The 55,640-nt window shown below is 64.3% G+C and carries 57 protein-coding genes, 3 tRNA genes and 3 pseudogenes (1 of these 63 running past the window's edge); 30 read left to right on the top strand and 33 right to left on the bottom strand.

What is annotated here, in order from left to right:
- The 3 genes from F817_RS0100300 to F817_RS0100290 all read left to right on the top strand — a co-directional run.
- Positions 1–86, top strand: partial view of a hypothetical protein gene (locus tag F817_RS0100300; RefSeq protein WP_024325766.1) — the 3' portion only. Its footprint begins 715 nt before the window's first position; only the last 86 of its 801 coding nucleotides appear in the window; its start codon lies off the left edge, out of view; it ends in the stop codon at positions 84–86.
- The gene (locus tag F817_RS0100295; protein WP_024325765.1) at positions 64–618 is read left to right on the top strand and encodes a C40 family peptidase; all 555 of its coding nucleotides are present in this window, start codon (positions 64–66) and stop codon (positions 616–618) included. Before F817_RS0100300 ends, F817_RS0100295 begins: the two co-directional genes overlap by 23 nt.
- 96 nt (positions 619–714) lie before the next feature.
- Positions 715–1,233, top strand: coding sequence for a DUF302 domain-containing protein (locus F817_RS0100290; protein WP_024325764.1), 519 nt, complete (start codon positions 715–717; stop codon positions 1,231–1,233).
- A gap of 119 nt (positions 1,234–1,352) precedes the next feature.
- On the opposite strand, the gene secF is transcribed toward F817_RS0100290, so the two are convergent.
- From secF to queA, 5 genes are all read right to left on the bottom strand, one after another.
- Entirely contained in the window at positions 1,353–2,300 is a 948-nt protein-coding gene (gene secF / locus F817_RS0100280; RefSeq protein WP_024325763.1) for a protein translocase subunit SecF, read from the bottom strand.
- Positions 2,301–2,315: 15 nt separating this feature from the next.
- Positions 2,316–4,184, bottom strand: a complete 1,869-nt coding sequence (gene secD / locus F817_RS0100275) for a protein translocase subunit SecD (RefSeq protein ID WP_024325762.1) — start codon at positions 4,182–4,184, stop codon at positions 2,316–2,318.
- Between the two features lie 21 nt (positions 4,185–4,205).
- Positions 4,206–4,535 carry a preprotein translocase subunit YajC gene (yajC, locus tag F817_RS0100270; RefSeq protein WP_024325761.1) on the bottom strand — a complete coding sequence of 110 codons (330 nt, stop codon included), beginning with the start codon at positions 4,533–4,535 and terminating at the stop codon, positions 4,206–4,208.
- Between the two features lie 84 nt (positions 4,536–4,619).
- Complete coding sequence (gene tgt, locus F817_RS0100265; RefSeq protein ID WP_024325760.1) at positions 4,620–5,735, bottom strand: tRNA guanosine(34) transglycosylase Tgt; 1,116 nt, start codon at positions 5,733–5,735, stop codon at positions 4,620–4,622.
- Complete coding sequence (queA, locus tag F817_RS0100260; protein WP_024325759.1) at positions 5,725–6,801, bottom strand: tRNA preQ1(34) S-adenosylmethionine ribosyltransferase-isomerase QueA; 1,077 nt, start codon at positions 6,799–6,801, stop codon at positions 5,725–5,727. Before queA ends, tgt begins: the two co-directional genes overlap by 11 nt.
- Before the next feature lie 103 nt (positions 6,802–6,904).
- On the opposite strand from queA, the gene F817_RS0100255 reads away from it, so the two are divergent.
- From F817_RS0100255 to F817_RS0100245, 3 genes are all read left to right on the top strand, one after another.
- Positions 6,905–6,991, top strand: a tRNA-Leu gene (locus F817_RS0100255).
- A gap of 60 nt (positions 6,992–7,051) precedes the next feature.
- A tRNA-Thr gene (locus F817_RS0100250) sits at positions 7,052–7,127 on the top strand.
- Positions 7,128–7,282: 155 nt separating this feature from the next.
- A complete protein-coding gene (locus F817_RS0100245) occupies positions 7,283–7,459 on the top strand; it encodes a carbon storage regulator (RefSeq protein WP_024325758.1) in 177 nt (58 codons plus the stop codon).
- Between the two features lie 283 nt (positions 7,460–7,742).
- On the opposite strand, the gene F817_RS0100240 is transcribed toward F817_RS0100245, so the two are convergent.
- From F817_RS0100240 to F817_RS0100195, 12 genes are all read right to left on the bottom strand, one after another.
- Complete coding sequence (locus tag F817_RS0100240) at positions 7,743–8,165, bottom strand: hypothetical protein (RefSeq protein WP_024325757.1); 423 nt, start codon at positions 8,163–8,165, stop codon at positions 7,743–7,745.
- A gap of 12 nt (positions 8,166–8,177) precedes the next feature.
- The gene (locus F817_RS0100235; protein ID WP_081644427.1) at positions 8,178–9,578 is read right to left on the bottom strand and encodes a phage major capsid protein; all 1,401 of its coding nucleotides are present in this window, start codon (positions 9,576–9,578) and stop codon (positions 8,178–8,180) included.
- A gap of 197 nt (positions 9,579–9,775) precedes the next feature.
- Complete coding sequence (locus F817_RS14480; protein WP_155988422.1) at positions 9,776–10,012, bottom strand: hypothetical protein; 237 nt, start codon at positions 10,010–10,012, stop codon at positions 9,776–9,778.
- Between the two features lie 4 nt (positions 10,013–10,016).
- On the bottom strand, positions 10,017–10,394 hold the full coding sequence (locus F817_RS14475) for a hypothetical protein (RefSeq protein ID WP_155988421.1): 378 nt from the start codon (positions 10,392–10,394) through the stop codon (positions 10,017–10,019).
- A gap of 4 nt (positions 10,395–10,398) precedes the next feature.
- Positions 10,399–10,734, bottom strand: coding sequence for a P27 family phage terminase small subunit (locus F817_RS13890; protein ID WP_081644426.1), 336 nt, complete (start codon positions 10,732–10,734; stop codon positions 10,399–10,401).
- A 227-nt stretch (positions 10,735–10,961) separates the two neighbouring features.
- Positions 10,962–11,522 (bottom strand): hypothetical protein, encoded by a 561-nt coding sequence (locus F817_RS14645; protein WP_231369376.1) that lies wholly within the window; start codon positions 11,520–11,522, stop codon positions 10,962–10,964.
- On the bottom strand, positions 11,519–12,922 hold the full coding sequence (locus F817_RS0100215; protein ID WP_231369375.1) for a YfjI family protein: 1,404 nt from the start codon (positions 12,920–12,922) through the stop codon (positions 11,519–11,521). Before F817_RS0100215 ends, F817_RS14645 begins: the two co-directional genes overlap by 4 nt.
- A 136-nt stretch (positions 12,923–13,058) precedes the next feature.
- Positions 13,059–13,583 (bottom strand): hypothetical protein, encoded by a 525-nt coding sequence (locus F817_RS14640; RefSeq protein ID WP_231369374.1) that lies wholly within the window; start codon positions 13,581–13,583, stop codon positions 13,059–13,061.
- Positions 13,580–13,873, bottom strand: coding sequence for a hypothetical protein (locus F817_RS0100205; protein ID WP_024325750.1), 294 nt, complete (start codon positions 13,871–13,873; stop codon positions 13,580–13,582). The genes F817_RS14640 and F817_RS0100205 overlap by 4 nt, the downstream gene beginning before the upstream one ends.
- Positions 13,866–14,084: an AlpA family transcriptional regulator gene (locus tag F817_RS13885; RefSeq protein ID WP_042799023.1), complete on the bottom strand. Its 219-nt coding sequence runs from the start codon at positions 14,082–14,084 to the stop codon at positions 13,866–13,868. Before F817_RS13885 ends, F817_RS0100205 begins: the two co-directional genes overlap by 8 nt.
- A gap of 62 nt (positions 14,085–14,146) precedes the next feature.
- On the bottom strand, positions 14,147–14,536 hold the full coding sequence (locus tag F817_RS0100200; RefSeq protein WP_024325749.1) for a hypothetical protein: 390 nt from the start codon (positions 14,534–14,536) through the stop codon (positions 14,147–14,149).
- Entirely contained in the window at positions 14,533–15,987 is a 1,455-nt protein-coding gene (locus F817_RS0100195; protein ID WP_024325748.1) for a site-specific integrase, read from the bottom strand. The genes F817_RS0100200 and F817_RS0100195 overlap by 4 nt, the downstream gene beginning before the upstream one ends.
- 440 nt (positions 15,988–16,427) lie before the next feature.
- Here F817_RS0100195 and F817_RS0100190 point away from each other — a divergent pair, with 440 nt between their 5' ends.
- The 4 genes from F817_RS0100190 to F817_RS0100175 all read left to right on the top strand — a co-directional run bounded on the left by F817_RS0100190 (position 16,428) and on the right by F817_RS0100175 (position 18,367).
- The gene (locus F817_RS0100190; protein ID WP_024325747.1) at positions 16,428–16,631 is read left to right on the top strand and encodes a DUF2892 domain-containing protein; all 204 of its coding nucleotides are present in this window, start codon (positions 16,428–16,430) and stop codon (positions 16,629–16,631) included.
- A gap of 113 nt (positions 16,632–16,744) precedes the next feature.
- Complete coding sequence (locus tag F817_RS0100185) at positions 16,745–16,948, top strand: DUF2892 domain-containing protein (RefSeq protein WP_024325746.1); 204 nt, start codon at positions 16,745–16,747, stop codon at positions 16,946–16,948.
- A 122-nt stretch (positions 16,949–17,070) separates the two neighbouring features.
- Positions 17,071–17,724: a phosphoribosyltransferase gene (locus tag F817_RS0100180; protein ID WP_024325745.1), complete on the top strand. Its 654-nt coding sequence runs from the start codon at positions 17,071–17,073 to the stop codon at positions 17,722–17,724.
- Positions 17,711–18,367 carry a dienelactone hydrolase family protein gene (locus F817_RS0100175; protein ID WP_024325744.1) on the top strand — a complete coding sequence of 219 codons (657 nt, stop codon included), beginning with the start codon at positions 17,711–17,713 and terminating at the stop codon, positions 18,365–18,367. Before F817_RS0100180 ends, F817_RS0100175 begins: the two co-directional genes overlap by 14 nt.
- Here F817_RS0100175 and F817_RS0100170 read toward each other — a convergent pair.
- The gene (locus F817_RS0100170) at positions 18,357–19,412 is read right to left on the bottom strand and encodes an NAD(P)-dependent alcohol dehydrogenase (RefSeq protein ID WP_024325743.1); all 1,056 of its coding nucleotides are present in this window, start codon (positions 19,410–19,412) and stop codon (positions 18,357–18,359) included. The two genes, F817_RS0100175 and F817_RS0100170, sit on opposite strands and share 11 nt — an antisense overlap.
- A 169-nt stretch (positions 19,413–19,581) precedes the next feature.
- On the opposite strand from F817_RS0100170, the gene F817_RS0100165 reads away from it, so the two are divergent.
- Positions 19,582–20,352, top strand: a complete 771-nt coding sequence (locus tag F817_RS0100165) for a hypothetical protein (protein WP_024325742.1) — start codon at positions 19,582–19,584, stop codon at positions 20,350–20,352.
- A 198-nt stretch (positions 20,353–20,550) separates the two neighbouring features.
- Entirely contained in the window at positions 20,551–21,051 is a 501-nt protein-coding gene (locus F817_RS0100160) for a heme-binding protein (RefSeq protein ID WP_024325741.1), read from the top strand.
- 69 nt (positions 21,052–21,120) lie between these two features.
- Here the strand turns inward: F817_RS0100160 and F817_RS0100155 are convergent, their stop codons facing one another.
- The gene (locus F817_RS0100155) at positions 21,121–21,753 is read right to left on the bottom strand and encodes a MarC family protein (RefSeq protein ID WP_024325740.1); all 633 of its coding nucleotides are present in this window, start codon (positions 21,751–21,753) and stop codon (positions 21,121–21,123) included.
- Positions 21,754–21,897: 144 nt separating this feature from the next.
- Here F817_RS0100155 and F817_RS0100150 point away from each other — a divergent pair, with 144 nt between their 5' ends.
- Positions 21,898–24,036: a TonB-dependent siderophore receptor gene (locus tag F817_RS0100150; RefSeq protein ID WP_024325739.1), complete on the top strand. Its 2,139-nt coding sequence runs from the start codon at positions 21,898–21,900 to the stop codon at positions 24,034–24,036.
- 44 nt (positions 24,037–24,080) lie between these two features.
- The gene (locus F817_RS0100145; RefSeq protein WP_024325738.1) at positions 24,081–25,160 is read left to right on the top strand and encodes a lipoate--protein ligase; all 1,080 of its coding nucleotides are present in this window, start codon (positions 24,081–24,083) and stop codon (positions 25,158–25,160) included.
- A 94-nt stretch (positions 25,161–25,254) separates the two neighbouring features.
- Here the strand turns inward: F817_RS0100145 and F817_RS0100140 are convergent, their stop codons facing one another.
- Complete coding sequence (locus F817_RS0100140) at positions 25,255–25,617, bottom strand: metalloregulator ArsR/SmtB family transcription factor (RefSeq protein WP_024325737.1); 363 nt, start codon at positions 25,615–25,617, stop codon at positions 25,255–25,257.
- Between the two features lie 352 nt (positions 25,618–25,969).
- Between F817_RS0100140 and F817_RS0100135 the strand changes: the two genes are divergently transcribed.
- Positions 25,970–27,922, top strand: coding sequence for a DEAD/DEAH box helicase (locus tag F817_RS0100135; protein WP_024325736.1), 1,953 nt, complete (start codon positions 25,970–25,972; stop codon positions 27,920–27,922).
- A gap of 76 nt (positions 27,923–27,998) precedes the next feature.
- Here the strand turns inward: F817_RS0100135 and F817_RS0100130 are convergent, their stop codons facing one another.
- Together F817_RS0100130 and F817_RS0100125 are read right to left on the bottom strand one after the other, a co-directional pair.
- Entirely contained in the window at positions 27,999–28,517 is a 519-nt protein-coding gene (locus tag F817_RS0100130) for a DUF302 domain-containing protein (RefSeq protein WP_024325735.1), read from the bottom strand.
- Between the two features lie 171 nt (positions 28,518–28,688).
- A complete protein-coding gene (locus F817_RS0100125) occupies positions 28,689–29,309 on the bottom strand; it encodes a methyltransferase domain-containing protein (protein ID WP_024325734.1) in 621 nt (206 codons plus the stop codon).
- A gap of 74 nt (positions 29,310–29,383) precedes the next feature.
- Between F817_RS0100125 and F817_RS0100120 the strand changes: the two genes are divergently transcribed.
- The gene (locus F817_RS0100120; protein ID WP_024325733.1) at positions 29,384–30,091 is read left to right on the top strand and encodes an MBL fold metallo-hydrolase; all 708 of its coding nucleotides are present in this window, start codon (positions 29,384–29,386) and stop codon (positions 30,089–30,091) included.
- Between the two features lie 273 nt (positions 30,092–30,364).
- On the top strand, positions 30,365–30,826 hold the full coding sequence (locus F817_RS0100115; RefSeq protein WP_024325732.1) for a PRC-barrel domain-containing protein: 462 nt from the start codon (positions 30,365–30,367) through the stop codon (positions 30,824–30,826).
- Between the two features lie 210 nt (positions 30,827–31,036).
- Here F817_RS0100115 and F817_RS0100110 read toward each other — a convergent pair whose 3' ends face one another.
- Entirely contained in the window at positions 31,037–31,249 is a 213-nt protein-coding gene (locus tag F817_RS0100110) for a CsbD family protein (protein ID WP_024325731.1), read from the bottom strand.
- A 749-nt stretch (positions 31,250–31,998) separates the two neighbouring features.
- Between F817_RS0100110 and F817_RS0100105 the strand changes: the two genes are divergently transcribed.
- The 5 genes and pseudogenes from F817_RS0100105 (at position 31,999) to F817_RS14635 (ending at position 36,224) form a co-directional block, all read left to right on the top strand.
- Positions 31,999–32,550: an outer membrane beta-barrel protein gene (locus tag F817_RS0100105; protein ID WP_024325730.1), complete on the top strand. Its 552-nt coding sequence runs from the start codon at positions 31,999–32,001 to the stop codon at positions 32,548–32,550.
- Positions 32,551–33,071: 521 nt separating this feature from the next.
- On the top strand, positions 33,072–33,623 hold the full coding sequence (locus F817_RS0100100; protein WP_024325729.1) for a hypothetical protein: 552 nt from the start codon (positions 33,072–33,074) through the stop codon (positions 33,621–33,623).
- A gap of 275 nt (positions 33,624–33,898) precedes the next feature.
- Positions 33,899–33,975, top strand: a tRNA-Arg gene (locus tag F817_RS0100095).
- A 445-nt stretch (positions 33,976–34,420) separates the two neighbouring features.
- Positions 34,421–35,382, top strand: a pseudogene (locus tag F817_RS13635) (IS5 family transposase).
- A gap of 317 nt (positions 35,383–35,699) precedes the next feature.
- Positions 35,700–36,224 carry a hypothetical protein gene (locus F817_RS14635; protein ID WP_024325728.1) on the top strand — a complete coding sequence of 175 codons (525 nt, stop codon included), beginning with the start codon at positions 35,700–35,702 and terminating at the stop codon, positions 36,222–36,224.
- Between the two features lie 84 nt (positions 36,225–36,308).
- Here F817_RS14635 and F817_RS14780 read toward each other — a convergent pair.
- Positions 36,309–36,527: pseudogene (locus F817_RS14780) on the bottom strand (phytanoyl-CoA dioxygenase family protein); the annotation flags it as partial.
- Between the two features lie 1,490 nt (positions 36,528–38,017).
- Here F817_RS14780 and F817_RS0100075 point away from each other — a divergent pair.
- The 4 genes from F817_RS0100075 to lnt all read left to right on the top strand — a co-directional run bounded on the left by F817_RS0100075 (position 38,018) and on the right by lnt (position 42,219).
- Positions 38,018–39,589 carry a TolC family protein gene (locus tag F817_RS0100075; protein WP_024325727.1) on the top strand — a complete coding sequence of 524 codons (1,572 nt, stop codon included), beginning with the start codon at positions 38,018–38,020 and terminating at the stop codon, positions 39,587–39,589.
- 162 nt (positions 39,590–39,751) lie between these two features.
- Positions 39,752–40,153, top strand: coding sequence for a hypothetical protein (locus F817_RS0100070; RefSeq protein WP_024325726.1), 402 nt, complete (start codon positions 39,752–39,754; stop codon positions 40,151–40,153).
- Between the two features lie 49 nt (positions 40,154–40,202).
- Positions 40,203–40,601 (top strand): hypothetical protein, encoded by a 399-nt coding sequence (locus F817_RS0100065; protein ID WP_024325725.1) that lies wholly within the window; start codon positions 40,203–40,205, stop codon positions 40,599–40,601.
- Positions 40,602–40,683: 82 nt separating this feature from the next.
- Positions 40,684–42,219 carry an apolipoprotein N-acyltransferase gene (gene lnt / locus F817_RS0100060; RefSeq protein ID WP_024325724.1) on the top strand — a complete coding sequence of 512 codons (1,536 nt, stop codon included), beginning with the start codon at positions 40,684–40,686 and terminating at the stop codon, positions 42,217–42,219.
- Here lnt and F817_RS0100055 read toward each other — a convergent pair.
- The 7 genes and pseudogenes from F817_RS0100055 to F817_RS14630 all read right to left on the bottom strand — a co-directional run.
- Entirely contained in the window at positions 42,197–43,381 is a 1,185-nt protein-coding gene (locus F817_RS0100055) for an ABC transporter permease (RefSeq protein WP_024325723.1), read from the bottom strand. The genes lnt and F817_RS0100055 overlap by 23 nt on opposite strands.
- A gap of 8 nt (positions 43,382–43,389) precedes the next feature.
- Positions 43,390–44,088, bottom strand: a complete 699-nt coding sequence (locus tag F817_RS0100050; RefSeq protein WP_018951889.1) for an ABC transporter ATP-binding protein — start codon at positions 44,086–44,088, stop codon at positions 43,390–43,392.
- Positions 44,088–45,854: a PAS domain S-box protein gene (locus F817_RS0100045; protein ID WP_024325722.1), complete on the bottom strand. Its 1,767-nt coding sequence runs from the start codon at positions 45,852–45,854 to the stop codon at positions 44,088–44,090. Before F817_RS0100045 ends, F817_RS0100050 begins: the two co-directional genes overlap by 1 nt.
- Positions 45,851–47,344: a TolC family protein gene (locus F817_RS0100040; protein ID WP_231369373.1), complete on the bottom strand. Its 1,494-nt coding sequence runs from the start codon at positions 47,342–47,344 to the stop codon at positions 45,851–45,853. The genes F817_RS0100045 and F817_RS0100040 overlap by 4 nt, the downstream gene beginning before the upstream one ends.
- A gap of 93 nt (positions 47,345–47,437) precedes the next feature.
- A complete protein-coding gene (locus F817_RS14470; RefSeq protein WP_155988417.1) occupies positions 47,438–47,719 on the bottom strand; it encodes a hypothetical protein in 282 nt (93 codons plus the stop codon).
- 153 nt (positions 47,720–47,872) lie between these two features.
- Entirely contained in the window at positions 47,873–48,199 is a 327-nt protein-coding gene (locus F817_RS0100035; protein ID WP_024325720.1) for a hypothetical protein, read from the bottom strand.
- A 279-nt stretch (positions 48,200–48,478) separates the two neighbouring features.
- Positions 48,479–48,598: pseudogene (locus F817_RS14630) on the bottom strand (IS5/IS1182 family transposase); the annotation flags it as partial.
- 377 nt (positions 48,599–48,975) lie between these two features.
- Here F817_RS14630 and F817_RS0100030 point away from each other — a divergent pair.
- Positions 48,976–49,383, top strand: a complete 408-nt coding sequence (locus tag F817_RS0100030; protein ID WP_019568756.1) for an ATP-binding protein — start codon at positions 48,976–48,978, stop codon at positions 49,381–49,383.
- Between the two features lie 32 nt (positions 49,384–49,415).
- Positions 49,416–49,757 (top strand): STAS domain-containing protein, encoded by a 342-nt coding sequence (locus F817_RS0100025; RefSeq protein ID WP_018140487.1) that lies wholly within the window; start codon positions 49,416–49,418, stop codon positions 49,755–49,757.
- Between the two features lie 29 nt (positions 49,758–49,786).
- Here F817_RS0100025 and F817_RS0100020 read toward each other — a convergent pair whose 3' ends face one another.
- Both F817_RS0100020 and F817_RS0100015 read right to left on the bottom strand, forming a co-directional pair.
- Entirely contained in the window at positions 49,787–51,748 is a 1,962-nt protein-coding gene (locus F817_RS0100020) for a SpoIIE family protein phosphatase (RefSeq protein WP_024325719.1), read from the bottom strand.
- Positions 51,732–52,685, bottom strand: a complete 954-nt coding sequence (locus F817_RS0100015) for an ABC transporter substrate-binding protein (RefSeq protein WP_024325718.1) — start codon at positions 52,683–52,685, stop codon at positions 51,732–51,734. The genes F817_RS0100020 and F817_RS0100015 overlap by 17 nt, the downstream gene beginning before the upstream one ends.
- Positions 52,686–52,863: 178 nt before the next feature.
- Between F817_RS0100015 and F817_RS0100010 the strand changes: the two genes are divergently transcribed.
- Positions 52,864–55,065, top strand: a complete 2,202-nt coding sequence (locus tag F817_RS0100010; RefSeq protein ID WP_029680974.1) for a TRIC cation channel family protein — start codon at positions 52,864–52,866, stop codon at positions 55,063–55,065.
- A 132-nt stretch (positions 55,066–55,197) separates the two neighbouring features.
- Positions 55,198–55,640: helix-turn-helix domain-containing protein (locus F817_RS14775; protein ID WP_024325716.1), on the top strand; the 443-nt coding region annotated here is incomplete at its 3' end.

The following is a 55,640-nucleotide window of genomic DNA, read 5'->3' as shown; positions in this document are numbered from 1 at the left end:
CCCGTCTTGCCGGAATCTCCACCGACGACCTGAGCCCCGAACTCTTCACCGTCCCCGACAGCTATGCCGAACGCGACCTGTTCTGACGCCGCGCGACCACGCCTGGCGCTGGCCCTGGCTGGCTCCGGTCTGCTGTTCCTCGCCGCCTGCAGTACGGGTCCCGAGCCCCGCAGCGGCGAAACCGTTCCAGCGGTGGCGGAATCCCAATCGCATCCCGAAGGCCCGATGAGCGCCGCCCCCGAGGCCGGGCTGGAGCGCTCCGAGGTCGTGCTCACCGCCCTCGGGCATCTCGACAGCCCCTACCGCTACGGTGGCACCGACGCCTCCGGCCTGGACTGTTCGGCCCTGGTTCAGCGGGCCTACCGCGAAGCAGGCCACGACGTTCCCCGCACCACCCGCGATCAGGCACGGGCGGCCACGCGGCGCAACGGCTCGCCCACCCCGGGCGACGTGGTCTTCTTCGCCATCAACGGGAATCAAATCGATCACGTGGGGGTCTACGTGGGAGACGGCCGATTCGTGCATGCGCCCAGTTCACGGGGACAGGTTCGCATCGAGCAACTGGACAACCCGTACTGGGCACCCCGAACCCGCTTTGCCGGCCATTTCTTCGACTGACCGCAACGGCTTCCCGCGCGCTGAGCCCCCGTATCGGGCACCGGCGCGCTGCTCCACTCAACTGCCAGCACTGCAACCCTTACAGAGGAAGGAACCATGAAGACACTCACCGGTATTTCGCGCACCCTCCGCCACTCGGCCCTGGCGATCGGGCTTGGCCTCGGTCTCGCCGCCGCGGGCACGGCCAGTGCCTACGAGACGTTCATGGAGACGGACGAACGCGTCATCTTCAAGACCGAGGGCGAATACGACTTCTACTTCGAAATGGTCGAGGAAGCCATCGCCGCCGAAGGGCTGGTAATCAACAATGTCGGCTACATCGCCAACATGCTGGACCGTACCGCTGGGCAGGAAAGTGGGGAGGGTATCTACCTTAACGGGCAGTCGGTCGATTTCTGCAGCGCGACCTACTCGCGCGCCACCATGGAGGCCGACCCGCACAACATGCTGTTCTGCCCCTACATCATCACGGTCTACGAACTTACCGACGAGCCCGGCACCGTCTACATGGGGTACACGCCGGTTCCCGAGGTTGGCGACAAGGCATCTAAGGAAAGCCTGCGGGACGTGAATGCCCTGGTCGAGCGAATCATCAAGGAGGCCCTCGCCTTCTGACGCCGCAGCGTCCCATCATGCACACGAAAACGCCCGGCGGCCTCGCGGCCCCGGGCGTTTTTCATGCCCCCATCGAGGGGATGGATCGGATCACCCTCGAGCGTGATCCTTGACCGAGGTCAGGGCGTCTGGTCTTCCTCGGCCCCTTCCTTCTTCACCGGCAGGAGGACCTGACGGTCGACGCCCAGCATCAGGGCGGCCGTCGCCGCGATGAAGATCGACGAGTACGTCCCGACGATGACGCCAATAATCAGGGCGATCGAGAAGTTCTGCAGCGCGGCGCCCCCGAGGAACGCGAGCGAGAACAGCACCAGGAGGGTCGTCGCACTGGTGACGATGGTCCGCGCCAGCGTCTTGTTTACCGCGTTGTTCATCACCTGTTCCGTACCCTGTTTGCGCAGGATTCGGAAGTTTTCGCGTATTCGGTCATACACCACGATGGTGTCGTTCAGCGAATAGCCGATCACGGCCAGCACCGCCGCGAGCACACCCAGGTCGAACTCAAGCTGCAACAGCGAGAAGATCCCCAGGGTAATCAGCACATCATGCACCAGGGCCAGCACGGACCCGATGGAGAAGCGCCACTCGAAGCGCACCGCCACGTAGATCAGGATCCCCGCGAGCGCATAGATCATCGCCAGGCCACCCTGTTCGCGCAGTTCCTCGCCCACCGCGGGGCCGACGAATTCCACCCGGCGCAGGTCCGGGTCGTCCGGGCCCCCATCCTGCAGGGCGTTCAGCACCCGGTTCGAGAGCATGGCCGGGTCATCGTCGTCCTCGCTGGGCGGCAGCCGGATCAGCACATCGCGCGAGGTCCCGAAGGTCTGCACCTGCGCTCCCGTGAAGCCACCGGCCGACAGCGTCTCGCGGATCGGGTCCAGCTCGACCGCTTCGGGGTAGCCAACTTCCACGAGGGTACCCCCGGTGAAGTCGATCCCGAAATTCAGCCCGCGGGTCGCGAGCAGCGCCACCGAAACGAGGATCAGGACCAGCGAGATCGCGATCGTGATCTTGCGCTTGCCCAAAAAATCGATGTTCGATTCTGCGAAATTCAGATGCGGAAGCATGTTTTATCTCCGCGCTCAGATGGCCAGGCGCGTCAGCCGACGCTGGCGCCCGTAGGTCAGATTGACGATTGCGCGGGTCACGATGATCGCGGTGAACATCGACGCGATGATGCCGATCGACAGCGTGATGGCGAAGCCCTTGATCGGACCGGTGCCGAACAGGAACAGCACCAGTGCCGCAATCAGGGTGGTCACGTTGGCGTCCGCGATGGTGGTGAATGCCCGGTCATAGCCCGACGAGATGGCCGCCTGGGGTGACAGTCCGTTGCGTATCTCCTCGCGTATGCGCTCGAAGATCAGCACGTTCGCATCCACCGCCATGCCAACCGTGAGCACAATCCCGGCAATGCCCGGCAAGGTCAGTGTTGCCTGCAGCATCGACAACACCGATACGATGAAGATCAGGTTAAGCGCCAGCGCCACGTTCGCGATCAGGCCGAAGACGCGGTAGTACAGGATCATGAAGATCATCACCGCGATGAACCCGATGACCACCGACTGCATGCCGCGATCGATGTTCTCCTGCCCCAGGCTCGGCCCCACCGTGCGCTCTTCCACGATGGACATCGGCGCCGCCAGCGCACCGGCGCGCAGCAGCAGTGCCAGGTTGCGCGCCTCGCGGGTACTGTCCAGCCCGGAGATCTGGAAACGCCGGCCCAGTGGCTCATTGATGCGCGCGACGTTGATGACCTCCTCGCTGCGCGAGGTGCGCAGGACCTGTTCGCCGTCTTCTTCCACCGTCTCGGTGGTCGTCTCGATGAACACCGAGGCCATCAGACGCCCCACGTTATCCGAGGTCACGCGCGAGAAGATCCGGGCACCCTGCCCGTCGAGGTTGATGAACACCGCCGGCCCCCCGGTGTCCTGGGCAATCCCCGAGGATGCATCGGTGATGTAGTCGCCGGTCAGCATGACCTGGCGCTGCAGCAGGACCGGCGTTCCGTCCCGCTCGTGGTACAGGCGGGTGCCGGAAGGCGCACGACCGGTCTGGTCGGCCTCCATCGGGTCGCCGGCCTCGGACACCAGCCGGAACTCCAGCGTCGCGGTCGCACCCAGCACTTCCTTCGCCCGGGCGGTGTCCTGCACGCCCGGAAGCTGCACCACGATGCGGTTCTCGCCCTGCTGCGCAATGATTGGCTCGGCCACGCCCAGCTCGTCCACGCGCGAACGCAGGGTGGAGATGTTCTGCTGCAGGGCCTGACGCCGCAGTTCGGTCAGGTGGTCGGCATCCAGGGTGGCGACCATCCGGCTGGTGTCGCCCGAGCCGCGCATTTCCCATTCCAGCTCGCCGCGGTACTCCCGGGTCAGCCAGCTCTCCGCGGCTTCGCGGTTCTCTTCATTCGCGAACATCACGGTCAGGTCGCTGGAACTGCGCTCGATGGTGTCGAACGTCAAACGCTCGTCACGCATGCGCCCGCGCAGCTCGTTGGCGTAGCGTTCCATGGCGGTACCGATCACCGCCTCCAAATCCACTTCCATCAGGAAGTGCACCCCGCCACGAAGATCCAGGCCCAGAGCCATCGGCTGGCCGTTGATGGCACGCAGCCAGTTCGGCGTGGCCGGCGCCAGGTTCAGCGCGACCGTGTGGTTGTCATCCAGCGCGTTGCGCAGGATTTCCGCGGCCCGCGCCTGCTCGTCCGTGGTCTCGAAACGCAGCAGGAGCTGGCCGTCGTCCTGCTCCTCGACCTGATTCGGCGTCACGCCCTGGGCGCCCAGGATCGTGCCCATCAGGTCACGGATGTTCTCGTCGATCTCGCCGGTCACGGGATTGCCGATCTGGACCGACGGATCCTCCGGGAACAGGTTGGGCGCGGCGTACAGCCCCGCGCCCAGGACGACCACGACGATCAGGGCGTACAGCCACGCCGGATAGGAATTGCGCATATCGAGAACCCTGGAGACCTTTTAAAGGTCTTTGAGCGTGCCTTTGGGCATGACGGAGGCAACCGACTGCTTCTGTACGGCCACGTTCACACCGTCGGCAATGTCGACCTTGATGAAGTCGTCGCTGACCTCGGTGATCTTGCCGGCCACGCCGCCATTAGTGACGATCTCGTCGCCCTTGGACAGGGCCTCGACCATGTTGCGATGTTCCTTCGCGCGCTTGCTCTGCGGACGAATAATCAGGAAGTACATGATCGCGAAGAAGATGATGATCATGATCAGGAACTCGATCATGCCGCCGCCGGCGGCTCCACCTTCCTGGGCATGCGCTGCAGAAATCAGAAAGTCCATCGAAACACTCCGTCTCTCGGTTCAGGTGCGTGCGCCGGCCGGACACGTGCTGGCCGCCCGCCGGCGCAAAAAATAACGCGCGGATTATGGCACAGGCGGGACCGCCATGCCGCGTCGTCTGTAGAAATCGGCGACGAACTCGCTCAGCGCCCCCGCGGCGATCGCCTCGCGCAATCCGCGCATCAAATCCTGGTAGTAATGCAGGTTGTGGGTGGTCGCCAGGCGCGAGCCGAGGATCTCGTTGCACTTGTCCAGATGCTTGAGATAGGCGCGCGAGTAGTGACGACAGGTGTAGCACCCGCATTCCGGGTCGACCGGGCCGGTGTCGTCGCGGAAGCGCGCATTGCGGATGCGTAGCACGCCCTCGCGCGTGTAAAGGAAGCCATTGCGCGCGTTGCGGGTCGGCATCACGCAGTCGAACATGTCCACGCCGCGGCGGACCGCCTCCACAATATCCTCCGGTCGACCCACCCCCATCAGGTAGCGCGGACGGTCCGTCGGCAACAGCGGCAGGGTCACATCCAGGGTTTGCAGGCGTTCCTCCTCCGGCTCGCCCACCGACAAACCGCCAATCGCGTAGCCGTCAAAACCGATCGCCTGAAGGCCTTCCGCGGATTCGCGCCGCAGCGCCGGATACATGCCGCCCTGCACGATCCCGAACAGCGCCGCCGGATTGTCGTCATGCGCGGCGCGCGAACGCGCGGCCCAGCGCAGGGACAGCTCCATCGACCGGCGGGCCTCGTCCTCCGTGGCGGGATACGGCGTGCACTCGTCAAAGATCATCACGATGTCCGATCCCAGCTCGCGCTGGACCTGCATCGAGGACTCCGGGGTCATCAGCACCTTCGAACCATCCACCGGCGACTGGAAGCGCACGCCCTCCTCGCTGATCTTGCGCATCTCCGCAAGGGAAAAGACCTGGAAGCCGCCCGAATCGGTCAGGATCGGCCCCTCCCAGTGCATGAAGTCGTGCAGGTCGCCGTGCGCGCGGATCACCTCGGTGCCCGGCCGCAGCATCAGATGGAAGGTGTTCCCCAGGATGATCTCCGCACCCAGGTCACGCAGTTCCTCCGGCGTCATCGCCTTGACCGTGCCGTAGGTCCCCACCGGCATGAAGGCCGGCGTCTCCACCGTCCCGCGCGGGAAGTGGAGGCGGCCCCGGCGCGCCGGCCCGTCGGCGGCCAGATTCTCAAACTCCATCGGAGACCCCCATATCCCTGGCGACACTCGGAGGCAGGTCATCATCCTGGCCCGGCGCCAGCCACATCGCATCGCCATAGCTGAAGAAACGGTAGCGCTGCGCGACCGCGTGCGCGTAGGCATCGAGGATGCGTTGATAGCCGGCAAAGGCCGCAACCAGCATCAGCAGCGTACTTTGCGGCAGGTGGAAATTGGTCACCATCCGGTCCACCACGCGGAAGCGGTAACCCGGCTGGATAAACAGCCGCGTCTCGCCCTGGAAGGGCGCGAGCTCACCGCCCGCGGCGGCGGTCTCCAGCGAACGCACACAGGTCGTGCCCACCGCGACCACGCGCCCACCACGGGCCTTGCAGGCCGCCACGGCGGCGCAGGCCTCGGCCGACACCTCCAGCCACTCCGCGTGCATCTCGTGCGCGGTGGTATCCTCCACCTTGACCGGCTGAAAGGTCCCGGCCCCCACGTGCAGGGTCACCGTCGCCGTCTCCACTCCGGCATCCCGCAGACGGCCCAACAGGGCGTCATCGAAATGCAGGCCGGCTGTGGGTGCGGCAACCGCCCCCTCGCGCCGGGCGAACACGGTCTGGTAGCGATCGGCATCGTGCGCCTCGTCGGCCCGCTCGATATACGGCGGCAGCGGGATGTGTCCGTGTTCGCGCAGCAAGCCCAGCACATCGTCGGCGTCGATCAGCGCCAGGCGGAAGAACGGTCCCTCGCGCCCGGTCACTTCCACGGTGAACGCATCCGCCAGCCGCAGCCGCGTCCCGACCTTCGGGGCGCGGCTGGACCGCACCATGGCCAGGACCTGAGCGGGGGACTCGATGCGTTCGACCAGCACCTCGACCTGCCCCCCGCTTTCCTTGCGACCGAATACCCGCGCGGGGATCACGCGGGTATCGTTCAGGACCAGCAGATCCCCCGGGCGCAACAGGCCCTCGGTCTCCGCAAACCCGGCGTCGCGCGGACGCTCCTCCTCCAGCACCAGCAGGCGGGAACCCGCGCGATCCGGCAGCGGATACTGGGCAATCAGCTCCGGCGGGAGCTCGTAATCGAAATCGGCAACACGCATGGCGCGCGATCCTACCACGCGCCAGGCGAACCCGGTTCTCCGCATCCGCGATACCCGCCCCGTTTGTGTAGGGGGGAACCTGCGCTACACTAGCGCCCCACAAGCCGGGATGGCGGAACTGGTAGACGCGCCGGACTCAAAATCCGGTTCTGGCAACAGAGTGCGAGTTCGATTCTCGCTCCCGGCACCATCCTTTATTATCGGGCCCTCCGCCAGGCCCAGCCCGGGGAAACGATTTTCCCGACACCGAGCCGGTGTAGCTCAGCTGGTAGAGCATCTGATTTGTAATCAGAGGGTCGCAGGTTCGACTCCTGTCGCCGGCTCCATTAAATCAAGCGGTTACAGCCCATCGGCTACCGCCAATCTCCCCGCCCGCCCTTCGTGGCGCACATCGTGGCGCACATAGTCGGCGGGTAGATTTTTTTTGCCTCACTTCCGCGCTACGATCCCCACCAGATCAACAGCACACGGAGGTGCGACCATGCTTGTACTCACTCGCGAGGCCAACGAATCCGTATGGATTGGCCAGGACGTGCGCGTCGTGGTCCTCGGCGTGGAGTCAGCCGGCCAGGTGAAGCTCGGCATTGAAGCGCCGAGCGACGTGCAGATCCTGCGCGACGAACTCGCAGACGATCTGCCGGACGCTCCCGACGAATAGTCGGCGCGGACACGCCGTGCTTGCCGGCGAGGGCTTCAGCGGTGCTTTTGGGCGGATCAGTTTGCCCCCCCGAAAGCTCGCGCCCTTCGCGCCCGCCAGCAGGCTTCTTGCTTCGGTTATCAATCCGCCCGCGCCGTTCGATAGATAACGCCTATGGCCACACACAAAAAAGCCCCCCGGCACCGCTAGCTGCCAGGGGGCGTGTCGGGGTTTTTTGAACGGTGGCACTAGCCCGACTACACCACCCGCCCCGAAGGGCGCCAAGAACCGCTAGAGCGCGGCCTTAACTAGTTGGTGCGAGCGCCAGGGTGACGCCTGCAACCGATGCATCGTGCTCCACCGGTAGCGCCGCCGCGCGAGCCTGCAATGCGAGCACGCCGTCGACCTGTGCATTCTCGGCATTACGGACCACCACGGCCCGGACGTACCGCTTGACCGGCTTGCTCACCTCGAGCACCAACACCTTGTCGGAATCGGCATCGGTGTAACCCACATCAGCCCCCACATCGACAAAGCCGGAGGCCGGTTCGTCGCTGTGCTGCGCCTTGAGGGCGCCGGAGCCGCCCGCCGTGATGGTGCCCAGCAGGGCATGGAACGCCACGGTGTCGTAGTCGCGCGCATCCACTGCGGAGGATTCCACATCGGTTTGCCCAGCGACGATGGAGTCCACCACGCGGGCCGTCTTTACGTCTTTGGAAAGCAACATGTCTTCAGCTCCTTAGTTGGTGACGCCGCGAAGGACGGTGAACCAGTCGGGGCGCATCAGCACCGAATCGAACCGGATACGCGCCCGGAGGAAACGAACAAACTGCGAAGCCGCGTTGATCGTTTCTCCATCGGCGGTGATGGAGCCGGAGTCCACGACGTCGAATACCACGCCGCCGGTCCGAAGCCCGATCAAAACTTGATCGAATGCACCCACGATCATGTCCGTTTCGCCGCCGTCCACATCCAGGGAGGTAGTCGGGAACTGGCGCAGCGCGCCGGCCCACGGCGTCGGGCGAAGCGGCTGGTTGTCGCTTGCCTGCAAACGGTCGTACGTCCCGCCGTCACGGGGGTTCATGATCCACGCCAGGTTGGCCGGGTCGCCGTCGTAGTTGGCACCCATGATGTCGCCCACGGCCTGCGAGACGTCCGCGAAGTTAGCCGGAGTCCCCACGGTGGCGCGCTCGTTGGTGCCGCCGGCATTGGTGATACCCAGGACTTCAGCACCGCCCGCACCCGTCAGTACCGCCCGGTCCATCGCCTGGCCCAGCGCGGCGCGCAGCGTCTGCTCGATCACTGCCGGCGCGTTGGCGGCATCTTCGAGCTGCTCGATCGTGATGGGCACAATGGCCGAATACATCCGGGCCTGGAGGGTGAAGCTGCCGAACGTAGGCTTCGTCGCTTCCACCGCCTGCATCTCCCGGCGCGCGCTCACGGTCGGGTCAGACAACACGCGCAGCAGGCTCATCTCGCTGGTGTTCATCGGGATACTCTGCGCACCGGCTCGGGCCACCACGGAGGCGGAGCGGGCCAGGTCGATCACGCGGCCCGAAACCTCGGGTTGCAGCATGTAGCTACCGCCACCTTCGCCACCACCGGTCACGGCGGCCTTCAGGGCTGGGGAGAGGTTGGAAAAGTCACCCAGGGCCACAGCCGCGCCGATCTGGCCGACCGTGTTTTCTCCCGCGTCTCCATCGAACATCGCCTCGGTTCCGGCGAAGGCCGGGATTCGCTTCCCAGTCTCGGGACTCATCAGGCTAGCAGCCCCGCTGCCCCTGTTCTGCCGCCCGGTCGAAAGTGCTCCAGCGGGGCTACCGAGGGGCTCTTTCCAAAGCGCGCGCGGTTCCTTCGAGCCGCTTTTGCCGCGCTTGTCCAGCTCGTTTTCGTTGTTGCCCTTGATCTTCACCAAGTAGGAGTATGCGTTGGCCTCCTGCTCGTTCAGATCCCGACCATCTTTGATTGCGCTATCAAGCACCGCCTCCAGGCCGCGATTGCACGCCTTCACATCATTGTGGAGGTCGCCCCACTGCATGGCGGACGGCACGCCGTTTGAGTCAGGCACTTCGATACCGAGCTGCTCGCCCATCTTCAGGGCCGCCAGACGCTCTTCAACGTTGATTTCCTGCATTTGCATTATTGTTGCCTCCTGGGGGCTTGAAGTGCAGGCGCAAAAAAGGCGCGACTGCAAAACTCCAAACCCCAAGTTAAAGGGTTGTAGGACTCAGCACGTCGCGCCTTTTCCTCGAATCGGCGGTTCGTTTTGTCGTCCGTCTCCCCTCGGGATTCGGATCTGCTTTTATGATACCAAAGTAAAAGAAAAACTCAACATGTCTAGTGCCCTTTTTGTATATTCGCCGCGCTCCATTCGATTTCATCCGCGAGCGTACGCATATACCTAGCCACATCTTCTGGTGTCATGTAATTGCGGGCCAACCACACCGCCGCAAAGAATGTCGCCTCTACCGTCTCTGTCACATCAGCGCCGCTTTCGATGAATTGACCGGCCTGCGCATTCAGCGCATCGGCTACATCAGCATTCACGCTTCGGGTCTTATGTTCGTTGTTCATCGTTTTACGCTCCGGCTTCGTTCAGATAGTTGTGATGTTCGAGAAAGGCCTGCTCGGCGTCTCTGGCCGCCTTCAGGTCGGCGCTGGGGTCTTGGGTCAGCTCCGCGTACAACGCGCCCCCAGCAGGCCCACGGGCGGCCAGGTCGGGATGCTCACACCACCACCAGGCCCAGGGGCGTGTTCCGGGGCGCTCTGCAATCCACGCCGCCGTGATCGCCGCCCCATGCCGCGACCAGTCATCAACCATCGCCCCCGGCGGTTCGCCATAATCACATTCGGGCCAATACCCCAGCCCGGACAGTAGGCACGGGCCATGGCGCAGCTCTTGTTCCTTCCAGGGGTCCAGGCGACGTGCCTTGTCTGTTCGTTTTTTAACGGGCATCTCGTTACCTCCTATTCGACTGGAGGCCCGGCGGGCGGGCATCCGGTGCGGCTACATGATCCAGGTCCAGTTCCCGCACCAGGCGAGCAAACTGCACGCGTGCGTCCCGCTCAATGGCCACCTCGGGACGCTGGCGAGGCTGGCCGAAACGGTCGTCGTAGACCATGCCATGGACCACCAGCGCATCGCGCGCGGACTGGCCTCGGTCCCAGGCTTCGGCGGCCAACGTAAGGAGCCGGACGTGGTGCTCTTCGAGTTCATAATCATCGACCACGGACTGCCACCATTCGCGCGTTGCGACCTCCAGGTGATCGGGCGGGCTCATCTTGGTTTCACTCATTTCGATACCTCAAAATTTTAATTGAACCGGGGCGAGGGGCGTTAAGATTGTGGAACTAGACACGGATCTTTGGGCTCGACCCTGAGCTTTTCTGCGGTCCCATCTCAAATTTCTATTTGCCGTTTGCAAAAGACTGGTCCCACCACCGATCCCACAGCATCAGGCTCGGCATTTATCTCGCGCCCTCACGGATCAGTGGATGCACCATGTGCATCATCAGCATCGGCTCACCCCCTCCTGGTCGTGTCGCGCAGCCAGGCATTCGCTGTTCGCCGGGCGACGTTCTCGCGCTTGATCTCGTTGGGCTCGGTGCTGGATGCAGCCAACCAGCGGGCGCGGTACTCAACCAGAAGGTCGTGACGGTCGCCTCGACCCACCACGCACCGCTCAATGAATGCACGGTCCTCGAACATCAGGGGTAGCCCGTCCAGCGGGTTGCGCCGTACCCGCTCGGTAGTCACCAGCTCGACTTCATCCGGCAGCACGTACCCGCGTGCCCATCGGGCGGCCACGGATCGGGCGAACGCGACCAGTTCGGCACGGGACAGCGCACCGGCGTCCAGGTCCGCGCGATCCTCGTCACTCAGCAGGGCCGCCAGGGTGTCGGGGTGCAGATCCGCAGCACGGGCGGCTTCGACAAGGCAGGCATGTGCGGGCTGATTTTTCTGGAAACGCCCCGGTTGGGCACTGTCAGAACTGCCAGAAGCCCCTTTTGACCCTTCTGTCAGTACCGTACCTGCGCGTTTCTGGATTTTTCGCAGACTGGCGAGGCGGTCGTGGTAGCTCATTGCCCGCCCTCCATCACTGCTGGATGGACGTGCCAGGCGGTCTTTCTCCGGCCTCCTGTCTCCACCGGCTCGGAGCGCACACGACCCAGATCCTCGAGGTACTCGAGCGCGCGGGTTACGCTCTCACGATCCAGGGCGCGCCAGCCCTTGCGATAGACGTCATGGGCCGTGAACCCCGTTTGCAGATCACCCCGCCGTAGTCGGCGTTCCAGCTCATAGGCCGCCCGCAGTTCAGGTGTGCGTGCGGCGCCGTAGACGCGACGGGCGTGTTCCTCGAGGTAGTCGCACCAGGCGATCGCGGCGGTTACGGCTTCTGCGCCTACCGGGCCCGTGCCGTTGCTTGCCAGGTGGTACAGGAGCGCCAGGCTCGGCACCAGACTGCGGAACTTCGCCAGGTGGGATATGAATGCATCGGGCTCGCTGGAATCGGGATCACGCAGACGTCGCTCCAGGGCCCCGCGCCAATCGTCGAAAATCTCCTGAGCATCGGCGTCGAACCGAAGGGCCGGGATATCCGATTCGGTGTCGGCACCCAGAGCCTCTACGTCGATATCGTCCAGGCGGGCGAACAGGTCGAATGCGGCTTCCTTGGCCTCACGGTCGGGGTAGCGGTCCACGTTCTTCCAGTCGCGGCCCATGTCCGGCCACACGCATAGCTGGATGCGCTGCATCAGGCCGTCATCGCCAACGCCACCGCGCAAGGTTGCCCGCAGGTAGTCTTCGAGCGGCCCCGGTTGAATGCCTCCGATCAGTGAGACCGTCGCGGCTTCGATCTCAATGGTGCCGCGCCCGATGCGGTCGTAGGTGTAGCGGCCCGTGCCGCTCCAGGACTCTAGGTAGAACGCGCGAGCGCCTTCATGCCCCTCTTTATCGAGGCCGCGTAGCCAGCCGACCAGCTCGTCCCGTGCCACCAGGACGCCGCGCGGGTTGTCCCGCAGTAGCTCACCCAGCTTTTCGACGGTCGCGTCTTGTGTCGTGTAGCGCCTGCGGGCCGGTGCCTCGGGTTCCTCAATGGCGGCCAGCGCATGCATACGGGCAGCGTCGGTGTCGCCTTTCTTGGTGGCGGCCTCAATGTGCTTCTTCGCGGCTTTGCTCGCAGCCTCGGCTAGCAGTTGATCCGCCTGGTGTTCTTGCGACGCACGCTCGTAGGATTCGCGGGCCTCGGTCTCCAGTCGATGCAGCGGGCGTAGGGCCTCGGTCATGGCGGGGGACTTCATCACGCCAGGCCGCCCGATGATCGCGCCCCAGACGTTCGCAACCACTAGCCAGTCATCATGGCGCTTCGGGTGGATGCCGACTTGCCGGCCGATCACCGAGCCAAGCGCGGTCATGGCGACTACAGCGGGATAGTCCATCGGGCACTGGACCCGCTCGGCAATATCCTTAATCCAGGGCCGCATCGCTCCCGGTAGAAGATCGGGTGAGAACTCCGGCGCCGGTGGCATCGGCGGGGGTAACGGTTCGGCGTCGGGCCACGTGTGTGTGGGTGCGGGCTGCATCTCAGCCGCCCGCGCGTCCAGGTATGCGAGTCCACGATCAGACATTGGCGCCCACCTCCCGCGCCGCAGCGCGAATCCGTCCAGCGGCCTGCGCGAGACGCTGCATATCAGCATCGGTCGGCTTGCGCCCCTGGTGTACATCGTCCGCGACGACCACGACCAGCAGGGCTTCATGCGCCACGGCTTCGAGGGCATCACGCGGAACCCAACGCTGCCCCGGCCGCAGTGGACTGCGTGCGTCGGGTTGCTGCGGCGGGAACAGGTCGCGCATCTCGAGACCCACGGCGGCCAGCACGTCAGTTACGGCGCAACCCGCGAAGCAATGGACCAAGACCGTTCCGTCGTCCGTCTCCCGAACGCTCAGACTTCGGTTGCGATCGCCATGTGCAGAGCACAGAGCTTGCCACTTGCCCTGGCCGGTGGACTTCACTTTATCGAGGCGACCCAGCAGGCGATCAACGGGTGCTTCGGTGCTATAATTATGGGCGAGTGCCTGGCGGCGCTTGTTTTCTGCCCCGTTCCCGGTTGCCTCCGGGGCGGGGTTTTCTTTTGCGGGCATCATTCGGTGCCCCCTTCTCGCTTCTGGTGCAGCTTCGATAGGTCGTGGTCATCCTCACCGACCACACGGGCAGAACAGTCGTACAAGTTGCCGGCGGCCATTTCGATCAGGGCCAGCACGGCATCGCGCTCGCCGGAACTGAGGTATCGCCCGTCCTCGAAGGTTTCCTCCACCAAATCGCGGCGGAGCATCTTAGCGGCTGTGCTGATTGCCGCCGGGGCCTCGCGCATAAGCTCGCGGTTTGCGTGGGCGCGAAAGCCGATTTCGTGAAAGTTGGGATCGGAGTTAAGCATTGGCGCGACCCTCCCGTGTATAACGTTCGGGATCGGCCATCCATTGCGTGACTTCAGATTCACGCCACGCAACAGCGCCCCCGCCGAGTTGCACACGCTTGGGGAATCGGCCCTCTTTTTCGCGGCGGTAGATCGTGGAGCGGGAAAACCCCGACATCTTGCGAACATCGGGAAAGCGGATCAGGCGGTCGGCCTGCGTTTGGTTTGTCATCTTGTTGCACCTTTAACCGTGTTGGTTCAGGTGCAGTACACGGGGCGGTATGACGGGGGCGCTTAGCGTACTTCCGCTTTTTTCAAATGCTCGCGAACCTGACGGGCGGTAAGCCCGACGCGCTCGGCAATAACGGACGCCCGATTACGTTCTGGCATCGTATTAAGGGAGTGCCAAAGCTCCACAATATTGCGCCGGGTTTCTTCCGCTTCCTGCTTCCGTTCTTTCGCGGTTACCTCTCCTCCCTGCATGCGCCCCGATTGCGCGGCCTGCCCATGCGATGCCGCATAGCGTGTCTGCCAGTAACGAAGCCCTGTAGTTTCAAATAGAACTTCGTCGGCTACCGCAAGGCGCTCGATCTGGCGCTCGAACTCTTCCACCGTCAGGCCGCGTTCGCGTGCCGCCTTCGCCACGGCATCACGCATTGCGCGCTTGATATCCCCGTCCGTCATGCCGCCGCCTCCTTTGCCACCGCCGCGCGAATGCGATCCTTGTTCACAGGCTCCCCGTTGATTGCATAGCGAAGTGCCAGCGCGAAGGCGTCCACCATTTCGCGCTTTTCATCTACAAAGTCCCAGCGGTCGTAGTGCTTCACGTCCACGCCGGTTTGCGCGTGGTTCTGTAGGCGGTTGCGCTGTTCGTTGTTGAACCCGAGTTCACCGAGACGGGTTTTAACCGTGCTGCGGATGTTGGCAGGCGACCACGGGGTCATCGGCTCCCGGCCCTGCTCTTTGTCCTTTCGCTCGATCCACGGGCGCAGGGACTTGCGCACGTACTGCGCGGGCGAAGTCTGCGCCATAGGCTTGCTCTCGTCCTGGTGGTGAGGGAAAAGCCATTCCGCGTGCCCTGTCAGGCGGTAGAGTTGTTGAAGCTCCGTCAGGGCGGCTTCAGACAGCGGCACCACATGCGGGCGCGCGTTCTTCGTCCCGGCCCTGCCCCCACCACGGCGCGCGGGTATATCCCAGATGCGCCGCATAAAGTCGATTTCATCCCAGCGGGCATAGCCGACTTCGGTAAAGTGCATCCCAGCGAGTAGGAATTGCAGCCGGATTTGAGCGCGCGTGACAGGCGAGCCGGGCGCGGTCGGGTCTGTCAGCCCTTCCCATGCCCGCGCAAGTTCCCAGAACTCTAGATCGCGTTCCCGCGCGTTCTCCTGCGTCTCCTGTTTCGGGATCGCGTTTATCGGGTTCTCGTACAGGCCGAACTTCACATCGGCGGCCAGGTTCGCCGGGTCGTGATCGTGCAGCAGGGCCGTCTTGAACAGCGCGTGCAGATACGTGCGCAGCCGGTTGGCCATCACCACATGCCCGGCCTTGATCGGGACCGCAATCCGGTGGGCCAGGTCTAGCGGCTTCACGTCTGCCACCTTGGCCGATAGCAGGGCTTCGGGCAGGTAGCGGCGCACCGTGCCCTCAAAGTCCGCTATATGCTTTTCGGTGCGACCCTTCCGGCGCATGGCCTCAACGTGAAAGCGCAATAGCTGCTCCACGGTCCCGCGCTGGTCGGCTTCCTGTTGTGCACGCACGGTAGCCGCCCGCTCAGCATCGGCTCGCTGTTCGATCTCCTGTTCCTGTCCCGCAGGGTCTAGCCCCTGGTCCACCAGCCCACGCACACGCTGCGCGACCCGGCGTGCGCTCTTTAACCCTTTCGGCGCGTGCGCCTGGCGGTAGAACTCCACCGTATCGGTGGCCGCTATACCCGCGTCTGTGATCTCCGGGGCATCTGGCACGTACCGCCCTAGCCCGTAGAACCGGCGCTTGCCGCCCTGGCCGTAGTAGAACTGGAAAAACGACACGCCACCGGCAGGCGTGACGCGCACGCCGAAACCGGAGCCGTCGCCATCCCAGGCGCGATACGCGGACTTTTTGCCCTTCAGGTTGTTGAGTTGCTTCGTGGTGAGCATGGCCGTCTCCCGTGGTGCACATGGCGCACGTGGTGCACATTGTGGTGCACACAGGAACCGACAAGCCGTGCACCACGCTGAACAATAGTGAACAGCATAGTCACACAGGAATAAAGCTCGAACAAGGGGTTAAGGACTGCCAACGCACTGACTTGAACAGCCATGAGCAGGGGTCGGCGCCGATTTGTAATCAGAGGGTCGCAGGTTCGACTCCTGTCACCGGCTCCATTTTTCCGCCCGCTCGCTCCGCTCCGGAGCCAATCACTGCCGTCCACGCGTCGCCACCTTGACGGGCGTAGTACGCGGTGTAATCTCTCATTAGAAGGTTGTTCAGGGGGCCCCACCCCGAGGGATGCCGGGTCCATGGACTTCGGCCCCCCCAGGGGCAACACCCCGTGGACAGGACCGCTTGGGCTCCACACGCACAGGAGGGAGTCGCCATGTCAACCGACCGCTTCTTCATGTTGTTCGCCGGAATCGTCGTACTGGTCAGCGCATTGCTCACCTGGCTCGTCAGCGCTTGGTGGCTGCTCCTCGCGGCCTTTATCGGCATTCACCTGATTCAGGCCTCTTTCACCGGCTTCTGCCCCCTGGTCATGATCCTGAAATCCATGGGTCTCAAGCCGGGCGAGATCTTCCCCTGAACCCCGGTACCCGCTTCGAATTCCAGAAGGCCGCACGCCCGGGCACCCCTTGTTTTCCCGGGTGGCAGGCTTCATATTAGCTCTTGCTAATACTTAACCAGGAGACATGATCCATGAGCATTGACCGAATCGTCCTTGCCTTCGCTGGCACCGTCGTGATCATCAGCGCCATCCTTGCGTGGGTGTTCACCCCGATGTGGCTGATCCTGACCCTCTTCGTCGGTGTCAACCTGCTGCAGTCGGCCTTCACCGGCTTCTGCCCGCTGGCAATGATCCTGAAGGCCATGGGCGTGAAGCCCGGAGAAGCCTTCAACTAAATCGAAAGAACGCGAGAAAAGGCCCGGGTACCGCTGGTCCCGGGCCTTTTTCTTTCTGGCGCTCCGGTTCATATCGCCCTGTCCTACACTTCAGGTTATGCCGCCCAACCGGAGCGATACCCATGCGTTTTCGTGATCGCAACGAAGCCGGTGAACAACTTGCACAGGCCCTGGAGCGATACCGTGGCCAGCCTGGCGTCGTGTACGCGTTACCGCGCGGCGGCGTCCCCCTGGGGGTCGCGGTCGCGCGCCACCTGGGCATGCCCCTGGACCTCCTGATCCCGCGCAAGATCGGCCACCCGTTCCACCCCGAGTACGCCATTTGCGCCGTCCCCGAACGGGGCGATCGGGTCTGCAATCCGCGGGAGGCGGAGCGCGTGGATCCGGACTGGCTTGAGCGGGCGGAGGCACACGAACGTGCCGAGGCCCGGCGGCGGCGTCAGCTCTACTGCACCACCCCGGCCCCGGATGTGAACGGCAAACTCGCCATCATCATCGATGACGGGATCGCCACTGGACTGACCATGCGCGCCGCCATCCGCGATGCCCGCCAGCGCAAACCCCGCCACCTGGTCGTAGCAATCCCCGTCGCGCCGGCGGACACCGCTGCCGTACTGGAAACCGAGGTGGACGAACTCGTCACCCTGGACATCCCCGAGTACTACCGCGGCTCCGTGGGCGCGTATTACGAGGATTTCGAACAGACATCCGACGACGAGGTCATCAGTCTGCTCGCGTCGGTCCATCAGTCACAAAGACCCGATGTCTCGCGCTGAGGCACAGCCAGTCTCCCTGGTCCTGGACGGGCAGACCCATCAGGGCATTCTCGGCCTGCCCGAAACCCCCACCGGCCTGGTCATCTTCGCGCATGGCAGCGGCAGCAGCCGCCTGAGCCCCCGAAATCGGCAAGTCGCCGGCACCCTGCAGGACAGCGGAATCGCCACCCTGATGTTCGATCTCCTGACCGAAGACGAGGACCGGACCCAAGCCAACCGCTTCGACATCGACCTGCTCGGCCGGCGACTGGTGCAGGCCTGCCACTGGGCGACCACGCAGCCATCACTGGCGCCCCTGCCGCTGGGCCTTTTTGGCGCCAGCACCGGCGCGGCCGCCGCATTGCAGGCCGCCGCGGACGCCCCCCAGACGATCCGCGCGGTCGTCTCGCGCGGGGGGCGCCCGGACCTTGCGGGCGAGGCCCTGGAACGGGTGCAAAGCCCCACCCTGCTGATCGTCGGCGGCGACGACACCACCGTGATCCAGCTGAATCGGCAGGCACAGGCGCTCATGCACGCACGCTGCGAACTCGAGATCATTCCGGGTGCCGACCACCTGTTCGAGGAACCAGGCACGCTGGAACGAGCGGCCGAACTCGCGACCGCCTGGTTCGGCAAATGGTTTCGCGGCGCATCTATGGTGTAATCGCCACCTTCAGCACGCCATCACGCTGATGCGAGAACAGGTCGTAGGCGGCCTCGATGTCATCGAGCTTGTAGCGATGCGTCACCATCGGCGTCAGATCCACGCGCCCCGAGGCGACCACCTCCATCAACCGCCTCATGCGTTCCTTCCCGCCGGGGCACAGGGTCGTCACGATGGTGTGGTCCCCCAGGCCGGCCGCGATGGCATCCAGCGGCATGGAGACCTTGCCGGAATAAACGCCGAGACTGGACAACGTGCCGCCCGGTTTCAGGACACGCAGACAGGCCTCGAAGGTCTGCTGCTGCCCGAGGGCCTCGATGGACACGTCCACCCCGCGGCCGCCCGTCAGTTCCATGATCGTCCCGACCGGATCCTGCTCGTGGAAGTTGATGGCGTCGTCCGCACCCAGCTTGCGCGCGGTCTCCAGGCGTTCCGGAACCCCATCCACCACAATGATCCGCGTCGCCCCCATGAGCTTCGCGCCCGCCGTGGCACAAAGGCCGATCGGACCCTGGGCGAACACCGCTACCGTATCGCCGATATGGATGTGCCCGCTTTCCGCACCGCCAAACCCGGTGCTCATGATGTCGGGACACATCAGCACCTGCTCGTCACTCAGCCCGTCCGGCACCGGAGTCAGGTTGGCCTGCGCGTTGGGGATGCGCACGTACTCCGCCTGGCAGCCATCGATCGTGTTGCCCAGCTGCCAGCCGCCCATCGCCTTGCCACCGCATTGACTGGAGATCCCCTCCTGGCAGGAATGGCACTGGCCACAGGGCGTGATCGCGCCCGCGATGACGCGCTGGCCAATCGCGTAGCCGGTCACCGCAGCTCCCAGCTTTTCGATCACGCCCACTGGTTCGTGTCCGACGATGCGGCCCGCCTCCACGGGATATTCGCCCTTGAGGATATGGATATCGGTCCCGCAGATGGTCGTGGTCGTGACCCGCAAAAGGGCATCCGTCGGGCCAATCTCCGGGATCGGCCGCTCCTGGATCTCGATCCGGCCCGGTTCAACGAAAACGGCCGCCTTCATCGTGCTCATGCTTGCCTCCTCGCATTCCAGCCCACTGGTGGGCACATCCCGTCATGTTCGCCCGTTCCCCAAACATAGCAGGCCCACGGCCCGGTTCGGCCGTCGTCCCTGCATACGATCGCGACAGGTCGCCGGCCTCCCATACAATGGACGCTACACCCATCGCCGAGGATCGCATGTGATCTCGCTCATCCCCCGCCTGTTCCAGCGCGCCCCGGCCCTCGATCCGGAAAGTCGCGCCTGGATCCATGCCATCTTCGACTGGGCCGATGACGAGCCCCATCTGGGGGGCATGCTGCGCAATGCGCATCTGGTGCTGCCCACGGCCGAACACTTCCCCGGACAGGCCGACAACCGCCAGGCCATGGCCCAGCTGGTATTCGACCGCGTGCTGGAGCATGCGGGGCTTGCGGACAGCCCATTCCGGCTCTCGCACCCGGGCACCCTGATGGACGCCCCGATCCCGTGGGACGCGATGAACACGGCCCGGGCCACCCAGAACGCCACGACTACCGGATCGGGGGGCGTGGGCATCCCCTACGACCCCGAACTGGTGGCCCATTCCCAGGCGCTGATCGCCCACTTCGCGCGCGAGATCGCGCTGCGTCTGCTGGTCACCACTCGCCAGGCCCCGCCGGCACTCGAGGGCAACGAGGCCCACATCGCCGAGCTGCTGGCCACTCGGATGGGCTTCGGCGTCATGCTGGCCAATACCGCCTTCCAGGTCCGGGTGAACCAGTGCGGTGCCTGCAAGGGCCCGGCCGCGGAGCGGGACGCCGCCCTGTCCCGCGATGACCTGGCTTACGCCCTCGGGCTGTTCTGCCGCCGTCAGGGCATCCCGCCGAGCCGGGCCAGGGCCCACCTGAATACGCCACTACGGCCCGCTCTGCGCCACGCCCTGCGTGATCTGGCCCGCCGCGAGCGGGAAACAGCCAGCGGTGCCGCCTGAAACACCCCTCGGCACGAAGGTGCGCGAGCAGCGTTATGTGATCCGTTTTATAAAAAAGGCACAGTAACGTACGGGCCACACTGAAGTGTCTGGACGAGGCACCGGGAACCCCCTTCGGCGCATGAGTCGAAAAATTTGAAGGGCGCGGATCGGACATCTAGTGAAAGGACTGCAAACCCTGATCTGTGGAGATCCGTGATGAACACCCTGCGTTGCTGTCTTGCTGCCCCGATCGCCCTCGCCTTTGCCATTGCGCCATTGCAGGCCAGCGAGGGCACCTTCGACACCCCGACCCTGCTCCCCGAACTGGCGGTGAAGGCCGCCGACGCGGCGGTGGAGGCCTGTCGCGAGCGCGACACCCAGGTCACCGCGGCAGTGGTCGACCGCCATGGCACGCCCCAGGCGCTCAAGCGCGACCGCTTCGCCGGCCCGCACACCGTGGACACCGCCATCAGCAAGGCCTGGACCGCGGTCAGCTTCCGCACCGACACCCTGGAACTGCGCGAAATGACCGACCCCAGCGCGGCCGGCTACGGCATCCAGCACCTCCCCCGGGTCACCATCCTGGGCGGCGGCAAGCAGATCACGGCCGGCGGACGCATTGTCGGCGGCATCGGCATCTCCGGTGCACCCAGTGGCCAGATTGACGATGAATGCGCGGCCGTCGGAATCGACGCGATCGCCGAGGATCTGCTCTGACACTCGCTGGGCCAGGGGGCTTTCCGCGCGGCGGAGAGCCCCTGCCCCCCAATCCCGGCCCAAGCCGTCTCAGGCGCCAAGCAGCCCGCTACGCTGTAGCCCGTCAAAGATAAACTGCATGGCAAGGGCGCTCAGCAGCACGCCCAGGATACGCGTGAGCACATGCGCCCCGGTCACACCCAGCCAGTGCTGCAGGCGCGACGCGACCAGCAGGCACACCAACGCGAGCACCATCACCGCGACCAGCGCCCCCAGCACCACGGCCTGACCCACCGGGTCGCCCTCGGCCCGGCTCATCATCAGGATCGCAGCACCCATCGCACCGGGCCCGGCCAGCAACGGGGTCGCCAGCGGAAAGATGGACAGGTCCTTGCGGGTGCGGGCCTCCTGGGTCTCCGCCGCCGTCGCCGACACACCCCCAGAGCTGCGCGCAAACACCATGTCGATCCCGATCAGCAGCAGCAGGATCCCGCCGGCGGTGTACAGGGCGGCCAGCGAAATCCCCAAAAGCGAGAGCAGCGCCTCCCCCGCCAGCGCGAACAGCAACAAAATGATGCCCGCGACCACGGCTCCCCGGATCGCCATGGCACGGCGCCGCGCGGGATCAATACCCTGACTGAGCACACCGAACACCACCGCCACGTCCACTGGACCGATGGTCACGAAAAACGTGGTCAGCGCGACGATTCCCAGTTCCAGCATGGCGGATCCCTCCTCTGGCCCATGTTCGCCAACGGCCATGACATGCCCAGAATGGGCCTGGCCATCCGGGGTTTAAGTTGCCCTTCGTGATCGACGAACCTACTTTAGCGCGTTCTTGAATGCTTATTGGGGAGCCATCCAGCCATGAAACGTCGTGTTGTCGGTCACCTGACGCTGGCCAGTCTGCTTGTATCACCCGCCCTCGCCCATGGCCAGGAGGCCTCGCAGACGCTGGGAACCGTATCGGTTACGGCCACCGGATACGAGACCCTGATCGACGAGACGCCGTCCTCCGTCACCGTGATCGAGGCCAGCGAAATCCGCAACCGCGAGGCCCGCACCCTCGGCGACCTGCTGCGCGGCCAGCCGGGTGTCGCCACGGCCGTGGACGGATCGGTGGGCTCCGATCCGATCATCCGCGGCCTGAAGCGCGACCAGGTGCTGGTTCTCGTGGACGGCGTGCGCATCAACGCGATGCAGCCGCCGGCCCGCGGCTCGCTGGCTTCCTATGTCAACGTCGACCTCATCGAACGCATCGAGATCGTGCGCGGCCCGGGCTCCGTGCTCTACGGCGCCGGTGCCATGGGCGGCGTGATCAACATCATCACCCGCGGCGGCGATTTCACTGAAGAACCCGAGACCCGCGGCTTCTCCCGCCTGGGCGTCACCTCGGTCGACGAAGGCATCCGCGGCGCGGTCGGCGTCACCGTCTCCAACGACCGCAACGTGCTGGACCTCTCCACCGCATACCTGAACACCGACGACTACAAGAACGGCGACGGCGATCGTCTGCGCGACTCCGGCACCGAACAGAACGCCTATCACCTGCGCTACCGCGGCAAGCTCGCACCAGGCCACGAGGTCCAGTTCCGCGCCCAGCGCGACGAGCGCAAGGACGTCTGGTACCTCGCCTCGCGCAACTTCAACCCGATTGATCCGGACACACTCCAGGGGGAGGAGAGGCAAATGGCCCCTCCACAGGGCCTGAACACCCACTACACTCCGCGTCAGACCCGCGACCTTGTCGAATTAAGCTACGAAGGTGAGTTGAACGGTGCCTGGGCACCGCGAGTGGAGGCCTCAATTTATCGGCAGGAACTCTCCCGCGGAAACTACGACTGGAACGCGGAACTCGGCCGAGACTATCGGACCTCTGATACCGACTTCACCACCGATGGCCTGCAGGTACAGACCGAGCTGGTTCCCACCGATGACCAGATCCTCCTCGTAGGCGCCGAGGCCTGGCGCCTGCGTGCCAGCCCGGTATCGAATTTTGGTTCGGTGGACAACGATTTTCGACCGAGTGAAGCCGCACCGAACCCACTGATCACCAATGGTCGGATCGAATCGGTCGGCGTTTTTGCCCAGCACGAGACCTACCTTGACTGGGCCACCGTGAACGTCGGAGCCCGCTACGACGAGGTGCGGGGAAGCGCGGACGACGCTCTGCGTGTAAGTGGCCCTCTAGACAAGACCGACCGCAACCTGAGCTGGTCGGCCGGGCTCACCTGGCACCTGGACGAGGCCTTCAACCCCTACTTCAGCCTGTCAGAGGGCTACCGCTCCGCCAGCCTGCTGGAACGCTACCTGACCTACCCCTACAGCGACGGTTTCACCTGGCAGAGCAACCCGCAGCTGGATCCGGAACGCAACCGCACCTTCGAGGTGGGCGCCCGCGGCCGGATCGGCGCGACCTCGTACACCGTCTCGGCCTACGAGAGCCGCATCCGCGACTACATCGGAGGACGGGTGGTGGAAGGTGCACCAAGGCCCACCAAGGAGACAATCAACCTCGACGAAGCTCGCATCCACGGTCTTGAGGCCTTGGTGGAACATGCCTTCACCGACGCCATCACCGGCTACGCCACTGGCACCTGGATCCGTGGCGAGAACCGCGACAGCCGCTTTAGCGAGCCGCTGACCCAGATGCCGCCGCCTGAAGCCAGTGTTGGGCTCAACCATTCGGTGGCCCAAGGCTGGCAGTGGGATGCCCGCATCCGGGCCGTGGCGAGCCAGAGCCGGACGGCCGACACCTTCACGGAGAACAGCGAACGCAACACCTCCGGATTCGCCACCGCCGACCTCGCCGTCGGCTACCGCTTCGGGCCCAGCGCCGGCTTTCGTTCCAACGAGATCACCTTTAGCGTGACCAACATCGCTAACAAGACCTACCGCGAGCACGTCAACGAAATGACCGAGGCACGCCTGGACCCGGCCAATGGCGTACAGGATATCTGGGCCCCCGGCCGCAGCTTCGGGCTCACCTGGAACGCCGAGTTCTAGACCGGCCGCAGACATCGCCCCCAAGACAAGACAAGGACAACACCATGCGTTTACGTGTAATCGATTTCGGCCAGCAGCCCGCCGTGCGTTCCCAGGCGGTCTACCACGGCATCGCCGAAGCCATGGGCAAGGACGACGACCCGGTGCTCACCCTGGTCAACCCCGACGACCCGTATGTCTGCGTCGGGTTGCATCAGGAGATCGCCCTGGAGGCCGACGAAGACTTCTGCAAGGAACAGAACCTGCCGATCATCCGCCGCCACGTCGGTGGCGGTGCGGTGTATCTGGACCACAACCAGATGTTCTTCCACTTCATCTATCCGTCGTCCAAGGCCCCGCGGATCGTCTCCGACATCTACAAGAAGTTCATCGACCCGGTGATCAACACCTACCAGGACCTGGGCGTGAACGCGACCTTCCGCCCGGTGAACGACATCCACGTGGACGGACGCAAGATCGGGGGCACGGGTGCCGCCAGCATTGGCAACGCCACCGTGATGGTCGGCAGCTTCATGTTCGACTTCGACACCGCCACCATGGCGCGCTGCCTCAAGGTCCCGTCGGAGAAGTTCCGCGACAAGCTGCGCGCCGGCATGGAGGACTACATCACCACGCTGTCACGCGAACTCGGCGAGATGCCCGCCCGCGAGACCGTGCGCGACGCCTTCCTGAAGCGCGTAGCCAGCGACCTCGCCGTCGAGGTCGCGATGAGCGAACCCACGGCCGAGGAAACCGCCGCCATCGAGGAGCAGATGGCCGAGCTGACCGACCCCGAATGGACCTACCGCAAGGGCCGCAAATTCGTCGAGATGGGCGTCAAGATCGCCGCCGGAACCCACCTGACCGAAGGTGCCCACAAGGCCGCCGGCGGCCTCATCCGCGCCCAGCTGATGGAGAAGGACGACCACATCGCGGATCTCCTGCTGTCCGGCGATTTCACGGTCTTCCCGGAAGACGGCATGGACCGCATCGCCGACGCCCTGCACGGCCAGCCACTGGAAGAAGAAGCCCTGCGAAGCGCCGCGGCCACCTGCATGCAGGAGATCGGCCTGGATGCCCCCGGAATCGAACCCGCCGACATCGCCACCGCGATCCTCGCCTGCGTGCACCGAGAGCCTCATTGATCTGTCAACCGGCCGCCCAAAAGACGACGGCCGGACCGCCTTTCCCGGCGATCCGGCCGTCGCTTTTACGGCGGCGTTTCAGGGCCCGGCGGCGTCAGGCAGAGTCCGCCGAGTCCACGCACTCCGCGCGGCTGGGCGCAGTACTAAGCCGCTCGCGGTCGGTCCGGTACGGCTCGGTCCTGGATACGGCGCGATCGGCAGTCTGAAGGACCTCCGAGGCCCACACCGGGAGCTCCGGCGAGAGCTGGTAATAGATCCAGTTGCTCGCACGCCGGGTACTGACCACCTGGTATTGCCGAAGCGCCGCCAGGTGCCGCGACACCTTCGGCTGGGACATCTCGAGCGCGTGCGTCAGCTCGCAAACGCACAACTCCCCTTCCGCCTGCATCAGCAATAGCGACCGCAACCGCGTCTCGTCGGCCAGCAGGTTAAACAGGTCCGAGGGATTAAGCGACATAACGCATCCAGGAAACGTCCATTGACCAACTATATCCCGACAGCTCAGGTGGGACAATGCGAAGAAGGTGCCCGCGCGCCCATATCGCGAAGAGACGGATCATCCGGGCGCGATCATTCCAGCGCCTCAAATCGCAGGATGTTTGCAGCCGATCCGGTAGCATCCGGTATGGACGCACGGCCGACCCGGCACTCCCCATCCCGATGTCTGGGTGCCCCCGACCACCCCCGGAACCGCGAGCATTTCTCGAAGTTTTCGCTTCTTGCGTGCTCGATTCGTGTATGATGCCGGGTTGGCAGTTGCCATCCGATTTTCGCCGGGCCTTCGTTTCCGGCCTGTGTGAGTACCCCCAATGTCTGATTCCCCCTCCTTCTCCCAGCTCGGGCTTTCCGAGTCGCTGGTCCGTGCCCTGTCGAACATGGGCTTCTCTGCCCCGACCCCTGTCCAGGCCGCCTGCATTCCCGCACTGCTGGAAGGCCGTGACGTCCTGGGCGAGGCCCAGACCGGCACCGGCAAGACCGGCGCCTTTGGCCTGCCGCTGATCGACCTGATCGACGCGGCCCAGCGAGTGCCCCAGGCGCTGGTCCTGGCCCCGACCCGCGAGCTGGCCAACCAGGTGGCCGGCGCGCTGACCGAATTCGCCGCCGGTTTCGCTGGCATCGATGTGCTGCCCGTCTACGGCGGCCAGCCGATGGGCGAACAGCTGCGCGCCCTGCGCAAGGGCCCGCAGATCGTCGTCGGCACGCCCGGCCGCGTGGTGGACCACATCAAGCGCGGCACCCTGAACCTGGACGCCCTGCGCGTCGTGGTGCTGGACGAAGCCGACGAAATGCTGCGCATGGGCTTTGTCGAAGAGATCGAGTGGATCCTGGAACAGACCCCCGAGAGTCGCCAGACCACCCTGTTCTCGGCCACCATGCCCGCGCCCATCCGCCGCATCGCGCACCGCCACATGCGCGAGCCGAAAGAGATCAAGATTGGCGCCGGAAACGAGGCGGGCACCGATATCGACCAGAGCTACTGCCTGGTCGACGCCCGGCACAAGCTGGAGGCCCTGACCCGTCTGATGGAGACCGAGGACGGCCTGGACGGCGCGGTGGTCTTTGCCCGTACCAAGGCCTCCACGGTCGAGATTGCCGATGCCCTGAGCCAGGCCGGCATTGCCGCCTCCGCCCTGAATGGCGACATGGAACAGGGCGAGCGCGAGCGCGTCGTGAGTGATCTGCGCGACGGTCGCCTGGACGTGATCGTGGCGACGGACGTCGCCGCCCGCGGGATCGATGTTCCGCGCATCAGCCACGTATTCAACTTCGATGCCCCGGGCGATGCCGAGGTCTACGTGCACCGCATCGGCCGTACCGGCCGCGCCGGTCGCAAGGGCCGCGCCATCCTGTTCCTGGAGCCGCGCAAGCGCCGCATGCTGAAGGACATCGAACGCCTCACCGGCAAGCCGGTGCGCGAACAGCCGCTGCCGGACCGCCAGGCCGTCCAGGCCCGTCGCGAGGGCCGCTTCGCGGAGCGCGTACAGGCCCTGCTGGGCAGCGACCAGGCCAGCACGCACGAGGCCCTGGTCGAGCGCCTGCTGGCGGACAGCGACGTATCCGAACGCGAGCTCGCCACCGCCCTGATCGCCCTGGCGACAGCCGGCAGCCCGCTGGACGCAAACGCACACAAGGGCAACGATCCACTGCTGGCCGCCGCCCGTGCACCCTATCCGGAACGCGGCAACAACCGCCGCGACGCGAAACCGCGCGGCGAACGTCCGTCACGTGGGAAGGATCGCGAGCCGGAAGCCGACATGGTGCGCTACTACATGCCCGTGGGGCGCAATAACGGTGTGGCTCCGGGCGCCATCGTCGGCGCCCTGGCGAACGAGGGTGGCCTGAACGGTCGCGATATTGGACGCATCGGCCTGCGCGACGATCACAGCCACGTGGATCTTCCGGCTTCCCTGGACGAAGCCTCGATTCGCCGCCTGGGCAACATCCACGTGGCCAATCGCAAGCTGGAACTGACCCGCCAGGCGCCCCGCCCGGGCCAGGCGGCCAGCCAGGAAGACACCCCCCAACCGACGCCGCGCAAGCCGGCCGGTACGCGCAGCGAAAAGCCCGCGCCCGGCGGCAAGCCGAAATCCTTCAGCAAGCCGGGCGGTAACAAGCGCGGCCCGGCGCCGGCCAACCGCAAGCGTCCGGCCTATGCCGCCACCGGCAAACGCCCCGCCGGCAAGGCCCCCGGGGGCCAGAAGACGGCCGCTTCGCGTGCCGACGGTACGCTGATGATCAAGCGCAAGGCCGCCAACGGCTAAGCGCGGCAACTCAAAGGCGCGTACCAGACAACGCCCGCGTCCTCCGGAAGGAGCCGCGGGCGTTTCATATGGACGTTCAGAAATCTCCGGTGCGCCCGGCCTCGACGATGCTGTAGATCGTGTCACGCACTTCGCGCGCGGTCGCCTCGAGATCCTCGGGGAGATCCGTCGCGTGCAGCATCATGTCCATGTTGGTGGTCACGATCCAGCCCTGCCCCTCGTCGTCTTCCACCACCGCGATGCGGCATGGCAGGAAGCTCGCGAAGATGATGTCGTGCTGCACCATCTGGTTGGCGATCAACGCATCGCAGAACGCGAGGATGCGCATGTAATTGCCTTCGCCGCCCATGGCGGTCACCTGATCCGACAGCGGCAGATCGGCCACTTCCTGGAAATTGCGCAGATTCGCGCGCAGCTTCATCGACTCGATGGCGTCATCGATACTTACGCCATCCTCGATGCGGACCAGCTCCACACTGTGACGGACCATCTGCTGCAGGGTCTCGCGATCGAGCTCCTCCACGTCTTCGGCGTCCGAGGCCGTCAGGGGAAACGGCATCAGCACCAACAGCAAGGCCAGTATCCAGACTTTCATCGCACGCTCCTGTTTGGGATGAACGAGGAACCCTGGCCCACTCGGCCGACTGGCTTCCCCTCAACGAATCTAGATCATGTACCTGCACTTCACCGCATCCCCCGGGTACCGACAGGGTAGGCCGTGCGCAAACAGGGACATCCGTCCCGAAAACACACCGTTACGCGCCGCTTACCGCCGGATCAGAAGGTACAGCACCTCGTACTTGCCGTTGGTGTGATCGGTCCGCCCCACGTCGTCGCTCCACTCCCAGCGGTCTGCAGGAAAAAGCTCACGCATGTCCGGCACCGCGCAATGGAACGGAGGCCCGCCCTCGCGACCGGTCTGCATGAAACACGCGAACAATTCCCCGCCCGGCCGCAACCAGACATGCAACTGGCGCTCGTAGGCGAGCCACTGACCGGGCGGCAGGGCGCAGAGCGAGGTCTGTTCGTAGATCCCGTCTACCGGGACATTCGGTTGCCAGGCGAGCATGTCGGCCTGCGCCACGTCCGCCTGGAGACCGGCCTGTTCCAGCCGGTGGCGCAGCCGCAAGACCGGGGTCGGCGCCACATCCAGGCCCGTCACGCGGAAACCCCGGGCCGCCAGGGCCGGCACCTCGTGGCCAAACCCACAACCGGGCACCACGATATGTGCCCCCGGCGACAGCGCGGTGAGCCCCAGCCAGCGCTCCAGCGAGGGACTGGGCTGGCCACGATCCCAGCGGGTCGAGCCCGCCTGGTAACGGGCCTCCCAGTCGGCCTCCGCGTCGAAGGTTTCGGAGGCAACGGGAACGTTCTCGGAATTTGGCATCGGGCTCCTTCTCGGCACAGGATGGTCAGCACATGGACCATACCAAACCCCCAACTTTTCACGGAGACGCGCCGATGGACCGCAACGCCCTGCCCTATCGCATCCACCGCCAGGAACTCGGACCGATGGAGAACTTCGTCTACCTCATCGAGGATCGCGCCAGTCATCGTGGCGCCGTGGTCGATCCAGCCTGGGATCCGGAGGCGATCATCCGTCAGGCCCACGAAAACGAAGTCGACATCTCCGACATCCTGCTGACGCACAGCCACCACGACCACATCAACGGGGTCGAGGCAATCCTTGAACAGTATCCAAATGCGCGACTGCACCTGCTCAAGCCCGAGGCCGAGTTCTGGGGCAAGGAGCTGGAACGTCCGGAACTACACCACGGTGGCGACGAGATGCGTCTGGGCGACACCGAGATCCGCTTCCTGCATACACCCGGCCACACCCCCGGCTCCGCCTGCTTCCACATTCCGGCGGGCGACGACCTGATCACCGGCGACACCCTGTTCGTCTCCGGCTGCGGCCGCTGCGACCTGGCCGGCGGCGATCCCGAGCAGATGTTCCACACCCTCAACGGCCTGCGCGAGGGGCTTCCGGCCCATACCTGTATCCACCCGGGCCACAACTACGCGGAAAAGCCGGAATCGACGCTGGAGGAGGAGGACGCGGGCAACCCCTTCCTGCACTTCCACGACAAGGACGACTTCGTCCACTACCGCATGGTCGAGCACGACCGGGTACGCAGCACCCCCTATCACCCCATCCCCCGGAGGTGATGTAGCGGACGGGTTTGGAAATGCCTGAATCCACGCCGATTGCCGGCCTTCTCGGCGCCCGTCGCGTCCCAGCGCGCGTCCATGCGACGGCCACCCCTGGCCCGGCTGGACGGACTTCCCGGCACCCACCGGGTGTGTGCCTCAGCGTACAGACCCCGGTGGAGTCGCTCCGCATGATCAATGGCGCGTTCGCAGCGTGGGCTCAAGCTGCCCGTGCGCTGCACGCGACATCGACTGGCGGCTTGAATGCCGCACCCTTCCAGGAGCGTACCCATGATAAAACTCGCCTCAACCAAACTCGTCGCCGCCAGCGTCCCCCTCTTCGTCTTTGGCCTGGCCGGCGTAATGAACGGCACGATAGCCGGCGAATACGAGAGGGGCGCGAACGGCCACGAGGTCATGGAAGAACGCCGCGCGGACGCCCGCGACGAGGCCCCCCATCTCCAGCGTATGCCGGACCAGGGGCTGCACGTCTCGGACCTGATGGATCAGAAGATCCACGACCGCGCGAGCCACGACGAGATCGGCGAGATCCACGATCTGGTCATCGATCGGGATGGCCGTATTGTCGCGGTCGTTATCAGCACGGGCAGCGGCGTTCTCGGCCTCGGCGGGAAGGACGTGGCGATCGCGTGGGACCGTATCGAGCGGACAACCGAAGACGGAGAGGTCAAGCTCTACATCAACATGAATGAAGACACCCTGCAGGAAACACCGGAATACGTGCGCGACTGACGCGTTAATCGTCCCCACCCCGGGGGATGTCCCATCCCTCGGGCATGCCGCCAGGCCATACAGAATGAACCGGGGAGCGAGGCCCCGGGATTGGAGCGGCGCCGGACACGCCAGTGTCCGGCAATGCGCCCCGCTACCTCGTAGCCCCTCTCCAGCAACCACCCCCTGACGCGAACCCGCGCGGGCCAGGCGTCGTCCGCGTCTGGCGGTTCAGTAATGGACCCGGCGCAGCTTCCGCTCGAACTCCACGAGCTGCCATTCGGCCGCGTCCCGGCTCACGCCATAGCGTTCCTGGATGCAGCCCACCAACTGGTCGCGCTCGCCCGCCACGGTTTCCAGTTCATCGTCGGTGAGCTTGTCCCAACGCGCCTTGACCTTCCCCTTGAAATGTTTCCAGTGGCCCTTCGCAACACTCCAGTTCAATTCTCCACCCTCCGAGTGACTGGCTGGCGAAATTGCCGAGCCACTCGCTACCCTGCTGAGCACGTCACCGCCCGTCTGTGCGCGACCACACAAAACAACCGGCTACGCCCATCCAACGCGCGCCTTCGCGGCCTCAATCGCTGGCAATTTCCGACTTGGATCACACCGTCTGAACCTACGCCCGGGCTGCATTCCGGGCGGATCCAGGTTTCCCGTTGGGGGCACCAGAGCACCCAAGCCCCTTCCTGATCAGGAACGAGAGTCCGCCAGTCACGGGGATCATCCGGGACATCAATAGCCCGCCGCGGGTCGCCCCAATCCGGGGCCCTCTGGAATCTCATCATCCCCGGTCCTTGCCCCTGCACCGTCATCCCGGCCGGAGCGCAACGAAGAGCCGGGAGCTTCCTCGTCGGGGCAACCCAGGCCGCCTGGCGCCCGGATAACCGCTACGCGGTTTCCGGGATGACGAAGCGGGAGGCGCGTGGAGCCTCGGGGCGCGTACCGCTGCGCTCCAGGGCCACCTTCGACCGCCCCGGGTGCTGTACACCCCCGGGGCCGCACGGCCCCTGAACCTGGCGGACCCTCGTGCCTAATCAGGCGCCCTTTTGTGCGCCAACGTACAGATAGCCAGGACCCCGAATCGTAGGGTGGCGCCACGGAATCGGCCGGGAGCATCCCGGCTGTGCCCGTGCCCCCGCAGTACCGGTCGCATCCCGCGCCGGACGGGAAACAACCAGGAGAACGCACCAATGAAAAAACTTATCGCGCTCACACTCTGTCTGGCCGGGACCCTCCCGCTCGCCGTCCAGGCCCAGCAAAGCGGATCCACGGCGAACTACGGACCTTCCATGGGCGATCGCGAGTTCTCGCTTTCCGGCAGCGGCAGCAGTGACCGCAAACTCGACAGCACCAACTTCGGTATCTCCGGCGATCTCGGCTGGTACCTGCGCGATCACTTGATCCTCGGGGTCCGCCAGAGCATCAACTACGCCGACATCGAGGGCGAGAACATAACCAATGACTTCTGGAACGGCGCCACGCGCGGCTACCTCAACTTCCAGACGACGGACGGCCTGCTACGTCCCTTTGGTGGTGGCAGCCTGGGCTTCATCTACGGCGACGGTGTCAAGGACAGTGCCTTCGCCGGCCTGGAAGGCGGCCTGAAGTATTACGTCCTGGAGAATACCTACGTCCTGGGCCGCATCGAATACCAGTGGTTCTTCAGTCGCTCCAGTGATGCAGAGGATGCCTTTCGCGATGGCGCGTTCGCCTACACCGTAGGCCTTGGCTACAACTTCTGAGGCATCTTGCCCGGGGTAGGGTCAATTCGAAAGGACGCCTGCTGCCCTGCCCCGAGGCACACCACCATCAGGGGAGCCACCGCCCCCGCGACCATCCAATCCGGCTACAAGGTCGCTTCATAACGGGCCGAAGCGCAGGCGGACAGAGACTCCTGTGCGTCCACCATCAGGTCCCTTTCGTTCACGACCCAATGCACAGCGCCCTTGCCCCGGACGACCTGCGGCGACACCGCGAGAACACGCTAACGCGCCTCAATCAGCGTCTCGCTGAAGATCCCCTTGAGCACCTCATATAAAGTATCGAAAGAATCGCGAACCCATTGTTTCTTTGTCTTTCTTTTGGCTCCCGTTACCTGAAATCCAGCACCCCCGGTGGCGAATGTGCGGCAACGTACAGATGCCCCTTTGGTTGCGACCGCAATCTGCCGTTTCCGACGCAAAGCGGGCCTTCCCGCTCACAGTCGCACTCCAAAGGCTCTGTGCCTTGCCAACGCGGTGGGTAACGTTTCAGGAGGCACGTAATGATGAAAAAGGTGATCGCAGTCATGCTCTGCCTGGCTGGACCATTCGCCCTTTCCGTCCAGGCTCAACAAGGATCGGCCGCCAACTTTGGGCCCTCCATAGGCGACCGCGAATTCTCGCTTGCCGGAAGTGGCAACAGTGACCGGAGGTTCGCCAACACAAACCTCGGCATCACGGGCGATATAGGCTGGTATCTGCGTGGTCACTTGGTCCTCGGCGTCCGCCATAGCATCCAATACGCCGACTTCGAGGGCGACTTCCTGACCAATGACTTCTGGAGCGGAGCCACTCGAGGCTATCTCAACCTTCAAAACACAGACGGCCGGCTGCGTCCCTTCGCTGGCGGGAGCCTGGGCGCGATCTACGGCGACGCGGTCAACGACAGCGGGTTCGTCGGATTGGATGGCGGCTTGAAGTACTACATCCTGGAGGACACCTACGCCCTGGGTCGCATTGAATACCAGTGGTTCTTCAACCACTCGAACGACGCAGAGAATGCGTTCCTCGATGGGGACTTTTCGTACACTGTCGGACTTGGCTACAACTTCTGATGCTCCTTCGGGGGCCGGGGCTTTCCAGGCGCACGCTCGAATCGTGAAATCCACACCGGAACAAAGGGCGCGCCGGCCATGCCTCCGTGCGCCTCGGCGGCGTGCAGGATTTCGCCCACGACCGCATTCGTGAACGCGACGGAGTGCGAAGTACGCTCTATCGCCCGATTGAGCACGGCTGGGAGAGCCAGGCAGACCAAGCCGAAAGCAAAGAATACCCAGCGACGGCTTGCATCCCTCGGGACCAATCGCGATAATGCGCGCCTTCAGTCGATGCGCCCGTAGCTCAGCTGGATAGAGTACCTGGCTACGAACCAGGTGGTCGGAGGTTCGAATCCTTCCGGGCGCGCCATATTCCAGAGAGAGGGCATCCACATCCGGGTGCCCTCTTTCGTTTCTGCTAGCACAAAGGATTCGAACCTCCGTTCAACAATCGGTTCGATCCCGAGCGCAGCGAGGTACGTGTCGGCCCCTGGCCGACACCCGGAAGGGCAAGACGCGCAGCGTCGCCGCTATCCTTCCGGGCGCGCCATCTTCTAGAGAAAAGGATCAGTGACTTACCGTCGCTGGTCCTTTTTTCGTTTTGGCCCAGGTCACGCCCCGTAACACTCTCGTGCCACTTCTGTGACCACCCTCCAAGTCCCATGACTGGCTTATTGCCGCCTGATGAGCCCTTGGCTCCGTGACATGTTCCGCACCTCGCAGCTAGAAAGACGCTGATTTAATCCACTGCCGCTCCCGCCTGGCGAGCGGGTTTGGAATAATGGCGGCAGGTTTCCTGCCCGAGGTGATAGCGGATCTCGCAGCGCAGCTTTTCCGATCTCGAGTATTCCGCAAGCGCAAGCAGACGCGGCGCGACCGCTTTCTGGGGCAGATCGATGCGATCACGCCCTGGGCGGCGCTGGTGGAGGCGATCGAGCCGCACTTCCCGGAGGGGAAGCGCGGCCGTCCGCCGATCGGACTGGAGCGCATGCGGCGGATGTACGTGGCGCAGCAGTGTTTCAACCTGTCGGATGAAGGGGTCGAGGATGCGGTGTATGACAGACAGGCGATCCGGCGCTTTGTCGGGATCAGCCTGAGTCGCGAAGACGCCCCGGATGCCACCACCCTGCTGCAGTTCCGCCGGCTGCTGGAGCAGCACAACCTGACCCAGGTGATCTTCGACCGAATCAACACCCACCTGGAGCAGCGGGGCCTGTTGCTGCGCGAAGGAACGGTGGTGAATACCACCCTGATTGGGGCCCCGCCGTCGACCAAGAACGAGAAGAAGGCCCGCGAGCCGGAGATGCATCAGGCGAAGAAGGGCAACCAGTGGTACGTCGGGATGAAGGTGCGTATCGGGGCCGATATCGTCGGCGGTTTCGTCCACACGGTGAAGGGTACCGCGGCGAATGCCTCGGACGTCTCACAGGTGCGGAACTGCTCCACGGCGAGGAAGCGAGCCTGCATGGCGATGCCGGCTACATCGGTACGGAGAAGCGGGTGAAGGGCATCGCCCGGAGACGCACATCGCGCGCAAGCGCGGCACCGTACGCGCGCTGCCGGAAGGCCTGGAGCGCGATCAGGTCCGCGCTGCTGAGCAGCACAAGGCCCAGTTGCGTTCGATCGTGGAGCATCCGTTCCATGTGATGAAGAACCTGTTCGGGTATCGCAAGGTGTGTTACCGGCCCTCAAGAAGAACACCGCACAGCTGCACAGCCTGTTCGCCCTGGTGAACCTGTACCGGGCGCGACGATGGGGACTCCTGCCGCAGGGGTAGTGTACCCGCAGGACCGGAAATCGCCCCTGTAACCGCCAAAAACGGCGGTTACAGGGGGTAAAACAGGCCACCGTGGCCCCGATGTCCTTCCAAAAACACTTCGGCGGGACATGGAGCCGGATGCAGGGCCATTGATCAGCGTTTTCTTAGCACGCAAAATCGACTCAAGCGCGAACGCGCGATTAAGTCAGCGTCTGCCTAACCGCAGAGCGCACAGATCGGATCAATGGAGATTAATCGAATGACTGGAAGGCCGGTGGATTTGGAAAGGATGATCAGTTGCTCGGGATTGAGCCCCCCGGGTGGGAGTACACCCAGTGAATGACGATATTGTAAGGCGGCTTGAAGAGGCAATCGGCGAATTCCGTAAGGGCGCCGAGTATCAATATCAGGAAGGGAAGCGTGTCACACATCGAACGGCCCAGCTTGCGCGTTGGTCGCTGGTCATCGTAGTCCTGCTAATTGCCGGCCATGCCACCCTGATGATTATGTTGGCACAGGGCCTGTCCGGGATGATTCAGCACATAGAGGGAATGCAAAGCGATACTGGACAGATGGCCACCGTCATGTCGTCAGTAGGAAACGACATAACGGTGATACGGTCCGAGATGGACACGATCAGCACGAGTATTACTGCGATGCAGCAGGACGTGACGTCCATTCCCCCCACGCTGGATCTGATGAGCCAGCGCTTGGACGTTATGAGCCAGGCCGTGGTTTCCATGGACGAACGCATGCAGATTCTGAACGGCCAGATGCACGGAATAAACGAGTCCGTTTACTGGATAACTCGGGATACCGGCGAGATGTCTCGCCCGATGCGGATGTTTCCGTGGCCCTGAAACACTAAGGCAAGCGGGCGGCTCGTCCTCGCGAATCCGGAAGGCTCCCCTGCCCCCGGATTCGGACAGCGCAACACTGCGTTCCGGCGTCAACCGATGGGATCCGGGCACATAGCGGAGCGGGCCGTCCGCCTCACTTACCGGCGTGAGACACAGCCACGCCTTGGCGGTCGCATGAAACGTATCCTTGTGCAGGTCGGTTTGCGGGTCTGGAGCCGGTAAGCTTCCAGGCTGCACAAACACGGTCTGCAACTGGAACAACGGCTCTCCCCCGAAAGACGAGACATATCGTAGAGGGGACACAAGCGATCGACCGCGAATGAGCGCACGAGCCCCGGATGTTCCGTCAGCTCGGACGGCTCGAGAGACAATCGCCGAGTGACCGCCATACCCTCACGCCGCTCTGCCGACGGCAGGGGACGATTCATGATTTCGTTCACGATGAGCGATACTCTTCGCGAGCCAGAAAATCGTGAATCAGGATATACCCGCCGCGCTCGAACGCTTCGATCTGATCCGCTGAGACCTTTCGGCCAAGTCCGCGGTGACGCTGACGCGCAAGACTATCGGCTACCCGGACGCGCCATCGGTGCAGACCGCGTTCATTCAACCACCGGTTACCGAGGACCTTGTTCGTACGGAGAGTTTTCTCGCCAGTGATTACTCGAGGGCTCCAAACCGGAGCCATGAGGAGCCCGTGGCCCATGGCCAACGCGCGCTTGACGGCCCAGCTGACTGAGGACACGGCTTATTACCTTTTGGCCTGGGTTCGGCGATGGATGGCTTGCTAGCCACAAGCAGTTTGGAGCGACCAGATAGGATGCTCTCAGTCGGCTCACCTCCAGTCCAGACAGCTCCACATCATGCTCGATCGGTTCGTCTCCGGCAGGCGCTAGATACTCGTTTGGGCGGGAAACCCCCTGTGACACCAGTATCCACGACGCACCGCCCTCGCTTCGGCCGCGTGACACCGGAGTCGGCGGCTTCCGTTCTTATTTGTCACACCTCAAAAACAAGGGCGGTCCAATTTTCCATCGGTTACGTTACTATCGGGGTACCGCAGTCCCACTTGAGATCGCTTTAGCCTGCTTCCTGACGCATGGCTATTTCTGGCTTCGAACCAGGTGGTCGGAGGTTCGAATCCTTCCGGGCGCGCCATGTTCCAGAGAGAGGGCATCCACATCCGGGTGCCCTCTCTCGTTCCTGCTAGCACAAAGGATTCGAACCTCCGTTCAACAATCGGTTCGATCCCGAGCGCAGCGAGGTACGTGTCGGCCCCAGGCCGACACCCGGAAGGGCAAGACGCGCCGCGTCGCCGCTATCCTTCCGGGCGCGCCATATTCCAGAGAAAGGGATCAGTAACTTACAGTCGCTGGTCCCTTTTTCGTTTGTGGCTTCGGAAGTCCTGTGACCAATTCTGTGACCAACCTGTGCCGCTACGCGCCATGGTGCCTCGGACGAGGCAACGGGATGACTTCCTGGCGCTGTGTCCAAATTCCCACCCTACTCCACCACCCTCAGGTAAATGCTCAAAGAGATCACCCACCTGGCGATTGAAGTAGGTGCAGAGGGCATCTACGGCCGGGAGCTCCACTCGTGTCGCCGTTTCCTGATGAGGATCGGGATCCATTCCCGATGATGGTCAACGCCGGCACCCCTGCGGCCGGCCGAGCCTCAGCTTTACTGCATAAGGGTTGGCTTGGGATACTGCCTGCATGGGGTGGCGCGCAGGTTTGCGGGCGGTCGCCGGAAACTCACCCGCTGATCGAGATTGCGCTCCCCTCCCGCCAGCCATGCGTTTGTTCAAACATCCTGCCCTCTTCAGCTGCCTCCTGGTCCTGGTGACGCCCGCTGCGGCTGACCCGGGGAACCCTGGCGACCCGGACCGCGTGGTCGCGGCGGCCGACTCCGCAATTGAATCGCGCATGCGAGCCGGGAGCGCGCCCCTGCGCCTGACGTTGCGCGAGACCTTGCAGGTCGCGCTTGCCCGCAATCCGTCGCTGCGCGGCGCGTACCTGGGCCGTGTGGTCGACCGGGCCAATCTGGATCTGGCCAATCAGGCCTTTAACCCCCGGAGCGCCGTGACGCTTCAGGCTCGCGAGCAGCGTACAGCGGGCGCGAACGGCGTGCGGACGCGCACCGCAAGCGTCAACCCAAGTGCCAGCCTCGCGCTTCCCACCGGCGCGCAGGCGGGCCTGAACTGGCGGATCGAACGGGTACTCCAATCCGACGCGCCCGACACCACGCCAGACAGCGCCTCCGCAGTCACGCTGGACATCACGCAACCGCTATTGCGCGGTGGGGGTCTGGAGATTGGCCGGGCGCCGGTGGAACGGGCGCACCTGAACGAGGAACAGAACGTACTGGCCCTGGAGTCACAGGTCATCAGCACCCTTGCCCAGGTAATTCAGGCCTACCGCAACCTGATCCTGGAAAACCAGCGGGTCGAACTCGCCGAGCTCGCACTGGAAAGAAGTCGCCAAGAGCTGGAAAACCGGACGGAGCTGGTGGAACGCGGTCGGCTGGCGGCGGCGGATCTGGCCCCGGCGCGCGAGAGCCTTGCGCGTCAAGAGCTACAGCAGGCGCAGACCCAGGAGCGCCGGGATCAGGCCGAGCTCGATCTGATTCGACTGATTGGGCTGGAACCCGGGGTGGAGATCGAGCCGCGGGACGCGATTGATGTCCACGACATTGACGGACTCCTCGCCGAGACACCCCCCCTCGAAAGCGCGATGGATACGGCACTGGATCGGAGTCCGGAATTTCGCCAATCTCTGGTCACGCAACGGCTGACCGCTCTCGATCGAACGCTGGCCGAGGACGCCAACCGTTGGCAACTGGATGTGACCGCCTCGGTCGAACTGCGGGGCGATAGTCCGTCCACCACTCGTGCCATCGAGCGCGGCTTCGAAGAGTCTCCTGGCCACTCCCTGGGCCTGCGCCTCAGCATCCCCTGGGGAGATCGGCACACGCGTCAACAACGCCTTGGCGCGGCACGGGTGGAGCAGCGTCAGGCGCGCCTGCGGACCCAGGAACTCCGAACATCCATCCGCATTGAGGTCGAACGCGCCCTTGGGGCGCTGGAGAGCCGGCGGGATCAACTCCATCTGGCCGAACAAGCGCTGGATCTGGCACAACAGGCTGTGGCTATCGAGCAGGAAAAGCTCGCAGTCGGGCGTTCCTCTGGGTTCGAGGTCGAAAGCGTGGAGCGCCAGCTCCGGGAGGCGGAGCAGTCATTGCTGGATGCCGCCATCAACTACCAGAACGCCCAGACCGACCTGGATCGCGCTATGGGCATCGTGCTCGAACGCTGGGATCTGGCGATCCCATCAAGGACAACAGACACCTCCGCGTACATCGATTGAGGTCCGCATCGTGGCCCGGTCATCACGGCGTAGACACGGAGGCTTCATTCCCGCCCAAAACACCTCACCTTACGCTGGACTAACGCTATATCAAGGTGTCGGCACTGCCCGTGCTAGGCTGGCGCGCATTCAACGGCGAACAAGCACGGAGGCCACGTCCAAATGATTCCTCAACCGATACGACGCGCCCTATTGCTGAGCGTGACATCGGCCCTGGTGGCCACCTCGGGATCCAGCCTGGCCTCGAGCACCAGCACCGCCAATGTAGGTGACGAGCTGCGCGCGGGGGACCAAACCCGCATGCAGGCCTTGATCGGCTCCACCGGCTGCATGGAACTGCGGGGCCTGAGCGACAGCGAAGTGCAGGGATATCAGATCATCGAGTCCTACCGTGGGGGCAATTCGACCGAGGAACGCGGTCGGGAGCGCTGGCGCGAAGGCGAGACGAAACGGTTCGACTTCCGTAACTCGGCAATCATGGTGCTCTCTGGCTCCGTGGAGATCACCGAGATCAATCGTAGCGGCGGGGGCTGCCCCGATCGTCTCGGACTGCGCGTCGGCTGATGGCCACGGCAGGGCAAACCAGCACCCCCACCCCAACCCGGTATCCGCAATGAATCCAGTTTCTCGCCTGCTCACCACTGCGGTCGTGCTTTCGCTCGCCTCGGTGACCCTCTCCTCTGCGGTAGCCTCAAGTGGGGGCAGCTCCGCCGATGAAGGGGACGTCCTGCGCAGCGGCGACAGCGTACAGCTCTTCGCCACGCAAATCTTCGCCACCGGGTGCATCGGATTCCGCGGGCTTGCCGACAGCACCCTGCAGGGATACGCAATGGACTTGCACACCGAAAGTCACACACTCGAAGCCCGCGACCGGGAACAGTGGCGCGAAGGCGAGAGCAAGCGGCTGGATTTCAGCCACCGTTCGGAGGTTCACGTAGTCTCCGGTCAGGTCGAGATCACCGAGATCAACTACAGCGGCGGCGGCTGTCCGAACCGCCTCGGCATCCGCTAATCCACCAAGCAGCTGCGGCACACCCACCGTTACGGCATTGGTGATCCAGCGGTCCGCTCTGTCCGTACTCGCGCGTGCGGGCCTGCTGGCAGGTTCCGCGGTTCTCTTTCACCTGAGTTTCCCGGAGGCCCCCCTGCCCGGGGCCTTCGTCCTGATATCCATTGCCCTTCTGGGGCTCGCCTTGCAGGGCCTGACCATCGGCGCATCCGCTGCGGCCGGCCTTCTGGCGGGCCTGGGCTACTGGCTGCCATCGCTCGGATGGGTCGTATCCGGCACCGAAGCTTGGCTCGGCTTCCCATGGACCCTTGGCAGCCTGATGGTGCTGGGGCTGGCGGTGCTGCACGCAGTACCCTACGCGCTGTTCTCCGGTGCAGTCGCCGCACTTGCGCTGCGCCTGGAACGTCCCGCTGAGGCCCTGCTCGCAGCGGGACTGCTGACGGTGGCCCTGTCCTTCTCGCCGCAGGTCGTTCCCGGACATTTTGCCTACGCCCTGCTCGCACACCCCCTGCTGGCACAAGTCGTCGATGTCGGCGGCATGCCCCTGCTGCTCTTTTTCTCGACCTCGATCGGCTTTCTCGCCGCCAGTATGCTGATCGCGGTGAGTCGCCACACGCTCACCCCAGTAGCGCCAGTACTGCTCGGCTTGCTGGTGGTGACCCTGCTGGCCTACGGGAGCCTGCGCCTGGATACACTGGAACGGGCAGCTCCGGAACACAGCACCCGGTTGGGCCTGGTACAGCCCAATATCCCGGTACATGTGCGGCGCGACGACATGCCGATGGCCGATCGAAACAACGACATCGATACCGCCATTGCGCAGACTCGAGACTTGCACAAGATCGACCCGGATCTGGATCTGGTGATCTGGCCCGAGGCGGCCATGACACTTCAGGCGGCTCCGAAATCCTGGGGGCATCGCGCCCTTGCCGCCCTGGCCGACGAGATCGGGGTACCCATCCTGGTCAACGGGACCGAGCACCGGGATGACCCGGGCCATGGCACTCACAACGTCGCCCTACTGTTCGAGCCCGGGGCCGGCCTGTCCGGGACCTACCGCAAACGCAAGCTCGTGCCATTCGGCGAATACCTGCCGTTCGAAGCGCAACTACCCTGGCTACGCGAGCGCCTGCCACAGGCCTCACGCTTCAGCCCGGGACAGGCGGAACAGTCCCTGACCGGGCCCGACGGGGTGCACCTGGCCCCGACGATCTGTTTCGAGAGTCTGTTCGCCAACCTCGTGCGCGAGAACCTGTCGGAGCAAGCGGGGATCATCGTGAACATCAGCAATCACGCCTGGTTCGGTTCGCCGCGCGCCGCTGATGCGCACCGGGCCATCGCCCGCGCACGCAGCCTGGAGAACCGCAGTCCGTTGGTCATGCTGCACAACACCGGAGGCGGCGCTGTCTTCGACGCGACGGGCCGAGTGGTGCCAGGTAGCGAGACGCCTCAGTGGCGGAGCACAACCCAAAGCCTCGTGGTCCACACCGTGGCGGAGCGCCCTTTCTACCAACGCCATGGCGACCGCTTCCTTCAGGGCCTGGCCGTGCTGGTCCTGCTGGCCAGCCTCTATCGTGGCTGGCGCCGGCTGGGACGCTCTACTCGCTACGCAGTGCGATGATCGGATCCAGCCGCGAGGCCTGCAGGGCGGGGTAATACCCGAAGGCAATCCCTGTCAGCGTGGAGACGGAAACGCCCAGCAGTACCGCCATGGGTGCCGCCACGAACGCGTTCCCAGTGAAATGGGCAAAGGCGATGGCCACCCCGGTTCCCAACGCGGCCCCAATGACACCGCCCAGCAGACACAGCATGACCGCCTCGACCAGGAATTGGCGACGGATGTCGGCATTGCGGGCCCCGATGGCAAGCCGAATGCCGATCTCCTTGCGTCGCTCGGTGACCGATACCAGCATGATGTTCATGATCCCTACGCCCCCCACGATGAGCGCAATACTGCCGATCGCGCCCAGCATGATCGTGAACATGCGGCTTTGCTGCTCCATGTTGGCCAGCAACTGTTCGGCGCTATTCACCTCCACGGGCAACCCCGGGGCGCGCGCCTCCACCCAGGTCTCGATGGTTCGCGCCAGTTCCTGATGGTCCGCCTGTGGATGCACACGCGCCAGGATGCCTTCCAGCTCGTCATCGGCATCGAAACGCTGCAAGGCTTCGATCGGTAGAAAGATCGTCCGGTTCGGGGAGATCGGACTCACCCCGCCGCCTCGTGGATACGGCTCCAGGATTCCGGCCACCGTCATGGTGTAGCCGCCCAGCCCCACTCGGCCACCCACTTCCAGTGGCTGGTTGGTTTGCGCGGCATAGCTGGATGCCACCTCGGAACCGACCACACCCTGGAGCTCCACCCCATCCAGCTCGGAGACCCAGCGCCCGGCGGCCAGGCGTACCCGCAAGAGCCCCTGTAACGCCTCGGTCGCCCCCGTCAGCCGGACATTCTGGGTCTCCGCGCCCGCTCGCAGTTCCGAACTCGCCCCATCAAATGGCGCGACTTGAATCAATTGCGGTAGGGCCGGCCCCAACGCCCGAGCCAGCGCAAGGTCCAGCTGATTACGCGCGGGGCCGTCCTCATCCGTGGCGTAGCGCTGTCGGATATTGATGACATTGGTCCCCATCGCGCGAAACTGCTCCAGCACCGCGTTGTGCATGATAGACCCGACATTCAGCATCGCGATGACCGAGGCCGTGCCGATCACGATCCCCAGTAGCGCCAGCAGGGAGCGCTGCTTGGTCGCCACAATATTGCGGCTCGCCTCGCCCAGGAGCATCCGCAACCTCATGCCGGCACCTGCTCCGGGCCGGCGACCACACCGTCCCGGATGACCAGTTGCCGGGGACACTCCCGTGCGATGGCCGGGTCGTGGGTGATGATCACCACGGTCACGCCTTCGCCGTTGAGCTCGTGGAACAGATCCATGATCTCGCGGCCCACACTCGAATCCAGCGCGCCGGTGGGCTCATCCGCCAACACCACGGAAGGGTTACCCACCAGTGCACGCGCAATCGCGACCCGCTGGCGCTGGCCGCCGGAGAGCTCGTTGGGTCGATGATCGACCCGATCACCCATGCCGACTCGACCCAGGATCTCGCGCGCACGGCGACGCATCTCCCGCTTGCTCACGTCCTGATACAGCAGCGGCAGCCCCACGTTATCCAGGGCCGTCAGTCGCGGCAGCAAGTGAAAGGTCTGGAAGACGAAACCGATCTGCTGATTGCGGTAATGCGCCAGGGCATCGGGCGCGAGTTGCAGCACGTCCTGACCCTCGAAAAAGAAATCACCCGAAGACGGGCGTTCAAGCATCCCGATGATGTTCATCAGCGTGGACTTGCCGGAGCCGGAAGCCCCCATCAGCGAGGCCAGCTCACCCCGGTGGATCTCGAGTTGAACTCCGCGCAGGACGTGCACATCGGTAGGTCCGACTCGATAGGAGCGATGGACGTCTTGCAGGCTAACCAGCGGTTGCGCCGCGGACATCAACCTTCACCCCCGGGTGGCAACAGCCGGTCTCCGGGTTCCAGGCCGCTCTGCACCTGAACCCCATCGTATCGGGACCGGCCGAGTTCCACGGCGACCCGCTCGGAGCCGTTGGATGTCTGCCGCAGGACCCAACGCTCCGACCCGCTCCCGCCCAGAAAGGCATGGGGCACGACCACCGCATCCGGATCCTGCTGCGTGATCACATCCACGGAGGCGGACATCCCCACCCGAATCCGGTCCAGGTCCTGGGCGTCGAGGTCATCAATACGCACGATCAGGCGGAACGATGGCAGACCTCGTCCGCTCCCCTCCTGCGCTTGCGAAGACACATAGGACACCCGGGCCGGCATCGGGTCACCCCCGCCTCGCACCACGTTCACCCGGGCCGACTGGCCCGCCTGGACGTCATGGATATCCAGCTCATCAACGGTGCCTTCGATCTCCAGGGAAGACAGGTCGCCCACCGCCAGCAGGGCGGCACCACTGGACACACGCCCCCCAGCCTCTACCCGCTCGCCGTCATCCCGGTCCTCGCCGAGGGGCGCCAGGACGACGCCATCGACCGGGGCGTATACGCGGGCCCCCTCACGCTGGCGTCGTACCTGCTCATACTCCGCGCGCGCGTTCTCTACCTCGACGCGAGCCCGCGCAATCGCCCGTTCACCGCCCTGACGCGAGGTCTCCGCAAGGTCTTCTCGGGCTGCCTCGACCCGCACTCGGGATTCTTCCACTCGCTCCCGGGCCGCCCGCAACTCGCGCTCGGGAACGATGCCACGTTCGAATAGATGCTCGACATCGTCCAGTTCGCGCTGATCATTACTCAAATTGCGTTCGGCCTGCCTCAGACTGCGGCGTGAACTGGCCATCTCGCGGCCCTGCTCCCAGTCCTCCAGGTCCTCAAGCTCCGACTCGGCATCCGCCAGGTCGCTGCGTGCACGCCGATAGCGGATATCGATCTCGGTCGAATCGAGTTCCAGCAGAAGATCACCCTCATCCACCCGCTCGCCATACTCAACGTGGCGGGCCACCACCGTGGACTCGAAAGGACTGACCAGCGTAATGACATCGCCCGGACGAAACCGCCCGGAAAAGCTCGTGGTGGTTTCCACCGCGCGCGATTGCACCTCGAACGCTCCGGGCTGAGTGGCATCGACGACCTGGGCATCGCTGGCACCAAATTCGGGCATCGCGGCGTTCGGGATCGCCCAGTACCCAGCACCCGCAAACACGGCCACAACGGCGGCCGTCATCATCAGCCGCATGCGGCCGGAACGGCGGTACGCCTGCTGCAAGGCCTCGCTGTTCGCCTCGATTTCCAGGAAGGCGTCCTGCAGTTCCTTGTGTTTGCCGCGCAGCTCATCGGAAAGGCTTTGCTCGGCCTGGCGTGCCTGCTCCAGGTCGGTCACATCCGTAAACACCGCCAGCACGGCGCGTTCGCCCCCGGCTTGCCGGGGCGCCAGATAGGAGGTGGTCAACTTCAGCGAACGCACGTGCCCGCCCACGCTGATGGACACCATCTGGTCGGGCTGCATCACACCGGAATAGACCGCCTCGAACAATGCATCGACAAAGGCTGCGTAGCCCTCTTCTCCGATAAACACCTCGGCCAGGCTGCGTCCTTCTGCCTCATCGGCCCGCAAACCGAGAATCGCCGCCCCGGCGGGATTCAAGGTCGTGATTGCACCAGAGGCGTCGACGACCAGCACCCCATCCGCCATCGAATCCAGGATCTGCTGACTCAACACAACTCGACTGTCGCTCATGGCATCACTCCCGCTTCAGGGAGCGACAGCCCCCAGCTATCCAGCGTGGTCCCCAGCGCCCGGTCCAGCGCAGTCTGCGCATTCAGATACGCAATCACGGCGTCCAACAAGCTCTGCTCGGCCTGCTGGAGGTTTTGTTCGGTTGCATTGACCTGGAACGACGTCGTCCGGCCCACCGCCAGCCGCTCACGCTCGATCTCCAGGCTTTCGCGCGCCAATTCCAGCGAGCGCTGCGCCAAGCCCAACTGTTGCCAGCGACTGTTCAGATCATTCAGGGAACGTTCCACTTCCAGCTCCAGCTCGACTTCTCGTTCGGAGAACTGGATTTCCGATTGCCGCAGGCGGATGCGGGATTCAAGCAGTCGAACCGGCCGCTCCGGATCCAGGATCGGGATCTCCAGCTCCAGCCCCAATGCATATCCCGGACGTTCGTCCAGCGTCGAACCGGTGGCCTGCCGAGCGCTTCGCCCGGTCGCGCCGGCATCCAGCGAGGCGTTCAGATCGAGTCTCCAGAGGTGTTCATTCTCGGCCAGCATCTGCCCGATCGATTCGATCTCGCGCGCGATCCGCAGGCGTAAATAATCCGGACGGTTGTCACGCGCAATCGATGTTGCCGCTTCCAGCGAGGGGGATCGAACGCGAAGGCTCTCAAGCGCCTCCAGCTCGACCGTGTCACGCAGACGAAGACGCGTGTCACGCCCCAGGTTGAGCAGGCGCAGGAGCTCCAGCCGAGACTGATCCACGGCGTCTTCGGCCTGGCTGACACTGAAGCGCTGATTGGCCAGGCGCGACTCGGTCTGCACCAGTTCGTTGGATGCCATCCGCCCTCGCTCCACCAGCGCACGATTGCGTTCCAGCTGTTCAACGGTGCGCTCCAGGGAACCCTTCGCAATCTCCAGGCGCTGCTGCCCCTGCAACAGCGTGCGATACGCCGCAATCACGCTATCGATGGTCCCGACCACCGTCTCTTCCAGCCCCAGGGCACTCGCGGTTTCCTGCAAGCGGGCAATCTCGAGGGGTGCCCGACCCACTGCCAGGCCGCCGCCGCGCAGCAACGGCTGATTCAGGTCCAGCGAAAGTTGGGAGCTGCGCGAGGTTTGGATGGCGGGCTCATCCAGGCCATGGTCCTGGTCAAGATTCCAGCTGAAACCGATTCGGCCACCCGTCGGAAGTGCGGTATCCAGAGACGGCGAGAGGGTGCTCGACCGCTGCGTCTCGGCATCATCCCCGGGCGCGCGGTTCTGCTGTGCACCCAACACGATCGTACCCCGGGGCCGAAACTGCGCCTCGGCCACCGCCAGATTCAGCTGATCGACTACGCGATCGAGGTACGCGCTTTGCAGCTGGGTATTCCGCCGCAGGGCCAGGGCAATGGCCTCGGCCAGCCCCAATTCCACCTCGCTGCCCGACAGCGGGGTAGGCTCGTATTCGTGGACATTGAAACTACTTGCAGAAGCAGCGGCCGTGGGCATCAGAACCCATGCGGACACTGCAAACGCCAAGCTGGCCAGCACACCTGTGACCCAGCATGCTGGCCAGCCTCGCGTGTCACCTAACACGTGCGGTTCGTTTGGATCCGAGGCCTAACGTCGTTCCCGGGTGCACAGCCAACCGGTTTCGGACGAATATTCACTACTGCTGGCACCACTGCTGAGCCGGTCGGCATGATGCTTGCGCACGTACGACTCCAGATCCGAGTTGCTCACATTGGCAAAATACTGCCCGAAGTTCGCCCCGATTGCGTTGCTGCCACAACTACCTCCGGCACTTCCTATACCCACGCACACACAAATCGTAGAAGCGTTCGCGGTCGCGCCGAACATCACCCCACCCAACAGCATCATCGTAGCCAAACGCTTTTTCATCTTTTTCTCCTAGTTGTCGAACCCAACAGACGGCCGCTCGCCTTTCTTCTTGATCGGCGAGGATTTCACCGGCCACACACTCGTATCATTTCGTATCATTCGATCGTGCAGACGTTTGCCTGCACGCATACTACAGCCGCGAAACGGCCTCGATCATGGCCACCGGCAAGACTTGGAGCACTCGACCCGGTGGCTCAGCTCGCCCTGATCGTCGTACCAGGTGATCTCGACTTCACTGGAGTAGTAGGAGGCATATCCAGGCAATGACATCAGCACCGAATTGAGTCGCCCTCCGTCCAGTTCGTACGCGTAGTTCCCATACCAGCCATCCCAGACGAACTCTTCGCTTGCACCCGGGGCAAGGCTGAACTGCCGTTGTTCATAATCCGCCGATCCGTGCAGGACCGTAATGGTCCCCTGCAGTGCCTCACTGGAGCGGTTCTCGAGTCGCAGCTCGGAAACCTCGCCGGCCGTGGCCATCCCCGCCGACATCGTGGCTATCCCAACCGCAGCCACCAACGCCCATCGTACCAACCGTCCCATCCATCACCTCTCGTGTCGATCGGAACCGCGCAACGACCGCCCCGACGTCATGATCGCCCGTGTCCAACCAGGCGCCTTTCGAGCGGTATCAGAACACAAACTGTGATTCAGTTCAGATTTCGCCCCAATGCGACTAACGGAAAACTCACGCTTCCGGCGAGCACCCGCACCGAGACGGAGGATCAGGCGCGAGCCTGGCCGCTAAGGAAACACTGATCAATGGGCCCGAATCCGGCTCCATCTCCCACCGACGCGTTTTGGGAAGGACATTGGGGCCACAGGGGCGTGTTTTACCCCCTGTAACCGCCGTTTTTGGCGGTTACAGGGGCGACTTTCGGTTCTGCGGACTTCGGCGCTCTTAAGAGCACATCTCGGGAAGGCGGGCGCGCCATACGTTCCGCTTGAAACCTGTCAGCGCCCGGGGTGTCGAGCATCGGCGAGACGGAGGATGCCCTCGCAAAACGGAAAACGGCCAGCAGGCGGGATCAGGGGTCCGTTCGGAACAGCGAAAAACGAAGCATATGGCGGTCGCGCGTGGGAGAGATTGGCATCATCACAGAGTTCGGATTTCACCCGACCGGCCCATGCGCATGTGTCGGCGACCCGAGTGTTATACCCTGCGCCTGTAAAGGTAAGCGCCGCGTCCGAGAAGGCTACGCGGGCTCCGGCGATCTTTTGGGTACAAATGCGAGCAAGCGGAGGCCAGTGACGGCGTGCGGTGCAGTCTCGATATTGGTAACGAACTGACGGAGATCCCTCGACTCGCTGGTGAAGTCGAGGCGTTCTGCGAGCGCGCCGGCATGGAAGCCAACACCGTGAATCTCGCGCTCGATGAATGGATTACCAATCTCGTGTCCTACGCCTTCGATGACGGCGGCGAGCACCGGATTGGTGTGGAACTCGAGGCGGACACCGAAGGCCTGACGGTCGTGGTGACCGATGATGGCCACTCCTTTCATCCGCTAGAGGACGCACCGAAGGTCTCCCTGGAGGGAGGCGTCGAGGACCGCGCGATCGGAGGCCTGGGGCTGTATTTCATCCGAACGCTGATGGACGACATTCAGTACGACAGTGCCGACGGAGTGAATCGCCTTCGACTGCGACGTCTCAAGCGCAAGTGACAACGAACTGAACAACAAGGCCCGATTACGTAATGGAATTGAATAAAGAGACGGTGGACGGCGTATGCGTGGTGAGCCCCGAGGGGCGCCTGGACAGTAATACGTCGCCGGCTTTCGAGGCGGAACTGCTCGCCCTTCTGGACGATTCGCCCACCCTGGTGATCCGGTTTGCCGACCTGGAATACATCTCCAGTGCCGGGCTGCGGGTCATGCTCATGGCGGCGAAGAAGGTTCGGCAGCTGAATGGTCAGCTGGTGCTGTGCGAGATTCATGAGCCGATCCGGGAGGTCTTCGAGATCAGCGGCTTCCTGTCGATCCTGGACGTCTGCGATGATCGGGCGGTGGCCGTGGCACGCGCCCGCGGCGAGGACTGAAGCCCGGTACTGATTACAGTGTCCGGGCCTCAGGTGCGTCCGCCCGCCGGCCCGACAAAGTGCAGTGCCAGCACGGTGACGTCATCCGCCTGATCGGCCTCGCCGGCAAACTCCTCTACCGCCTTCATGACGGCCGCAGTCTGTTCCCCAACCGCTCGGCCCTTGAGCTCGCCGTACAGGCGGATCAGGCGGTCCTCGCCGAACAGGTCCTGCGCTGGATTCGCCGCCTCGGTCACGCCGTCGGTGTACAGCAGCAGCTCTTCGCCCGGCGCCAGATGCAGATGCTGCGTCGCGTACGGCATATCTTCCATCGCCCCAAGCACCAGTCCAGGTGCCAGCTTTAACCACTCTGCGGTGCCATCCACCCGCCGGATCAACGGCGGGTTGTGGCCCGCATTCGCCATCACCAGCTCCCCGCTGTCCAGGTCGAGAATCCCGCACAGATAGGTCACGAACATCCCGCTGTCGTTATTCAGGCACAGCTCGTTGTTGACCCGTTCGAGGATGCGCCCGGGATCGGGCTCCTGTTCCGCAATGCCCTTGACCAGGGTCTTGGTAACGGCCATGAACAGTGCGGCCGGGACGCCCTTATCGGAGACGTCACCGACGGCAAAGAACAAGCGGCGGTCGTCCTGCATCGTAAAGAAGTCATAGAGATCGCCCCCAACCTGGCGTGCCGGGAGCAGATCCGCATGCAGATCGACATCCGCCTGCATCCGAGAGAGCTCCAGCCGCCGCGGCAGAAAGCTCATCTGAATGTTGCGGGCGATCTTCAGTTCGGACTCGATCCGCTCCTTGGCCGCTGTGGTTGCGGTCAGGTCGTTGATGTAGTCCTTCAGGGACAGGCGCATGTCATTGAAGGATCGAGCCAATTCACCGATCTCGTCCCGAGAGCGAATGGGGGGCATAGGCTGATCGAGATTGCCCCGGGCGATCTCGCCGGCACTGGTAACCAGCCCCTTCAGGGGGCGCGTGATACCCCGGGAGATCGCGATAATGGCCCCCAGAAGAATCAGGAACCCGACGCTTCCGATGATCAGCACCAGGTGCATCACCCGCAGCACATCGCCGAACAGTTCCCGCTCCGGGATGACCACCCCCACCACCCAGTCAGGATCCGGAAGGCGGACGTGGTAGAGCCGCGCAGGTTCGTCCAGCAGCGCCCTCGGCAACCGGCTGAACCCCTCCTCCTGACGCTGCAGCATGCGCCCGAGTTCGCGCAGTTCCGGTTCATCCAGCGTCTCGGCCAGACTGAACAGGCTCTCGCGCATAATCCAGTCGCTGTTCGGCCAGGAGATAAAGCGCGTCTGCCCGCTCAATAAAAAGCCGAAGCCACTGTCCAGCACCTCAACCGCATCGACGGTCTCGGTCAGACGTCGCAACTCGACGTCGAGGGTCACGACCCCACCGAGTTCCTCCGTGCCGTCCGCCTCGCCATTGGCCATCGAAAAGGGCGTGGAGAAGGTGGTGATCAGGCGATCGGGATCGGCCGCCGATGCAAACGGATCCGCCCAGAATGCTTCGCCGGTGAGCGCGGGGATCTGATACCAGTCGCGGGTGAAATAGTCGAAGTCGTCCCCGCCGAGGTTCATGTACTCCAGTTCCCCATCGGGTCCCTCATAAACGAAGGGCCCGTGGTATCGCTGTCCGGGGATTGCCGCTTCAGGTTCCCAGGTGATGGCGGCACCCTGGGCGGCCGCCGTATTGGTCGTGATCGACTCCAATAGAGGCCGCATGGCCTCGGGGTCATGCCCGCCCTGAGTCAACGAGGCGGCCAGGGTCCGCCCCGAGCCCGCGACTTCGTTGAGTGAGGCCTCGATTCGCCCGGCCGTGGCGCGGGTCAGCTCGCGGGCCTGGTGCTCCGCATGGTCCAGCATGATGTCGCGGACCATGTAGTACAGCAGCCCCGACGTCGTGAAGAAGATGGTCGCCACCGTCACCACGGTGACCAGCGCCAGACGTACCGCCAGGCTCTTACTCGGGGCGTGCATCAAGCACCGGGCGGTGGAAGGTGTCGTAGTCGGCAGGTTCACGCTCGAGACCGACCAGGTTATTCATCAGGTTGTGGGCCATTAGATAGTCATTGGGGTCGAGTACCGGGGCCGGCAGGCGGCCGTCCGAGTCGAAGTAAAGCGAGCGAAGCACCTTGAGCATTAAGCTCTGGTGGGCGCGGTTCGTGGGCTCACCGTGCTGCTGGACCCGCTGCATAACCGCATCCACCGCCTGCTCCGGATACTCGAAGGCGTGCTGCCAACCGCGTAGCGACGCAGCCACGAAGGCCTTCACGGCTTCGGGGCGCTCCTCGAGCGTGGATTCGAGAACGTAAATCCCGTCCTCGGCCAGGCCAGTGCCGTGTTCCTCCAGCCCGATCGTGGAAAGCTCCTCCGGCTCGAATCCCGAAAGATAGAGCTCCACCATTTCGTTGAACCGAGTGGCCATGGCCGCATCGACCGCACCCGAGCGAAGGGCAGTTACACCCGATCCCTGATCGATAATCTCCGGCTCCACGCCGTAGGCGAGAAACAGCGCTTCGGGTTGCATGCGAAAGCTCTGCCAGCGGGCCACACGGCGCCCATCGAGATCCTCGGGCGCGAGGATGTCGCGATCAGCAAAGGACACGATCACCAGCGACGAGTCGTGCAACAGTTGTGCTACGTTGACGACCTCCACACCGGCGTCGCGAAGCTCCAGCGCCTGCACCAGATACAACAAGGCGATATCGGCCTCGCCGCGAGCCAGCGCCTCGGATGCCGGATAGTCCGGGCCGTGCGGAAGGATGTCCACGTCCAGGCCGGCATCGCGGTACCAGCCCTGGTCGGCGGCGACATAAAAACCGGCAAACTGCGACTGCGGGACCCAGTGCGGCTGTACACGCAAGGGTTCCGCGAATGCCGAACCCGCCGCCAGGACCAGACTCAGGGCCAGCAACCGGCCGACCCACCGGGTTGGGTTCCAGGGAAGACCCGGTGGTGGAAGTCGCATGGACGAACTCGGCATCGGCTGAAGACCACCGGGAGGAAGGATGAAAACGACGGACAGCATACCGGTCAGGACGGCCTCGCGCATCCGGGGACGGCTGCAGGATCTGTTCGTCGTTTTGTTGTTGATCGGGGCCGGACTGGTAACGGTTCCCGTGGCCGCTGCCAACCCGATCGACCCCCTCGCCGCGCCGCTTCCGGTCGCAACGGAGGGCCCGCCGGAGACGCTGCGTTCCGGCTGGTTTGAGCGGCCGCCGTACCAATATGCCGATCCGGATGGCGTATCCGGAGCCGCAACGGGGCTGGATCTGCGTGTCGCCCGCGAGGCGGCCGAGGCCACGGACCACACCGTACACTTTCGCCCCATGCCTTGGTCCGACCAACTGGCGGGGCTGAAGCAAGGCGCCCTCGATCTGGTCGTCGGGACTTACTATGAACCCGCGCGCCTGGGTTACGTCCACTACTCGCGGCCCTATCGCGAGGAACGCAACGCGCTCTACCTGCGCGATGACGGCGACATCCGCCTGGCCAGCCGCGACGACTTCCTGGAGGCGGTGGAAGCCGGCGCGTTTCGCCTGGGCATCACACGGGGTTACGCCTTCGCCGACCCCGAGGTCGCGCGCCTCGTGCGGGACCCAGGCGATGCAGCCCAAATCCTGGAGACTGACAGCGATGCGGCGAACGTAGTCGCCCTGGTGGAGGGCCGTATCGACGGGTTTATCGCCGACCCGGTGATCCTCGACCTGTTCCTGGCACAAAGCGGACAGACCAACGAGGTCCGCCGCGCCCGCCTCGATCTCGGCTCGGTAGGCGTACGGGTCATGTTCAGCCGCGCGACCGTTCCACGCGAATTCGTCGAGGCCTTCGATGCCGAGCTGCAGACTCTGGGGGACAGCCGCCGGATCGCCAACCTCGAAGTAGAACACCTGCTACCCGCGTTTCTGGCCATGACCACCAGCGAGGGCTGGTTCAACGTACTGACGCTGATGGGCATCCTCGCCTTCTCCGCCTCCGGCGTGATGCTGGCGCGCCGCGAGCGCTACAACCTGTTCGGCGCCCTGATACTGGCCACGCTTCCAGCCATCGGCGGCGGTGTGCTTCGTGACCTGCTGCTGGGACGCGACCCGATATTCATCTTCGAAACGCCCGAATTCCTGTTACTGCCACTGGCGGTGGTGCTGGGCGGCTTCGCGCTCTACAAGCTGCATGACCACTGGCTCGTGCATCTCGCCCCCGCACAGCGACTGTTGGCGCGTCAGCGCGCGGGCCTCGGCGGGCGCATGGTCGGCAATGTGCAGCACGGCCTGGATGCCTGGGCGGTGGCCGCGTTCACCGTGATCGGCGTGGGCGTGGCCGTCGAAGCCCACGCCAGCCCGCTATGGCTCTGGGGCCCGGTGATGGCCGTGGTCACGGCATCCTTCGGCGTGATCATGCGCGACGTGGTTCGCTCGGACTTCAACATCGACATGCTCAAGCGCGACTCCTTCGCCGAGATCGCGATCGTCGGCGGCATTGCTTACTCGCTCCTGCTCCTCTGGCCGCCCGTGGAACTCTCGATGTTCTACATCCTGATGGTCACCAACGGCGTCATCGTGAGCCTGTTCCTGGCGCGGCTTCTGGTGTTGTGGTCCGGCTGGGTAAACCCATTACAGATGGGCGACCCGCATACCCTGCCGGAACGTCGTCTGGATGCCCTGGAAGCGGCGGAACCTGCCCTGTGGCAGCGCCTGTCAACCTACCTGGAAGAAAGCGAGACCGGCCGTGCCCGCGGTGTCGACCCGAGACGCCTGGAATCCCTGCACAAGGACTTCGGCTATGCCCTGGAGCCCTGGCAGACAGAGTTCACCGCTCTGGCCGGAGAACCGCTGTTCGAGTCCACGGTCATGCGCTTTCAAAACCTCCGCGCCCGGTTCGAGACACTGCGCGCGCTGGAGCAGCAACTCTATGACCACCTGCGTATGCCGATCGCCGACGCTCTACCGGATGCGGAAGAGGCCGGCGAACTGGAGACCCGAGTATCCGAGGGCCTGCGCAGCCTGCTGGACACCGTCAGCATGGCGGTGGAAAGCGGCGAACGGGAAGACTTCGAATGGTTGCAGGAACTCTCGCGCAACCAACGGGCACGTTTCGACGACCTCCGAGCCCGGTATCTCAAGGCCGATCCAGCGCCCGGCGGCGCCCTGGACCAGGTGCTACAACGCACCCACCGGGTCGAACGGATGATGTGGATGCTCGCCGACTACGTGGACCAGCGTCTGTCACCAGGCGGCGTGGCCGCCGTCAGCGACCGCCGCCAACGGCAGATAATGATGCAGACCGGGGCCCACTAGGTGTGATCTCTCAATAGGTTGTCCACGGGGCGATTCCGAAGGATGCTGAGTTTGCCGACTGAGCCATTCCAAGGAGGACGCCCCGTGAACCTTCATCAAAATGCCTTAATGGGACCCCGTGGTCGAGAGCGGATGGTCCGCTTGGTGATCGACCATGGACTGAGCCTTCGGGCCACGGCCCGGGGGTTTGGCGTGGATCCGAAGACCGTGCAGCGCTGGGTCCAGCGGTTCCAGGAGGCGGGCCGTGCGGGCCTTGTGGACCGCTCGTCCCGGCCCCGGAAGCAGACCCGCCGAACCCCTCGACGGATCCAGCGGCAGGTCGTCGCCTTGCGCCGGCAGCGCTGGACCATGGATCGGATCGCCGCCTTCACGGGGATCTCGAGGGCCAGCGTCAGCCGGATCCTGCGGCGTGAGGGACTGAACCGCCTGAGTGCGCTGGAGCCCGTCGAGCCACCCCGGCGCTACGAGCACGAACACCCCGGTGATCTGCTCCACCTCGACATCAAGAAACTGGCGCGCTTCCGTCACCCGGGGCACCGCGTGACCGGGGTTCGCGCCAAGGACTCCATCGGGGC

The organism is Thioalkalivibrio sp. AKL19, from assembly GCF_000420165.1.
Classification (GTDB): domain Bacteria; phylum Pseudomonadota; class Gammaproteobacteria; order Ectothiorhodospirales; family Ectothiorhodospiraceae; genus Thioalkalivibrio.
This window is presented reverse-complemented; position numbering and strand designations above follow the sequence as displayed.

Excerpts from the sequence above, each read along its gene's own strand:
- F817_RS13890 (WP_081644426.1), bottom strand. The coding sequence starts at position 10,734 with ATGAGTGAAACCAAGATGAGCCCGCCCGATCACCTGGAGGTCGCAACG.
- F817_RS0100055 (WP_024325723.1), bottom strand. The coding sequence starts at position 43,381 with ATGCTCCTGGGCGAGGCGAGCCGCAATATTGTGGCGACCAAGCAGCGC.
- F817_RS0100115 (WP_024325732.1), top strand. The coding sequence starts at position 30,365 with ATGATAAAACTCGCCTCAACCAAACTCGTCGCCGCCAGCGTCCCCCTC.
- yajC (WP_024325761.1), bottom strand. The coding sequence starts at position 4,535 with ATGGACTTTCTGATTTCTGCAGCGCATGCCCAGGAAGGTGGAGCCGCC.
- F817_RS0100245 (WP_024325758.1), top strand. The coding sequence starts at position 7,283 with ATGCTTGTACTCACTCGCGAGGCCAACGAATCCGTATGGATTGGCCAG.
- secD (WP_024325762.1), bottom strand. The coding sequence starts at position 4,184 with ATGCGCAATTCCTATCCGGCGTGGCTGTACGCCCTGATCGTCGTGGTC.
- F817_RS0100050 (WP_018951889.1), bottom strand. The coding sequence starts at position 44,088 with ATGTCCGCGGCGCAACCGCTGGTTAGCCTGCAAGACGTCCATCGCTCC.
- F817_RS0100170 (WP_024325743.1), bottom strand. The coding sequence starts at position 19,412 with ATGAGCACGATGAAGGCGGCCGTTTTCGTTGAACCGGGCCGGATCGAG.
- F817_RS0100185 (WP_024325746.1), top strand. The coding sequence starts at position 16,745 with ATGAGCATTGACCGAATCGTCCTTGCCTTCGCTGGCACCGTCGTGATC.
- F817_RS0100100 (WP_024325729.1), top strand. The coding sequence starts at position 33,072 with ATGATGAAAAAGGTGATCGCAGTCATGCTCTGCCTGGCTGGACCATTC.
- F817_RS0100035 (WP_024325720.1), bottom strand. The coding sequence starts at position 48,199 with ATGGCCACGGCCGGCGAGGTTTCCGAGCTGCGACTCGAGAACCGCTCC.
- F817_RS0100195 (WP_024325748.1), bottom strand. The coding sequence starts at position 15,987 with ATGCTCACCACGAAGCAACTCAACAACCTGAAGGGCAAAAAGTCCGCG.
- F817_RS0100075 (WP_024325727.1), top strand. The coding sequence starts at position 38,018 with ATGCGTTTGTTCAAACATCCTGCCCTCTTCAGCTGCCTCCTGGTCCTG.
- F817_RS0100105 (WP_024325730.1), top strand. The coding sequence starts at position 31,999 with ATGAAAAAACTTATCGCGCTCACACTCTGTCTGGCCGGGACCCTCCCG.
- F817_RS0100150 (WP_024325739.1), top strand. The coding sequence starts at position 21,898 with ATGAAACGTCGTGTTGTCGGTCACCTGACGCTGGCCAGTCTGCTTGTA.
- F817_RS0100045 (WP_024325722.1), bottom strand. The coding sequence starts at position 45,854 with ATGAGCGACAGTCGAGTTGTGTTGAGTCAGCAGATCCTGGATTCGATG.
- F817_RS0100125 (WP_024325734.1), bottom strand. The coding sequence starts at position 29,309 with ATGCCAAATTCCGAGAACGTTCCCGTTGCCTCCGAAACCTTCGACGCG.
- F817_RS14470 (WP_155988417.1), bottom strand. The coding sequence starts at position 47,719 with ATGAAAAAGCGTTTGGCTACGATGATGCTGTTGGGTGGGGTGATGTTC.
- F817_RS0100160 (WP_024325741.1), top strand. The coding sequence starts at position 20,551 with ATGAACACCCTGCGTTGCTGTCTTGCTGCCCCGATCGCCCTCGCCTTT.
- F817_RS0100120 (WP_024325733.1), top strand. The coding sequence starts at position 29,384 with ATGGACCGCAACGCCCTGCCCTATCGCATCCACCGCCAGGAACTCGGA.
- F817_RS0100215 (WP_231369375.1), bottom strand. The coding sequence starts at position 12,922 with ATGCGGCCCTGGATTAAGGATATTGCCGAGCGGGTCCAGTGCCCGATG.
- F817_RS0100070 (WP_024325726.1), top strand. The coding sequence starts at position 39,752 with ATGATTCCTCAACCGATACGACGCGCCCTATTGCTGAGCGTGACATCG.
- secF (WP_024325763.1), bottom strand. The coding sequence starts at position 2,300 with ATGCTTCCGCATCTGAATTTCGCAGAATCGAACATCGATTTTTTGGGC.
- F817_RS0100025 (WP_018140487.1), top strand. The coding sequence starts at position 49,416 with ATGGAATTGAATAAAGAGACGGTGGACGGCGTATGCGTGGTGAGCCCC.
- F817_RS14640 (WP_231369374.1), bottom strand. The coding sequence starts at position 13,583 with ATGATGCCCGCAAAAGAAAACCCCGCCCCGGAGGCAACCGGGAACGGG.
- F817_RS0100145 (WP_024325738.1), top strand. The coding sequence starts at position 24,081 with ATGCGTTTACGTGTAATCGATTTCGGCCAGCAGCCCGCCGTGCGTTCC.
- F817_RS0100130 (WP_024325735.1), bottom strand. The coding sequence starts at position 28,517 with ATGAAAGTCTGGATACTGGCCTTGCTGTTGGTGCTGATGCCGTTTCCC.
- tgt (WP_024325760.1), bottom strand. The coding sequence starts at position 5,735 with ATGGAGTTTGAGAATCTGGCCGCCGACGGGCCGGCGCGCCGGGGCCGC.
- F817_RS0100135 (WP_024325736.1), top strand. The coding sequence starts at position 25,970 with ATGTCTGATTCCCCCTCCTTCTCCCAGCTCGGGCTTTCCGAGTCGCTG.
- F817_RS0100180 (WP_024325745.1), top strand. The coding sequence starts at position 17,071 with ATGCGTTTTCGTGATCGCAACGAAGCCGGTGAACAACTTGCACAGGCC.
- F817_RS0100065 (WP_024325725.1), top strand. The coding sequence starts at position 40,203 with ATGAATCCAGTTTCTCGCCTGCTCACCACTGCGGTCGTGCTTTCGCTC.
- F817_RS0100295 (WP_024325765.1), top strand. The coding sequence starts at position 64 with ATGCCGAACGCGACCTGTTCTGACGCCGCGCGACCACGCCTGGCGCTG.
- F817_RS14475 (WP_155988421.1), bottom strand. The coding sequence starts at position 10,394 with ATGCCCGTTAAAAAACGAACAGACAAGGCACGTCGCCTGGACCCCTGG.
- F817_RS0100020 (WP_024325719.1), bottom strand. The coding sequence starts at position 51,748 with ATGCACGCCCCGAGTAAGAGCCTGGCGGTACGTCTGGCGCTGGTCACC.
- F817_RS0100155 (WP_024325740.1), bottom strand. The coding sequence starts at position 21,753 with ATGCTGGAACTGGGAATCGTCGCGCTGACCACGTTTTTCGTGACCATC.
- F817_RS0100200 (WP_024325749.1), bottom strand. The coding sequence starts at position 14,536 with ATGACGGACGGGGATATCAAGCGCGCAATGCGTGATGCCGTGGCGAAG.
- F817_RS0100240 (WP_024325757.1), bottom strand. The coding sequence starts at position 8,165 with ATGTTGCTTTCCAAAGACGTAAAGACGGCCCGCGTGGTGGACTCCATC.
- F817_RS14480 (WP_155988422.1), bottom strand. The coding sequence starts at position 10,012 with ATGAACAACGAACATAAGACCCGAAGCGTGAATGCTGATGTAGCCGAT.
- F817_RS0100290 (WP_024325764.1), top strand. The coding sequence starts at position 715 with ATGAAGACACTCACCGGTATTTCGCGCACCCTCCGCCACTCGGCCCTG.
- queA (WP_024325759.1), bottom strand. The coding sequence starts at position 6,801 with ATGCGTGTTGCCGATTTCGATTACGAGCTCCCGCCGGAGCTGATTGCC.
- F817_RS0100190 (WP_024325747.1), top strand. The coding sequence starts at position 16,428 with ATGTCAACCGACCGCTTCTTCATGTTGTTCGCCGGAATCGTCGTACTG.
- F817_RS13885 (WP_042799023.1), bottom strand. The coding sequence starts at position 14,084 with ATGACAAACCAAACGCAGGCCGACCGCCTGATCCGCTTTCCCGATGTT.
- F817_RS0100175 (WP_024325744.1), top strand. The coding sequence starts at position 17,711 with ATGTCTCGCGCTGAGGCACAGCCAGTCTCCCTGGTCCTGGACGGGCAG.
- F817_RS0100140 (WP_024325737.1), bottom strand. The coding sequence starts at position 25,617 with ATGTCGCTTAATCCCTCGGACCTGTTTAACCTGCTGGCCGACGAGACG.
- F817_RS0100205 (WP_024325750.1), bottom strand. The coding sequence starts at position 13,873 with ATGCTTAACTCCGATCCCAACTTTCACGAAATCGGCTTTCGCGCCCAC.
- F817_RS0100235 (WP_081644427.1), bottom strand. The coding sequence starts at position 9,578 with ATGCAAATGCAGGAAATCAACGTTGAAGAGCGTCTGGCGGCCCTGAAG.
- F817_RS14645 (WP_231369376.1), bottom strand. The coding sequence starts at position 11,522 with ATGAGCTACCACGACCGCCTCGCCAGTCTGCGAAAAATCCAGAAACGC.